Annotated in this window: 59 protein-coding genes and 1 pseudogene (2 of these 60 only partly in view); 9 read left to right on the top strand and 51 right to left on the bottom strand. The window is 74.9% G+C overall.

Annotated elements, in window-relative coordinates; all coding sequences use genetic code 11:
- The 6 genes from G1H19_RS17820 to G1H19_RS17795 all read right to left on the bottom strand — a co-directional run.
- A protein-coding gene (locus tag G1H19_RS17820; RefSeq protein ID WP_162393543.1) for a M16 family metallopeptidase crosses the window boundary here: on the bottom strand, positions 1–461 show its start. The gene continues 967 nt to the left of window position 1, outside the view; the window shows 461 of its 1,428 coding nt (coding positions 1–461); it begins with the start codon at positions 459–461; its stop codon lies beyond the left edge, outside the window.
- The gene (locus G1H19_RS17815) at positions 458–2,740 is read right to left on the bottom strand and encodes a polyribonucleotide nucleotidyltransferase (RefSeq protein ID WP_174278111.1); all 2,283 of its coding nucleotides are present in this window, start codon (positions 2,738–2,740) and stop codon (positions 458–460) included. The genes G1H19_RS17820 and G1H19_RS17815 overlap by 4 nt, the downstream gene beginning before the upstream one ends.
- Positions 2,741–2,994: 254 nt before the next feature.
- Positions 2,995–3,264, bottom strand: coding sequence for a 30S ribosomal protein S15 (gene rpsO, locus G1H19_RS17810; RefSeq protein ID WP_152728153.1), 270 nt, complete (start codon positions 3,262–3,264; stop codon positions 2,995–2,997).
- 214 nt (positions 3,265–3,478) lie between these two features.
- On the bottom strand, positions 3,479–4,435 hold the full coding sequence (locus G1H19_RS17805; RefSeq protein ID WP_162393542.1) for a bifunctional riboflavin kinase/FAD synthetase: 957 nt from the start codon (positions 4,433–4,435) through the stop codon (positions 3,479–3,481).
- 58 nt (positions 4,436–4,493) lie between these two features.
- Entirely contained in the window at positions 4,494–5,633 is a 1,140-nt protein-coding gene (locus G1H19_RS17800) for a branched-chain amino acid aminotransferase (protein ID WP_152728155.1), read from the bottom strand.
- Between the two features lie 166 nt (positions 5,634–5,799).
- Complete coding sequence (locus G1H19_RS17795) at positions 5,800–6,147, bottom strand: antibiotic biosynthesis monooxygenase family protein (RefSeq protein WP_152728158.1); 348 nt, start codon at positions 6,145–6,147, stop codon at positions 5,800–5,802.
- 55 nt (positions 6,148–6,202) lie between these two features.
- On the opposite strand from G1H19_RS17795, the gene larB reads away from it, so the two are divergent.
- Positions 6,203–6,946: a nickel pincer cofactor biosynthesis protein LarB gene (gene larB, locus G1H19_RS17790; RefSeq protein ID WP_235928377.1), complete on the top strand. Its 744-nt coding sequence runs from the start codon at positions 6,203–6,205 to the stop codon at positions 6,944–6,946.
- On the opposite strand, the gene larE is transcribed toward larB, so the two are convergent.
- The 12 genes and pseudogenes from larE to rimP all read right to left on the bottom strand — a co-directional run bounded on the left by larE (position 6,937) and on the right by rimP (position 18,102).
- Complete coding sequence (larE, locus tag G1H19_RS17785; protein ID WP_152728162.1) at positions 6,937–7,803, bottom strand: ATP-dependent sacrificial sulfur transferase LarE; 867 nt, start codon at positions 7,801–7,803, stop codon at positions 6,937–6,939. The genes larB and larE overlap by 10 nt on opposite strands.
- Positions 7,804–7,836: 33 nt before the next feature.
- Entirely contained in the window at positions 7,837–8,829 is a 993-nt protein-coding gene (gene truB, locus G1H19_RS17780; protein WP_152728164.1) for a tRNA pseudouridine(55) synthase TruB, read from the bottom strand.
- Entirely contained in the window at positions 8,826–10,166 is a 1,341-nt protein-coding gene (locus G1H19_RS17775; RefSeq protein ID WP_152728166.1) for an MATE family efflux transporter, read from the bottom strand. The genes truB and G1H19_RS17775 overlap by 4 nt, the downstream gene beginning before the upstream one ends.
- On the bottom strand, positions 10,163–11,239 hold the full coding sequence (locus tag G1H19_RS17770; protein ID WP_235928371.1) for a DHH family phosphoesterase: 1,077 nt from the start codon (positions 11,237–11,239) through the stop codon (positions 10,163–10,165). The genes G1H19_RS17775 and G1H19_RS17770 overlap by 4 nt, the downstream gene beginning before the upstream one ends.
- A gap of 4 nt (positions 11,240–11,243) precedes the next feature.
- On the bottom strand, positions 11,244–11,480 hold the full coding sequence (locus G1H19_RS17765; protein WP_152728168.1) for a hypothetical protein: 237 nt from the start codon (positions 11,478–11,480) through the stop codon (positions 11,244–11,246).
- Positions 11,477–12,034, bottom strand: coding sequence for a 30S ribosome-binding factor RbfA (gene rbfA / locus G1H19_RS17760; RefSeq protein ID WP_152728170.1), 558 nt, complete (start codon positions 12,032–12,034; stop codon positions 11,477–11,479). The genes G1H19_RS17765 and rbfA overlap by 4 nt, the downstream gene beginning before the upstream one ends.
- Before the next feature lie 84 nt (positions 12,035–12,118).
- The gene (locus G1H19_RS17755; protein WP_162393541.1) at positions 12,119–12,418 is read right to left on the bottom strand and encodes a DUF503 domain-containing protein; all 300 of its coding nucleotides are present in this window, start codon (positions 12,416–12,418) and stop codon (positions 12,119–12,121) included.
- Positions 12,419–12,569: 151 nt separating this feature from the next.
- The gene (gene infB, locus G1H19_RS23500; protein ID WP_235909441.1) at positions 12,570–14,405 is read right to left on the bottom strand and encodes a translation initiation factor IF-2; all 1,836 of its coding nucleotides are present in this window, start codon (positions 14,403–14,405) and stop codon (positions 12,570–12,572) included.
- Positions 14,406–15,530: 1,125 nt separating this feature from the next.
- Positions 15,531–15,671, bottom strand: a pseudogene (locus G1H19_RS24155) (translation initiation factor IF-2 N-terminal domain-containing protein); the annotation flags it as partial.
- Between the two features lie 60 nt (positions 15,672–15,731).
- A complete protein-coding gene (locus tag G1H19_RS17745; RefSeq protein ID WP_268896005.1) occupies positions 15,732–16,106 on the bottom strand; it encodes a YlxR family protein in 375 nt (124 codons plus the stop codon).
- Between the two features lie 41 nt (positions 16,107–16,147).
- Positions 16,148–17,257, bottom strand: coding sequence for a transcription termination factor NusA (gene nusA / locus G1H19_RS17740; RefSeq protein WP_162393538.1), 1,110 nt, complete (start codon positions 17,255–17,257; stop codon positions 16,148–16,150).
- Entirely contained in the window at positions 17,254–18,102 is an 849-nt protein-coding gene (gene rimP, locus G1H19_RS17735) for a ribosome maturation factor RimP (RefSeq protein WP_162393537.1), read from the bottom strand. Before rimP ends, nusA begins: the two co-directional genes overlap by 4 nt.
- A gap of 273 nt (positions 18,103–18,375) precedes the next feature.
- On the opposite strand from rimP, the gene G1H19_RS17730 reads away from it, so the two are divergent.
- Both G1H19_RS17730 and G1H19_RS17725 read left to right on the top strand, forming a co-directional pair.
- The gene (locus G1H19_RS17730) at positions 18,376–18,846 is read left to right on the top strand and encodes a hypothetical protein (RefSeq protein WP_174278112.1); all 471 of its coding nucleotides are present in this window, start codon (positions 18,376–18,378) and stop codon (positions 18,844–18,846) included.
- Positions 18,843–19,322, top strand: coding sequence for a ferritin-like domain-containing protein (locus G1H19_RS17725; RefSeq protein ID WP_152728172.1), 480 nt, complete (start codon positions 18,843–18,845; stop codon positions 19,320–19,322). Before G1H19_RS17730 ends, G1H19_RS17725 begins: the two co-directional genes overlap by 4 nt.
- 15 nt (positions 19,323–19,337) lie before the next feature.
- On the opposite strand, the gene G1H19_RS17720 is transcribed toward G1H19_RS17725, so the two are convergent.
- From G1H19_RS17720 to dxr, 5 genes are all read right to left on the bottom strand, one after another.
- Positions 19,338–21,233, bottom strand: coding sequence for a penicillin-binding transpeptidase domain-containing protein (locus G1H19_RS17720; protein ID WP_152728174.1), 1,896 nt, complete (start codon positions 21,231–21,233; stop codon positions 19,338–19,340).
- A 77-nt stretch (positions 21,234–21,310) separates the two neighbouring features.
- Positions 21,311–22,162, bottom strand: a complete 852-nt coding sequence (locus G1H19_RS17715) for a GNAT family N-acetyltransferase (protein ID WP_235928367.1) — start codon at positions 22,160–22,162, stop codon at positions 21,311–21,313.
- 28 nt (positions 22,163–22,190) lie between these two features.
- Positions 22,191–23,351, bottom strand: coding sequence for a flavodoxin-dependent (E)-4-hydroxy-3-methylbut-2-enyl-diphosphate synthase (ispG, locus tag G1H19_RS17710; protein WP_152728176.1), 1,161 nt, complete (start codon positions 23,349–23,351; stop codon positions 22,191–22,193).
- A 55-nt stretch (positions 23,352–23,406) separates the two neighbouring features.
- Positions 23,407–24,780 carry a M50 family metallopeptidase gene (locus tag G1H19_RS17705; RefSeq protein ID WP_235909430.1) on the bottom strand — a complete coding sequence of 458 codons (1,374 nt, stop codon included), beginning with the start codon at positions 24,778–24,780 and terminating at the stop codon, positions 23,407–23,409.
- A gap of 11 nt (positions 24,781–24,791) precedes the next feature.
- Entirely contained in the window at positions 24,792–25,994 is a 1,203-nt protein-coding gene (gene dxr / locus G1H19_RS17700; RefSeq protein ID WP_193616487.1) for a 1-deoxy-D-xylulose-5-phosphate reductoisomerase, read from the bottom strand.
- Positions 25,995–26,081: 87 nt separating this feature from the next.
- On the opposite strand from dxr, the gene G1H19_RS24150 reads away from it, so the two are divergent.
- Positions 26,082–26,405 carry a DUF2631 domain-containing protein gene (locus G1H19_RS24150; RefSeq protein WP_174278113.1) on the top strand — a complete coding sequence of 108 codons (324 nt, stop codon included), beginning with the start codon at positions 26,082–26,084 and terminating at the stop codon, positions 26,403–26,405.
- A gap of 33 nt (positions 26,406–26,438) precedes the next feature.
- On the opposite strand, the gene G1H19_RS17690 is transcribed toward G1H19_RS24150, so the two are convergent.
- On the bottom strand, positions 26,439–27,158 hold the full coding sequence (locus G1H19_RS17690; RefSeq protein ID WP_162393535.1) for a VIT1/CCC1 transporter family protein: 720 nt from the start codon (positions 27,156–27,158) through the stop codon (positions 26,439–26,441).
- Positions 27,155–28,342: a dual-specificity RNA methyltransferase RlmN gene (gene rlmN / locus G1H19_RS17685; protein ID WP_152728180.1), complete on the bottom strand. Its 1,188-nt coding sequence runs from the start codon at positions 28,340–28,342 to the stop codon at positions 27,155–27,157. The genes G1H19_RS17690 and rlmN overlap by 4 nt, the downstream gene beginning before the upstream one ends.
- A gap of 34 nt (positions 28,343–28,376) precedes the next feature.
- Here rlmN and G1H19_RS17680 point away from each other — a divergent pair, with 34 nt between their 5' ends.
- Together G1H19_RS17680 and G1H19_RS17675 are read left to right on the top strand one after the other, a co-directional pair.
- Positions 28,377–29,027, top strand: a complete 651-nt coding sequence (locus G1H19_RS17680; protein ID WP_235928365.1) for a TrmH family RNA methyltransferase — start codon at positions 28,377–28,379, stop codon at positions 29,025–29,027.
- The gene (locus tag G1H19_RS17675; protein WP_162393534.1) at positions 29,024–30,211 is read left to right on the top strand and encodes a GNAT family N-acetyltransferase; all 1,188 of its coding nucleotides are present in this window, start codon (positions 29,024–29,026) and stop codon (positions 30,209–30,211) included. Before G1H19_RS17680 ends, G1H19_RS17675 begins: the two co-directional genes overlap by 4 nt.
- Here G1H19_RS17675 and G1H19_RS17670 read toward each other — a convergent pair.
- The 5 genes from G1H19_RS17670 to rpsB form a co-directional block, all read right to left on the bottom strand.
- Positions 30,178–31,476 carry a phosphatidate cytidylyltransferase gene (locus G1H19_RS17670; protein WP_235909431.1) on the bottom strand — a complete coding sequence of 433 codons (1,299 nt, stop codon included), beginning with the start codon at positions 31,474–31,476 and terminating at the stop codon, positions 30,178–30,180. The two genes, G1H19_RS17675 and G1H19_RS17670, sit on opposite strands and share 34 nt — an antisense overlap.
- Before the next feature lie 16 nt (positions 31,477–31,492).
- Positions 31,493–32,050 carry a ribosome recycling factor gene (gene frr, locus G1H19_RS17665; protein ID WP_162393533.1) on the bottom strand — a complete coding sequence of 186 codons (558 nt, stop codon included), beginning with the start codon at positions 32,048–32,050 and terminating at the stop codon, positions 31,493–31,495.
- 146 nt (positions 32,051–32,196) lie between these two features.
- Positions 32,197–32,970 (bottom strand): UMP kinase, encoded by a 774-nt coding sequence (gene pyrH, locus G1H19_RS17660; protein ID WP_268895409.1) that lies wholly within the window; start codon positions 32,968–32,970, stop codon positions 32,197–32,199.
- Positions 32,971–33,145: 175 nt separating this feature from the next.
- On the bottom strand, positions 33,146–33,961 hold the full coding sequence (gene tsf / locus G1H19_RS17655) for a translation elongation factor Ts (RefSeq protein WP_152728183.1): 816 nt from the start codon (positions 33,959–33,961) through the stop codon (positions 33,146–33,148).
- Positions 33,962–34,139: 178 nt separating this feature from the next.
- Positions 34,140–35,087, bottom strand: a complete 948-nt coding sequence (rpsB, locus tag G1H19_RS17650; protein ID WP_152728185.1) for a 30S ribosomal protein S2 — start codon at positions 35,085–35,087, stop codon at positions 34,140–34,142.
- A 328-nt stretch (positions 35,088–35,415) separates the two neighbouring features.
- Here rpsB and G1H19_RS23485 point away from each other — a divergent pair, with 328 nt between their 5' ends.
- Both G1H19_RS23485 and G1H19_RS17640 read left to right on the top strand, forming a co-directional pair.
- On the top strand, positions 35,416–35,955 hold the full coding sequence (locus G1H19_RS23485) for a murein hydrolase activator EnvC family protein (protein WP_235928363.1): 540 nt from the start codon (positions 35,416–35,418) through the stop codon (positions 35,953–35,955).
- A complete protein-coding gene (locus tag G1H19_RS17640) occupies positions 35,946–36,302 on the top strand; it encodes a hypothetical protein (RefSeq protein ID WP_162393532.1) in 357 nt (118 codons plus the stop codon). The genes G1H19_RS23485 and G1H19_RS17640 overlap by 10 nt, the downstream gene beginning before the upstream one ends.
- A 103-nt stretch (positions 36,303–36,405) precedes the next feature.
- Here G1H19_RS17640 and G1H19_RS17635 read toward each other — a convergent pair whose 3' ends face one another.
- From G1H19_RS17635 to rpsP, 16 genes are all read right to left on the bottom strand, one after another.
- A complete protein-coding gene (locus tag G1H19_RS17635; protein ID WP_152728189.1) occupies positions 36,406–36,846 on the bottom strand; it encodes a hypothetical protein in 441 nt (146 codons plus the stop codon).
- 2 nt (positions 36,847–36,848) lie between these two features.
- Positions 36,849–37,646, bottom strand: coding sequence for an RNA polymerase sigma factor WhiG (whiG, locus tag G1H19_RS17630; RefSeq protein ID WP_162393531.1), 798 nt, complete (start codon positions 37,644–37,646; stop codon positions 36,849–36,851).
- 64 nt (positions 37,647–37,710) lie between these two features.
- Positions 37,711–38,685 (bottom strand): tyrosine recombinase XerC, encoded by a 975-nt coding sequence (locus G1H19_RS17625; protein ID WP_152728191.1) that lies wholly within the window; start codon positions 38,683–38,685, stop codon positions 37,711–37,713.
- A 33-nt stretch (positions 38,686–38,718) separates the two neighbouring features.
- Complete coding sequence (dprA, locus tag G1H19_RS17620) at positions 38,719–39,987, bottom strand: DNA-processing protein DprA (RefSeq protein ID WP_235928361.1); 1,269 nt, start codon at positions 39,985–39,987, stop codon at positions 38,719–38,721.
- A complete protein-coding gene (locus tag G1H19_RS17615; protein ID WP_152728193.1) occupies positions 39,984–41,507 on the bottom strand; it encodes a YifB family Mg chelatase-like AAA ATPase in 1,524 nt (507 codons plus the stop codon). The genes dprA and G1H19_RS17615 overlap by 4 nt, the downstream gene beginning before the upstream one ends.
- Positions 41,507–41,890 (bottom strand): YraN family protein, encoded by a 384-nt coding sequence (locus G1H19_RS17610; protein WP_235928350.1) that lies wholly within the window; start codon positions 41,888–41,890, stop codon positions 41,507–41,509. Before G1H19_RS17610 ends, G1H19_RS17615 begins: the two co-directional genes overlap by 1 nt.
- Before the next feature lie 134 nt (positions 41,891–42,024).
- Positions 42,025–42,345, bottom strand: coding sequence for a DUF2469 domain-containing protein (locus tag G1H19_RS17605; RefSeq protein WP_152728195.1), 321 nt, complete (start codon positions 42,343–42,345; stop codon positions 42,025–42,027).
- Positions 42,342–43,178: a ribonuclease HII gene (locus tag G1H19_RS17600; RefSeq protein ID WP_152728197.1), complete on the bottom strand. Its 837-nt coding sequence runs from the start codon at positions 43,176–43,178 to the stop codon at positions 42,342–42,344. The genes G1H19_RS17605 and G1H19_RS17600 overlap by 4 nt, the downstream gene beginning before the upstream one ends.
- 298 nt (positions 43,179–43,476) lie before the next feature.
- Positions 43,477–44,139: a response regulator transcription factor gene (locus G1H19_RS17595; protein ID WP_235928347.1), complete on the bottom strand. Its 663-nt coding sequence runs from the start codon at positions 44,137–44,139 to the stop codon at positions 43,477–43,479.
- A 210-nt stretch (positions 44,140–44,349) separates the two neighbouring features.
- On the bottom strand, positions 44,350–45,444 hold the full coding sequence (gene lepB / locus G1H19_RS17590; protein WP_152728201.1) for a signal peptidase I: 1,095 nt from the start codon (positions 45,442–45,444) through the stop codon (positions 44,350–44,352).
- 90 nt (positions 45,445–45,534) lie between these two features.
- The gene (rplS, locus tag G1H19_RS17585) at positions 45,535–45,891 is read right to left on the bottom strand and encodes a 50S ribosomal protein L19 (RefSeq protein ID WP_152728203.1); all 357 of its coding nucleotides are present in this window, start codon (positions 45,889–45,891) and stop codon (positions 45,535–45,537) included.
- Positions 45,892–46,078: 187 nt separating this feature from the next.
- The gene (locus tag G1H19_RS17580; RefSeq protein ID WP_162393530.1) at positions 46,079–46,576 is read right to left on the bottom strand and encodes an NUDIX hydrolase; all 498 of its coding nucleotides are present in this window, start codon (positions 46,574–46,576) and stop codon (positions 46,079–46,081) included.
- Positions 46,573–47,376, bottom strand: a complete 804-nt coding sequence (gene trmD / locus G1H19_RS17575) for a tRNA (guanosine(37)-N1)-methyltransferase TrmD (RefSeq protein WP_162393529.1) — start codon at positions 47,374–47,376, stop codon at positions 46,573–46,575. Before trmD ends, G1H19_RS17580 begins: the two co-directional genes overlap by 4 nt.
- 4 nt (positions 47,377–47,380) lie before the next feature.
- Positions 47,381–47,878: a ribosome maturation factor RimM gene (rimM, locus tag G1H19_RS17570; RefSeq protein WP_268896004.1), complete on the bottom strand. Its 498-nt coding sequence runs from the start codon at positions 47,876–47,878 to the stop codon at positions 47,381–47,383.
- A 38-nt stretch (positions 47,879–47,916) separates the two neighbouring features.
- Entirely contained in the window at positions 47,917–48,153 is a 237-nt protein-coding gene (locus G1H19_RS17565; RefSeq protein ID WP_162393528.1) for an RNA-binding protein, read from the bottom strand.
- Between the two features lie 3 nt (positions 48,154–48,156).
- On the bottom strand, positions 48,157–48,627 hold the full coding sequence (gene rpsP, locus G1H19_RS17560; RefSeq protein ID WP_162393527.1) for a 30S ribosomal protein S16: 471 nt from the start codon (positions 48,625–48,627) through the stop codon (positions 48,157–48,159).
- A gap of 133 nt (positions 48,628–48,760) precedes the next feature.
- Between rpsP and G1H19_RS17555 the strand changes: the two genes are divergently transcribed.
- Positions 48,761–49,177, top strand: a complete 417-nt coding sequence (locus G1H19_RS17555; RefSeq protein ID WP_174278114.1) for a VOC family protein — start codon at positions 48,761–48,763, stop codon at positions 49,175–49,177.
- A gap of 11 nt (positions 49,178–49,188) precedes the next feature.
- Here G1H19_RS17555 and G1H19_RS17550 read toward each other — a convergent pair whose 3' ends face one another.
- The 5 genes from G1H19_RS17550 to G1H19_RS17530 form a co-directional block, all read right to left on the bottom strand.
- On the bottom strand, positions 49,189–50,937 hold the full coding sequence (locus G1H19_RS17550) for a proline--tRNA ligase (RefSeq protein WP_162393526.1): 1,749 nt from the start codon (positions 50,935–50,937) through the stop codon (positions 49,189–49,191).
- Between the two features lie 158 nt (positions 50,938–51,095).
- Complete coding sequence (locus G1H19_RS17545; RefSeq protein WP_202926015.1) at positions 51,096–51,842, bottom strand: AIM24 family protein; 747 nt, start codon at positions 51,840–51,842, stop codon at positions 51,096–51,098.
- 93 nt (positions 51,843–51,935) lie between these two features.
- Entirely contained in the window at positions 51,936–53,048 is a 1,113-nt protein-coding gene (locus G1H19_RS17540) for an amidohydrolase family protein (protein ID WP_235928343.1), read from the bottom strand.
- Positions 53,045–54,643, bottom strand: a complete 1,599-nt coding sequence (gene ffh, locus G1H19_RS17535; protein ID WP_162393525.1) for a signal recognition particle protein — start codon at positions 54,641–54,643, stop codon at positions 53,045–53,047. The genes G1H19_RS17540 and ffh overlap by 4 nt, the downstream gene beginning before the upstream one ends.
- A 177-nt stretch (positions 54,644–54,820) precedes the next feature.
- On the bottom strand, positions 54,821–56,204 hold the 3' portion of the coding sequence (locus G1H19_RS17530; protein WP_162393524.1) for a [protein-PII] uridylyltransferase. The gene runs 992 nt beyond the window's last position; only the last 1,384 of its 2,376 coding nucleotides appear in the window; its start codon lies beyond the right edge, outside the window — the gene reads right to left on this strand; its stop codon occupies positions 54,821–54,823.

Below are 56,204 nucleotides of genomic sequence, written 5' to 3'. Positions count from 1 at the left end.
ACCGCCAGCGGGAGGTCGCTGGCGAGCACGTTGGCGTAGTAGCAGGTGTGCTCCTTGGCGGTGAAGGCGTTCATCTCACCGCCCACGGCGTCCATGGCCGTGGCGATCTCCAGCGCGGTGCGGCTGCCGGTGCCCTTGAAGAGCAGGTGCTCCAGGAAGTGCGAGGAGCCACCCACCCCCGGTGTCTCGTCCCGGGAGCCGACGCCCACCCAGATGCCCAGCGTGGCCGAGAGCACCCCGGGCATCGTCTCGGTGATGACCCGCAGGCCACCGGGCAGCTCGGTGCGCTCCACCCGGCCGCCGAACTCGTCGACGTCGAGCACCTGGGTGAGGCCGACGGCGCCGCCACCGAGGGGGACGGCACCGTCGGCGTCGCCACCGCGGAGCGGGGCCGGGGCGGGCGCCTGCGCGCCCGCCCCGGTCCGCGGCCCGCTCGGGGAGCGGTTCTCAGCCGTGGTCACTCACCTGCAGCGGCTGCGGCGGGCTCGGCCGACTCGACCGGGGCCGAGTCGTCGGACACAGGCGCGACGGTGTTCTCCGCGCCGGCCTCGACCGGGACGAGGCTGATCTTGCCGCGGGCGTCGATGTCGGTGATCTCGACCTGCAGCTTGTCACCGACGTTGGCGACGTCCTCGACCTTGGCGATCCGCTTGCCGCCACCCAGCTTGCTGATGTGCACCAGGCCGTCACGACCGGGCAGCAGCGAGACGAACGCACCGAAGGCCGTGGTCTTGACGACCGTGCCCAGGAACCGCTCGCCCACCTTGGGCAGCTGCGGGTTGGCGATGGCGTTGATCCGGTCCACCGCTGCCTGGGCCGAGGGGCCGTCGGAGGCGCCGACGTAGATCGTGCCGTCGTCCTCGATGGTGATGTCGGCGCCGGTCTCGTCCTGGATCGCGTTGATCATCTGGCCCTTGGGCCCGATCACCGCGCCGATCTTGTCGACCGGGATGCGCACCGTGGTCACCCGGGGGGCGAACGGGCTCATCTCGTCGGGGCCGTCGATGGCCTCGAGCATGACGTCGAGGATGTGCAGCCGGGCCGCGCGGGCCTGGGTGAGCGCACTGGCCAGGACGTCGGAGGGGATGCCGTCGAGCTTGGTGTCCAGCTGGAGGGCCGTCACGAAGTCCTTGGTGCCGGCGACCTTGAAGTCCATGTCACCGAAGGCGTCCTCGGCGCCGAGGATGTCGGTCAGGGCGACGTACTCGGTCTTCCCGTCGACCTCGTCGGAGACCAGGCCCATGGCGATGCCGGCGACCGGGGCCTTGAGGGGCACACCGGCGTTGAGCAGCGACAGGGTCGAGGCGCAGACCGAGCCCATCGACGTCGAGCCGTTGGAGCCCAGCGCCTCGGACACCTGGCGGATCGCGTAGGGGAACTCCTCGCGGTCCGGCAGCACCGGCAGCAGCGCACGCTCGGCGAGCGCGCCGTGGCCGATCTCGCGGCGCTTGGGCGAGCCCACCCGGCCGGTCTCGCCGGTGGAGTACGGCGGGAAGTTGTAGTTGTGCATGTAGCGCTTGCGGGTGACCGGGTTCAGCGTGTCCAGCTGCTGCTCCATGCGGAGCATGTTGAGCGTGGTGACGCCCATGATCTGGGTCTCACCGCGCTCGAACAGTGCCGAGCCGTGCACCCGGGGCAGCACCTCGACCTCGGCCGACAGCGGCCGGATGTCGGTGACGCCACGGCCGTCGATGCGCACCTTGTCGCGCAGGATGCGCTGGCGGACGACCTTCTTGGTCACCGCGCGGAAGGCACCGGAGACCTCCTTCTCGCGGCCGGGGAACTGCTCGGCGAGCGCGGCCTTGACCTCGTCCTTGAGGGCGTCGGTGGCGTCCTCGCGCTCGGCCTTGCCGGCGATCGCCTGGGTCACGGCGAGCTTCTCGGCGGCGTGCGCCTCGACGATCGCGTAGACGTCGTCCTGGTAGTCCAGGAAGCGCGGGAAGTCGGCGACCGGCTTGGCGGCCTTGGCGGCGAGCTGGCTCTGCGCGTCGCACAGCGCCTTGATGAACGGCTTGGCGGCCTCGAGACCCTGCGACACGACCTCCTCGGTCGGCGCGGTGGCACCGCCGGCGACCAGGGCGACGGTCTTCTCGGTGGCCTCGGCCTCGACCATCATGATCGCGACGTCGCCGTCGGGCAGCACCCGGCCGGCCACGACCATGTCGAAGACGGCGTCCTCGAGCTCCGTGTGGGTCGGGAAGCCGACCCACTGGCCGTTGACCAGCGCGACGCGGGTGGCGCCGACGGGGCCGGAGAACGGCAGGCCGGAGAGCTGGGTCGAGGCGGAGGCGCCGTTGATCGCCAGCACGTCGTAGAGGTGGTCGGGGTCCAGGCTCAGCACGCTGATGACGACCTGCACCTCGTTGCGCAGGCCCTTGGCGAAGGTCGGGCGCAGCGGGCGGTCGATCAGGCGGCAGGTCAGGATGGCGTCCTCCGACGGCCGCCCCTCGCGGCGGAAGAACGAGCCGGGGATCTTCCCGATCGCGTACATCCGCTCCTCGACGTCGACCGTCAGCGGGAAGAAGTCGAACTGCTCCTTGGGCTGGCGGCCGGCCGTGGTGGCCGACAGCAGCGTGGTGTCGCCCATGGTGGCGACGACGGAACCGGCGGCCTGTCGGGCGAGCCGGCCGGTCTCGAAGGTGATGCTGCGGCTGCCGTAGCTGCCGTTGTCGATGACCGCGGTGGCGGTGAAGACGCCGTCCTCGGCGTCGATGTCGTGCTCGGTGGTGGGTGCGGACACGTCGTCCTCTTCCTGCGTCGCATGCGGCGACGCCCTCTTCGCGGCGGGTGCTGCGGCTGGCGCGGTGTGGCCGGCCTTCGATCGAAGCCCTCGGGTCGCCGGCCCCGCGGGGGGGGCCGGGCTCGTCCCGGGGGCCACCACCGAGGACCGACCCGGATGGGCCAGCCGGGTGTCCCGCCGGTTGCTCGTGCGACGGGTGCCGCACGAGAGAGGGGACCGTCCCGGTCAGTCCGGGTACGGCCCCCTCGGGTGGATCAGCGGCGCAGGCCGAGCCGCTCGATGAGCGACCGGTACCGGTTGATGTCGGTCTTCGCCAGGTAGTTCAGCAGCCGACGACGGCGGCCGACCAGCAGGAGCAGGCCCCGCCGGCTGTGGTGGTCGTGCTTGTGCATCTTGAGGTGCTCGGTCAGGTCACTGATCCGTCGGGTCAGCATCGCGACCTGCACCTCGGGGGAACCGGTGTCACCTTCGACCGTGGCGTACTCGGTCATGATCTGCTGCTTCGTCGCGCTCTCGAGCGCCATGCGTTGCCTCCAGGGCAGGTCACGTGTGGCCCCCGGTCTGTTCCACGGGGGCAGGGTGCACACACGTCGGGTGTGCCGACGGGGTCCCACGGTACCAGCGGGGGCGGCGCGACCGTCCGCTCGCGCCGGGAGGGACCCGTGCAGGCGCGACGCGGCGGCCCGGCTCAGGTCGGGGACTGCTCCTGGCGCCGGCGGCGTCCGGAGGACGGACGTGTCAGAGCCCGAGGACGGCGCGGGTGTCGGCGACGTCCTGTGCCATGGCGACGAGCAGCTCGTCGATGCCGGCGAAGGCGGTCATCGGGCGCAGCCGCTCGACGAACTCCACGCCCACGTGCTCGCCGTAGAGGTCGCCGCTCCAGTCGAGCAGGAAGGCCTCGACGGTGCGCCGGGTGCCGCTGAAGGTGGGGTTGGTGCCCACCGAGACGGCCGCCGGGTGGGACTGCAGGCTCTCCCCGGACCGGCCGCGCAGCACCAGGGTGCCGGCGTACACGCCGTCGGCGGGGATCGCGGTGTTCCTGGCGCTCTCCACGTTGGCGGTCGGGTAGCCCAGCTCGCGGCCGCGCTGCTCGCCCCGGACGACGACACCGTCGACGCGGTGCGGGCGGCCCAGCGCCCGGGACGCCGGGACCATGTCCCCCGCGGCCACGCACGCCCGGATGTAGGTCGAGGAGATGGTCACCTCGCCGTCGGTGGAGGAGTCGGTGGACAGGCCGACGCCCTCCACCGAGAAGCCGAACCGCCGACCCTCGGCGGTGAGGGTGGTGACATTGCCGGCGGCCCCGTGGCCGTAGCTGAAGTTCGCCCCGACGACGACGCCGGCCGCGTGCAGGTGCTCCACCAGCACGGTGTGCGCGAAGGTCTCCGGGCTGAGCCGGCTGAACTCGGGGGTGAACGGTACCACGCACATCGCGTCGACGCCCAGGTCGGCGATCAGCTCGGCCTTGCGGTCGGCCGACGTCAGGATCGCCGGGTGCGACCCGGGCCGGACGACCTCCGAGGGGTGCGGGTCGAAGGTGACCAGCAGGCAGGGCCGGCGCATGGCCCGGGCCCGCGCCACGGCGGTGCTGATCAGCTGCTGGTGCCCGCGGTGCACGCCGTCGTACATGCCGACGGTGACCACCGTGCGACCGAGGTCGGCGGGGGTGGCCTCCAGGCCGCGCCATCGCTGCACGGGGCCGCCTCTCTGCTCGGGGGTCGGTGGGGACGGGTGGTGCCGGGAGCCGGGGGGCTCAGCGGACCTGGTGCAGCCAGCCGTGCGCGTCGGCCGTGCGACCGTGCTGGATGTCCAGCAGGTGGCTGCGCAGCGCCATGGTGAGCGGGCCGGGGGTGCCGTCGCCGACGGTGAAGTCGCCGGTGCGGGCGCGCACCTGGCCGACCGGCGTGATGACCGCGGCCGTGCCGCAGGCGAACGTCTCGGTGATCGAGCCGTCCTCGACACCGCTGCGCCACTCCTCGACGTCGAACCGGCGCTCGGTGACCGTGTGGCCCAGCTCCCGGGCCAGGGTGATCAGCGACTCGCGCGTGATGCCGGGCAGCAGGGTGCCGGTCAGCTCCGGGGTGATCAGCTCGGCGTCGGCCCCGCTGCCTCGGACGAAGAAGAGGTTCATGCCGCCCATCTCCTCGACGTACCGCTTCTCGGTGGCGTCGAGCCACACCACCTGGTCGCAGCCGGCGGCGAGGGCCTGCTCCTGGGCCAGCAGGCTGGCCGCGTAGTTGCCGGCGCACTTCACGTCGCCGGTGCCGCCGGGCGCTGCCCGGATGTAGTCCTCGGAGAGGTAGACCGACACCGGCTGCACGCCGCGCGGGAAGTAGGCCCCGGCGGGGCTGGCGATGACGATGAACAGGTACTCGTGCGCGGGCCGGACCCCGAGGAACGGCTCGACGGCGAGCATGTAGGGCCGGATGTACAGCGTCTGGTCCGGGCCGGTGGGCACCCAGTCGCGGTCGGCGTCGACGAGTGCGTCCACGGCGGCGAGGAAGGACTCGGCCGGCACCGGGGGCATCGCCAGCCGGGTGGCCGAGCGGGCGAAGCGGGCGGCGTTCGCCTCGGGGCGGAAGGTGGCCACGGTGCCGTCGGGCTGGGCGTAGGCCTTGAGCCCCTCGAAGATCGACTGCGCGTAGTGCAGCGCGGCCGCGCTCGGGTCCAGCTGCAGGGGCGCGTAGCGGGTCAGCCGGGCGTCGTGCCAGCCCTCGCCCGCGCGGTACCGGGCGACCACCATCGAGTCGGTGAAGTACCGGCCGAAGCCGGGGTCGGCGAGCTGCTCGGCCCGCTCGGCGGCAGGACGCCGGGGCACGTCCTCGAGGACCAGCGGCACGCCCGCGGCGAAGGCCCGGGGCGAGGTACGACTGTCGGCGAGCGTGTCGGTCATGGCTCCCACTGGCAGGTGTCGGTGGGCACCGGGTCGACCCGGCGCCGCGGCCGGGGCGCCGGCGGTGCGGCGCCCCGTGCGGCCACCCTAGCTCGGTCGCGCGGGCACGGGCTCGCCGTCCGCGGCGTGGAGGGCGACGCGGTGCGGGCCGGGCCCGGGCGACGGCTCAGATGCCGCCGCCCACCCCGCCGCCCTGCTTCTCCGCCGCCGCGGCCTGCTCGATGACCTCGAAGTGCCAGACGTGCGACCCGCTCGCGGCCGGGGCGAGGGTGTCCCCACCGCCGGAGTGCGTGCGGTCGAAGTCCTGGCCGGACTGCCACGCCTGGTAGGCCTCCTCGCTGGCCCACCGGGTGTAGACGAGGTACTGGTCGGTGCCCGTGACCGGGCGCAGCAGCTCGAACCACTCGAAGCCGTCGGTGGTCTCCACGGCGCCGGCCCGGCCGCGGAACCGGCTCTCGAAGAGCTCGCGCTTGTCCTCGGGCATGCTCACCAGGTTGATCTTGACGACGCTCATGCCGGTCCCCTTCCCCGGCCGCGCACCGCTTAACCGGAGCGGGCAGGCTGGGGCCGTGGAGGAGCAGCGCACGCAGGACCTGGGCTTCGCCCGGCTGGACGTGGACCGGGAGGCCCGCACCGGGACCCCGGAGGTGGTCTACGCCGCCGGCAAGACCCCGGCGGAGACGGTCGCCTGCCTGGCCGGCCTGCTGGACGCCGGGCTGCCGCTGGCCTGGGCGACCCGGGTGGACGCCGCCACGGCGGCCGCGGTGCGCGAGCGCTGGCCCGACGCCCTGCTCGACGACGACGCCCGCTGCGCCTTCGTCGGCTCGCTGCCCGAGCCACGCGGCCGGGTGCTGGTGCTCACCGCCGGGACGTCGGACGGTCCGGTGGCCGCTGAGGTCGCCGCCACGCTGGCCGCCTGCGGGGTGGGCTGCCGGCGGGTCGACGACGTCGGCGTCGCCGGGCTGCACCGGGTGCTGGCGGTCGCTCCGGAGCTGGGGACCGCCGACGCCGTCGTGGTGGTGGCCGGGATGGACGGCGCGCTGCCCAGCGTGGTCGCCGGGCTGACCGACCGGCTGGTGGTCGCGGTGCCCACGTCGGTCGGCTACGGCGCCGCGTTCGACGGGCTGGCACCGCTGCTGACCATGCTCACCGCCTGCGCCCCCGGGGTGCTGGTGGTCAACATCGACAACGGCTTCGGCGCCGGGGTGGCCGCCGCGCGCATCGCCCGGTCGGCGCACGCGGGCCGGCACGCGGCCCGGGGCCTGGACGGCCTGGACGGCCCGGACGGCCCGGACGGCCCGGCTCAGCGGTAGCGGACCGGGTCGGGCAGCAACTCGTTCATCGACCCGGAGCGGAAGCCGCGCGGGTCCAGCTCCACCCGGTCGAAACCGGTCACCACCGCCAGCAGCTCCGGGCGGCCGGCCAGGGCGCCGAGCAGCTCCCGGTCGACCTCCACCCGGGCGGTGTCCCCTCCGTCGGGGGCGCCCAGGTCACGGACCCGGAGGTCCCGCACCGGCAGCCCGGCGTCGGCCAGCGCGGCGCGCAGGGCGACCTCGGCGGCCTCCACCCGGGCCAGCCGCTCCGCCGACACCGGGACGCCGTAGGCGATCCGGCTCGCCAGGCAGGCGGCAGCGGGCTTGTCCGCCAGCGGCAGGGCCCACCGGCGGGCGGCGGCCCGGACGTCGTCCTTGGTGAGGCCGGCGCCGGCCAGCGGTGCCCAGGCCCCGCGCTCGGTGGCGGCGCGGATGCCGGGGCGGAAGCCGGCGCGCACGTCGTCGGCGTTGGTGCCGGTGACCACGTCGGTGATGCCCAGCCGGCCGGCGACCGGCCCGAGGACGTCGATCAGCTCGGCCTTGCAGAAGAAGCACCGGTCCCCCGCGTTGGCCCGGTACCCCTCCCGGGCCAGCTCGTCGGTGCGCGGCTGCTCGTGCCGCACGCCGAGGCCGGCGGCGAAGGCGGCGGCGGCCTCCCGCTCGGCCAGGGGCAGGCTCGGGGACACCGCCGTGGCCGCCACCACGCGGTCCGCACCGAGCGCCCGGACGGCGGCGGCGAGCACCACACCGGAGTCCACGCCGCCGGAGAACGCGACCAGCACACCGGGCAGGGGTGCCAGCCGGTCGTGCAGGGCGGCCAGCTTCCCGTCCAGGCCGGGGTCGGGCAGCACGCTCATGCCCCCGAGGCTGTCACAGCCGGCGGGCCGGGGTCAGCCGGCGGGGAACCCGACGGTGACCTTGGCCCGCGGGCCGGCGTCCTCGACGAGGGCGACCAGCCGGCCGTCGGGGCCGACGGCGGCGTGCAGGCCCGGTGCGCCGGTGGCGGGGACCCGCTGGCCGTGCACGAGGGCCTGTGCCTGCTCGGCGGTCACCATCCGGGCGGGGAACACACTGGTGGCCGCCTCGGTCAGCCCGAGCACGCCGTGCCCGCCACCGGCGGCGAGGGCGGCACCGGCCACCTCCACCTCGGCGGCCTGGTCGGTGCTGAACGGTCCGGACCGGGTGCGGCGCAGCGCGGTCAGGTGGCCGCCGACGCCGAGCGCGGCGCCGACGTCCCGTGCGATCGCCCGGATGTAGGTGCCGGTGCTGCAGCGCACGGTGACGTCGACGTCGAGCAGCGCGGGGGTGGGCCGGCCGAGGCGGTGCACGTCGATGCCGTGCACGGTGACCGAGCGCGGCGCGAGCTCGAACTCCTCCCCCGCCCGCACCCGGTCGTAGGACCGCCGGCCGTCCACCTTGACGGCGCTGACCGAGGACGGCACCTGCTGCAGCGCACCGACCTGCCCGGCCAGCGCGGCCCGGACGGCGTCCTCGGTCACCTCGGCGGTGGACGCCTCGGCGAGCACGTCGCCCTCGCGGTCGTCGGTGACCGTGGACCGGCCGAGCCGGATCGTGGCCTCGTAGGTCTTGTCGTGGCCGGACAGGTGACCGAGCAGCCGGGTCGCGGCGCCGACGCCGAGCACCAGCAGCCCGGTGGCCATCGGGTCCAGCGTCCCGGCGTGGCCGACCTTGCGCACCGAGAGCACCCGGCGGGCGCGGGCGACGACGTCGTGCGAGGTCATCCCGGGGGCCTTGTCCACCAGCAGCAGGGCGGGCGGGACGTCGGCGTCGGGGGTGCGGCGGCGCTGCGGCGGGCGCGGCCGGCGGGGCGGGCGGCCGGTCGGGGCCCCGTCGTCCGGGGGCTGGTGGTCGGGGGTGCTCATGCGCTCACGGTCGCAGGTGCGCCGGTCCAGCGGTCACCGGCCACCCGCAGCAGCACCCCGACCAGCCGCAGCACCACGAAGAGGGTGAGACCGGTCCACACCCCCGCCAGACCCCAGTCGAGCGGGCCGGACAGCAGGGACAGCGGCAGGAAGCCGACGAGCGCCGAGCCGATGGTCAGGGTGCGCAACCAGCGCACGTCACCGGCGCCCATCAGCACGCCGTCCAGGGCGAACACCACGCCGGCCAGCGGCTGCATCAGCGCCAGGAACCACCAGACCACGCCGGCCTGCGCGAGCACCGCGGGGTCGTCGGTGAACAGCCCGGGCAGCACCGGACGCAGCAGGAGCAGCAGCCCGCCGACGAGCACCCCGGTGCCGAGGCCCCACAGGGCGACCGCACGGGCGGTCTGCCGGGCCCGGTCCGGGCGGCCGGCGCCCAGCGCGTGCCCCACCAGCGTCTGGGCGGCGACGGCGTACGCGTCGAGCACCAGGGCCAGGAACAGCCACAGCTGCAGGGCGATCTGGTGCGCACCGAGCTCGGCCGCCCCGGTGCGTGCGACCACCCCGGCGGCGACGAGGAACGCCAGCTGCAGCACCGCGGCCCGCAGCAGCAGGTCGCGGCCGAGCACCAGCTGCGCCCGCACCGCGCGGGGCTGCGGGCGCAGCGGCACCCGCTCGGCGAGCAGGGCGCGCAGGAACAGCGCGGCGCTGACCGCCTGCCCGGCCACGTTCGCCACCGCGGAGCCGACGAGCCCCAGGCCGACGACGTGCACCAGCAGCGGGCACAGCACCAGGCTGACCAGGCTGCCGGCGACGACGAACACCACCGGGCGGCGCAGCTGCTGCACCCCGCGCAGCCAACCGTTGCCGGCCAGCGCGACCAGCAGCAACGGCATGCCGAGGCAGGCGACACGCAGCCACTGCTCCCCCGCCGCGGCGACCGGGCCCGCGCCACCGGCCAGCGCCCGGGTCAGCGGGCCGGCGAGCAGCTGGAAGAGCACGACCACCACCACGCCGAGACCCAGCGCCAGCCAGGTCGCCTGGACGCCCTCGGCGACCGCCCCGGCCCGGTCACCGGCGCCGGCGCGGCGGGCGGCGCGGGCGGTGGTGCCGTAGGCCAGGAAGTTGAGCAGCGCCGCGGCCCAGCCGAGCAGGCCGCCACCGACGGCCAGCCCGCCCAGGGCGAGCGTGCCGAGGTTGCCGACGACGGCGGTGTCGACGAGCAGGTACAGCGGTTCCGCGGCGAGCACGGCCAGCGCCGGTGCCGCCAGCGCGGGGACCGAGCGGGCCACCGACCCGGCGTCGTCGCGGGGCCGGCCACCCGCGGCGGGGCTCAACGCAGGTCGGGGACGGCACCCGGACGCGGCGCGGTGCCGGCGGCCGGCAGGGCACCGAGCTCCGCGCGGACGGCGGCGATGGTGCCCTCACGGTCCCGGTGGCTGGTCAGCCCGGCGGCGAGCCGGTGACCGCCGCCGCCCAGGGCACCGGCGACCCGGGACACGTCGGTGCCGCCGCGAGAGCGCAGCGAGACCGACCAGCTGCCGTCGTCCTGGCCCTTCAGCACGCAGGCGACGTCGGCCTCGGCGGTCGACCGGACGATGTCGACGAGCGCCTCCAGCTGGTCGGCGGCGACCCCGTGCTCCGCGGCCTCCGTGGTGCTGGACCAGGTCCAGACCAGGCCGTGGCCCACGTCGGGTTCCAGCCGGGCACGGCCCGCGGCGGCGGCCACCAGCCCCAGCCAGCCGAACGGCGCCGTGTCGAACAGCCGCCGGCTGATCGCGGCGTGGTCGATGCCGGTGTCCAGCAGGCGGGCGGCCAGCTCGTGGGTCGCCGGGGAGGTGTTGCCGAACCGGAAGGACCCGGTGTCGGCGGTGAGCCCGGCGTACAGGCAGGTGGCGATCTCCGCGTCCACGGTGACGCCGAGCCCGTCCAGCAGGCCGGCGACGAGCACCACCGTGCCGGCGGCGCCCGGGTCGACCAGGCGCACCTCACCGAAGCCGGGGTTGCTGGCGTGGTGGTCGACGACCAGGGAGGACCTGGCGCTGTCGAGCAGGCCGGCGAGACCACCCAGCCGGCCGGGGGACGCGGCGTCCAGGCTGACGAACAGGTCGGGCGCGGGCGGCACCCGGTCCGGTGGGGTGAGGTCGGCGGCACCGGGCAGCCACGCCAGGGAGTCGGGCAGCACGAAGGGCGCCGGGAAGGTCGTCACCACGGTGGCACCGCAGCGGCGCAGCCCGGTGGCGAGGGCGAGCACGCTGCCGAGCGCGTCCGCGTCGGGCTGGACGTGCCCGGAGAGCACCACGGTCGCCCCGTCGGCGGCTGCCGCGCGCAGCAACTGCACGGCAGGCGACCCGGGGCCGGTGTCCACCGGCGGCCAGGTGCCGGTGGCCGGGCCGGCGGCAGCGCTCACCGGGTCAGGCCCCGGCGCCCGGGGTCTGGTCGGTCTCCTCGCGGACCCGCCCACCGCCCACCGGGTAGCTGCTGCCGTCGGCCGGCTCGTCGGCGGCGATCGAGGCGGTCTCGCCGATCTGGCCGTCCTTGCCGCCCCGGGTGGGGTCGGCGCCGGGCGCCGGCGTGGACCGCCCGCCCAGGGTGCTGCGGTCGCCGTCGTCGGCGGGGCGCTGCGGGTCGGGGTCGACGGCCTCGGTCACGGGACGCTCCTGGGCTCGAGTGCGGCGGTGTCGGGGGTGGTCCGACCCGCGACGTGGTTGTGCTGGTGGTCGCCGAGCACGTGCTCGGGGTCCCGGTCGGCGGCGTCGTCGAGGTCGTCGTCGTCCTCGGTGTCGACCGCGGGCTTGCGGTAGGGGTCGGCCTCACCGGCGTACTGCGCGCCCTCACGGGCGCGGGCCAGCTCGGCGTCGGCGTGCCGGGCCCGTTCCAGGGCCTCCTCCAGCTCGCGCGCGGTGTCCGGGACGATGTCGGCGACGAAGGTCAGCGTCGGGACGAACTTGATCCCGGTCTGCTTGCCGACGGTGGAGCGCAGGACGCCGGTGGCACTGGCCAGCGCGGCGGCGGAGTCGGCGATCTCCTCGGTGCTGCCGTAGACGGTGTAGAACACCGTGGCCTCGCGGAGGTCGCTGGTCACCCGCGCGTCGGTGATGGTGACCATCCCCAGTCGGGGGTCCTTGATCTGCATCTCGAGCGTGCTGGACACGATCTGGCGGATGCGCACCGCCAGCCGACGAGCCCGAGCCGGATCAGCCATCGGATCGGTCCTCTTCTCTCAGGACACCCCGGGGGGGGCGTCGGACGGACGACGACGCCGGGTGGGTGCCGGCGTCGTCGTGGATCAGTCGCTGTCGCTGTCGCTGAAGAGCTGCCGGTGCACGGAGAGGAGGGTGATCTCCGGCCGGCCGGCGATGAGCCGCTCGCAGGCGTCCAGGACGTCGGTCACCTGGGCGGCCTCGCCGGCGACGGTGGCGACCCCGACCTGCACACGGCGGTGCAGGTCCTGGTCGCCCACCTCGGCCGCCGCGACGGCGTACTTCTTCTGCAGCTCCGCCACGATCGGCCGGACGACCGACCGCTTCTCCTTCAGCGAGTGCACGTCCCCCAGCAGCAGGTCAGCGGTCAGTGAACCGGTGAACACCGATGTGACCTCCTCGACGTGAGCCCGGAAGGGCCGGCTGGACGGGACGGGTGCCCGGAGGTCGCCCCCCACCACCCGCCCGCCCGCGGCCGGCCCCGTCGTAGGGGCCCGCCGCGAGCTCGCGCGCGGTGGGGGGAGACGCGGTCCTCCGTCAGTCGCGCGGCTTCTCGCGCAGCTCGAAGGTCTGGATGACGTCGTCGACCTTGATGTCGTTGTACGACCCCAGGCCGATGCCGCACTCGTAACCCTCGCGGACCTCGGTCGCGTCGTCCTTGAAGCGGCGCAGCGACTCGACGGTGAGGTTGTCGGCCACCACCGCGCCGTCGCGGACCAGCCGCGCCTTGGAGTTGCGCACGATCGTGCCCGAGCGGACCAGCGAGCCGGCGACGTTGCCGATCTTGGGGACTCGGAAGACCTCGCGGACCTCCGCGGTGCCCAGCTGGACCTCCTCGTAGACCGGCTTGAGCATCCCCTTCAGCGCGGCCTCGATCTCCTCGATCGCCTGGTAGATGACCGAGTAGTACCGGACGTCCACCCCCTCGCGGGCGGCGAGCTCGGTGGCCTGGCCCTCGGCCCGGACGTTGAAGCCCAGGACGATGATGTCGTCGGCCAGCGCGAGGTCGATGTCGCTCTTGGTGATGCCGCCGACGCCGCGGTGGATGACGCGCAGCGAGATGTCGTCGTCCACCTCGATCTTCATCAGGGCCTCCTCCAGCGCCTCGACGGTGCCGGAGTTGTCCCCCTTGATGATCAGGTTCAGCTCGCGGGTCTCGCGCAGGGCCGCGTCGAGGTCCTCCAGGCTGACCCGCTTGCGCATGGAGGCGTTCTGCGCGTTGCGGATGCGGGCCTGGCGACGGTCGGCGATCTGCCGGGCGACGCGGTCCTCGTCGACGACGAGGAACGTGTCACCGGCCCGGGGCACCGACGTCAGGCCGACGACCTGGACCGGCCGCGAGGGCAGGGCCTCCTTGAGCTTGTTGCCGTGCTCGTCGAGCAGCGACCGGACGCGGCCGTAGGCGTCACCGGCGACCAGCGAGTCGCCCTGGCGCAGCGTGCCGCGCTGGACCAGCACCGTGGCGACGGGGCCCCGGCCCTTGTCCAGCTTGGCCTCGATGACGACGCCCTGCGGGTCCTGCTCGGTGTTCGCGCGCAGGTCCAGGGAGGCGTCGGCGGTCAGCAGGATCGCGGCGAGCAGGTCGTCGAGACCGGTCCGGGCGGTCGCGGAGACGTCGACGAACATCGTGTCGCCGCCGTACTCCTCGGCCACCAGGCCGTACTCGGTGAGCTGCTGGCGGATCTTGGCGGGGTTGGCCCCCTCCTTGTCCACCTTGTTGACCGCGACCACGATCGGCACCGAGGCGGCCTGGGCGTGGTTGAGCGCCTCGACCGTCTGCGGCATGACGCCGTCGTCGGCCGCCACGACCAGGACGACGATGTCGGTCACCTTCGCGCCACGGGCACGCATCGCGGTGAACGACTCGTGGCCCGGGGTGTCGATGAAGGTGATCGGCCGCTCGTTGTGCTCCAGCTCGGTGACGATCTGGTAGGCGCCGATGTGCTGGGTGATCCCACCGGCCTCCTTGCCGGCCACGTTGGCGTGCCGGAGCGCGTCCAGCAGCTTGGTCTTGCCGTGGTCGACGTGGCCCATGACGGTGACGACCGGGGGCCGGGACTCCCAGTCCTCCTCGTCACCCTCCTCGTCGCCGAAGGTGAGGTCGAAGTCCTCGAGCAGCTCGCGGTCCTCGTCCTCGGGGCTGACGACCTGGATGACCCAACCGATCTCCGCACCGAGCAGCTGGAGCGTCTCGTCGCTCACCGACTGCGTGGCGGTGACCATCTCACCCAGGTGGAACAGGGCGGTCACCAGCGCGGCCGGCTGAGCGTTGATCTTCTCGGCGAGGTCGGTCAGCGAGGCGCCGCGGGGCAGCCGGACGCTCTGCCCGTTGCCACGGGGCAGCGAGACGCCGCCCATGCTCGGCGCCGCCATGGAGTCGAACTCCTGACGCCGCTGCTTCTTGCTCTTGCGCCCACGGACCGGGCCGCGACCGCCGGGACGGCCGAAGGCACCGGCGGTACCGGCACCGGAGCCACCGCGACCGCGCCCACGGGCACCGCCGCCACCACGGAAACCACCCGCGGGAGCGCCGCCACCGGGGGCACCGCCACCGCCACCGGGACGGAAGCCACCGCCACCGCCGCCGGGGGCACCGCCACCGGGACGGCCACGGCCGGCCGGGGCGCCGCCGGGGCGACCGCCGCCGGCGGGCCGGCCGGGCATCATGCCGGGCGAGGGCCGCTGCGGCATCATGCCGGGGTTGGGACGGGGGCCGCCGGAACCGGGAGCCGGACGGGGACCGCCCTGACCCGGGCCGGGGCGCGGGCCGCCGGCACCGGGTGCGGGACGGGGACCGCCCTGCGCCGCGGCCGGACGGGGACCTGCCTGGCCGGGGCCGGACTGGCCCGGCCCGAACTGCCCCGGACCCTGCTGGCCGGGAGCGCCCTGGCCGGGACCGGCCTGACCCGGCGCACCGGGACGTGCCGGCGCCGGGCGGGGCGCACTGGAGAACGGGTTGTTGCCCGGACGCGGCGCCGGCCGGGGGCCGGGGCGCGGTCCGGCAGCCGCCGGGCGCGGGGCGCCGGGGGCCTGGCCACCGGCCGGACGCGGAGCGCCGGGAGCCTGGCCACCGGCCGGACGCGGAGCGCCGGGAGCCTGGCCACCTGCCGGACGCGGGGCGCCCGGACGCGGGGCGCCGGACTGCGGAGCCGGGGCACCGCCCGAGGGCGCGGCGGCCGGACGCGGTGCCGGACGCGGACCCGGGGTGGGCGCACCGGGCCGCGGGCCGGACGGCGCGGACGCCGGGGCGGTGGGCGCCGATGCGGCCGGGGCCTGGGGTGCCTGCTGCGGAGCCGGTGCGGGGGCAGCCGGGGCCGGGGCAGCCGGTCGCGGGGCGACGGGTGCCTGAGGGGCCGCGGCGACGGGCGCCGCGGGAGCCGGGGTGGCCTGCGGAGCCGGGGCGGGCGGGCGGGGTCCGGGCCGAGGGCCGGGACCGGGCACGCCGGCCGGACGGCCGGAGCCCTGACCACCGGTGGAGCCACCGGGGTACGCCTCACGGAGCCGGCGGGCCACGGGGGCCTCGACGGTGGAGGACGCGGACTTCACGAACTCGCCCTGCTCCTTGAGCTTGGCGAGCACTGTCTTGCTGTCGATACCGAGCTCTTTCGCGAGCTCGTGTACGCGGGCTTTGCCTGGCACGGGTCTCCTCTGGTGAGGCCGGCGGCTTGCCCGCTCGACCTCTGCGTCAGTGGTACACGGTCATCGTTGCGACTTCACAGGTGGCTCATCCGACGACGTCCTGCTCTCGACGCGCGGACCGGCCGGGTGCCGGTCCGACTGTGGTGGTGCGCTCCGTCGTTGCTGGTGTTCATCTCGCCCTCCGGGCACGGACGGGAGCGGGTCTGTCGACTCGCCCCCGAGATGGGCCCGGAGCAGGCCGGTCTCCAGTGGAGCGCTGCTGCGCAGTGCTCGGACGAAGGCCCGGCGACGCTCGGCTGCGTGCAGGCACTCGAGCGAGGGGTGCAGTGACGCACCCCGCCCGGGCATCCGGCGCCGGGGGTCAGGGGTGAGCTGACCGCCCCGCGCGACGACACGCACCAGATCGGTGACCGGGGCACGGCTCCGGCACCCCACGCAGGTGCGGACCGGTGTCCGTGATCCAGCCACCGGTCAGTCTAGCGCGCCGACGGGCCGCGGTGTTCCGCCCGTCGGGGAGCCGGGCGCCGGCCCCCTGCGGGGGCCTGCTCGCGGGGGGTGGAGCGCAGCGGGGCCCGGCCCACGCCCGGGGAGACCGGTGCGTCGGCACCGTCCGGCGCGGCGTCGCTGCGGATGTCGATCCGGCACCCGGTGAGGCGCGCGGCGAGGCGGGCGTTCTGCCCCTCCTTGCCGATCGCCAGCGACAGCTGGTAGTCCGGCACCACCACCCGGACGGCGCGGGCCGCCGCGTCGACGACGGTCGCGCTGGTCACCCGAGCCGGGGACAGCGCGGAGGCCACGAACGTCGCGTCGTCGTCGGAGTGGTCGACGATGTCGATCTTCTCCCCGTGCAGCTCGCTCATGACGTTGCGCACCCGCTGCCCCATCGGGCCGATGCAGGCGCCCTTGGCGTTGAGCCCCGGCACGGACGTGCGGACGGCGATCTTCGAGCGGTGCCCGGCCTCCCGCGCGACGGCGACGATCTCCACGCTGCCGTCGGCGATCTCCGGCACCTCCAAGGCGAACACCTTGCGCACCAGGTTCGGGTGGGTGCGCGAGACGGTCACCTGCGGGCCGCGGAACGTGCGGGCGACCGAGACGACGTAGGCCTTGATCCGGGTGCCGTGCGAGTAGTCCTCGCCGGGCACCTGCTCGGCCGGGGGCAGGACGGCCTCCACCTTGCCGATGTCCACCAGCACCGTGCCCTCGGTGTTGCGCCGGTTGTGCGCCTGGACGACGCCGCCGACGATGTCGCCCTCCTTGCCGGCGTACTCCCCGAAGGTCCTCTCGTTCTCCGCGTCCCGCAGCCGCTGGACGATCACCTGCTTGGCGGTGCTGGCCGCGATCCGGCCGAAGTCCGACGGGGTGTCGTCCCACTCGTCGACGACCTCGCCGTCCGGGCCCTTCTCCTGGGCCAGGACGGCGACCTCGCCGCTCTTGCGGTCCACGGAGACGCGCACGTGCTGCGCGGCCCCGTCGGCGTGCCGGTACGCGGTCAGCAGGGCGCTCTCGATCGCCTGGATGACCGTGTCGACGGGGATGCCCTTCTCCCGCTCGACCGCCTTCAGTGCGGTCACGTCGATGTTCACTGTCGTCCTCCTCGTGGTGGCCGGCCGGCCCGCGGCGCGCGTCGGCGGTCCGGCCCCGGTCGCCCGGCGCCCCCGCTCGCGTCGTCCCGCTGGCCGGTCGGCCGGTGGTCCTCGTGTGTCGTGTCGTGCGCGGGCACGGTCTCGTCGCCGGTGTCCGCGGGGTCGTGCCCGTCCCGCTCGTCGTCGAGCAGGTCGGGGTCGAGCAGGTCGTCGTCCAGGTCGTCGAGGTCGTCGAGGTCGTCGTCGTCCTCGTCGTCCGCTGCGTCCTCGGTGCCGTCGGGGGAGGCCTCGACCACCAGACCGGCGTCGCGGTGACCGGCGGGGCGGCTGAACTCGACCTGCACCTGGCCGGCGCCCAGCTCGGCCCAGCGCACCGTCCGGTTCCCCGCGGCCTTGGCCACCCGGCCCTTGCCGCCGGGGCGCTGCACGGCCAGGGTCACCCCGTCGTCGTCCACGGAGACGACCCGGCCGGTCAGCGGGTCGCCCGCTCCCCCGGGCCCGGTGGCGACCACGACCAGCCGGCCCACGTTGCGCCGCCAGTGCCGGGGCAGGGTGAGCGGCCGGTCGACCCCGCGGCTGGTGACCTCCAGCACGTAGGGCGAGCGGCCCATGTCGCCCTCGGCGGCGTCCAGGACGTCGGACAGCGCCCGGCTGACGTCGGCGATCGAGTCCAGCGGGACGCCGTCGTCACTGTCGATCGCGACCCGGACGACGCTGCGCTGGCCGGCCTGGCGGACCACCAGCTCCTCCAGGTCGAACCCGGCCGCAGCGACGATCGGCTCGATCCAGCCGGTCAGCGCCGCGACGGTGGCATCGGGGGTCTTCCCGGCCCGGGATGCGGACACCGGCAGCTCCTCCGTGGTCGTGGTGACTGGTGGTCGTGAGGTCGGCGCCCGGCGGGCGCCGGGTCCGCTCCCGGTGTCATGGTGCCGCGCCCGCCGGTGGATCGGCAGGTCGGGCGTGCGGCGGAGGGAGGGGCGCGCGTCGCGTCGGACCGGCGCGCCGCGCCGGTCCGGGCGGTGGTCGTGCGGCCCGGAAGGGGCCAGGTTACCGCCCTGGCGGGCGGACACCCCCGCGGTGCGTCACGGGCAGCGGTGCACCGGTGCCAGGATGGGGTGGTGACCGGCGCCCCTGAGTTCTCCCGGCGCACGCTGCTGGTGGCCGCGTCCGCCGGCACCCTCGCCCTCACCGGCTGCACCTCCTTCAGCGACAGCGACCCGGCCGACGAGGTGACCGCCGCGCAGGTCGACCAGCTGGCCGGCCAGGTCACCGCGCAGGAGGCGCTGGTGGCCGCCTACACCGCGGCCTTCGCCGCCTCCCCCGAGCTGGCCGCCCAGGCCGCCGGGCTGGCCGAGCAGTGCAGCGACCAGCTCGCCCGGCTGCGCGCCGCGGCACCCGGTGCACCCGGCCCGGCGACGGGCACGCCCCCCGCTGCACCACCCGGGGACCCCCGCGCGACGCTGCGCGCCGCGGTGGCCGCCACCGCGGCGTCGCACGCCGCCGCCTGCCCGGACTTCAGCGGCGCCCGCGCCGCCCTGCTGGGCAGCCTCGCCGCGGGGCTGCGCGGCCAGGAACGGCTGCTGGCATGAGCGCCGACGTGCTGGCCGCCGACGACGGCCCCGACCCGGACGCCGCCCGCGCCGAGGAGGACGCCGCCCTGCAGGATGCGCTGGCCGCCGCGCACGCCGCGATCTGGGGTCACGGCGTGCTCGGCGGCGCCCTGCCGGAGGCCGACCGCCCCGTGGTCGTGGCCGGCGAGGAGGCCCACCGGGACGTGCGCGACCGGGTGGCCGGCCTGCTCCGGTCCCGTGGCCTGCAGCCCGCAGCGCCCCGGGCCGGCTACCGGCTGCCGTTCCCGGTGCTCTCCCCGGTCGACGCCGCGGCCCTCGGCGTCGTGCTCGAGGACGGCGTGGCCGCCGCGTGGGTCACCGTGCTCGGCCGGGCCGTGGAGCGCGCCACCCGCGAGCTCGCCGTCACGGTGCTCGGTGCCACGGAGCTGCGCGCCGTCGACTGGCGCACCCGGGCCGGGCGCAGCCCGGTGACCGAGGCCTTCCCCGGGTTGTGACCGGCCGGTGCTGTCCTACAGGGCGCCGAGGAAGGCGTCGGTGACGGCGACGGCCGCGCTGCTGGACTGGCCGGCCTCCACGAGCACCGCGAACGCGATGTCGCCCTGCGGGCCGCCGAGCTGGTAGCCGACGAACCAGCCGTGCGAGTCCGGTGGGGTGTTGGTGCCGAACTCGGCGGTGCCGGTCTTGCCGAACACCTGGCCGCGGTCGGTGAGCGCGGTGGCGGTGCCGCTGAGCACCACCTCGCGCATCATCGGGCGCAGCGCGTCCAGCACCGCGGCGGGCGGGCCTGCCGGGGCAGCGCCCGCCGGCGTGCCGCCGACGACCTCGACCGGGGCGGCCGGCGTGCCGCTGGCGATGCCGGCGGCGACCAGGGCCATCTGTGCGGGGCTCATCAGCACCTGGCCCTGACCGATCGCGTCGGCGGCCTTGGTGGTCTGGCTGCCGGGCGGCTGCACGCTGCCGCTGAACAGGTCGACCGGCAACTGCCAGTCCGAGCCCACGCCGTAGGACGCCGCCGCCGCCCCGAGGGCGTCGTCCGGGAGGGCCAGTGCCTGCTGGATGAAGGTCGTGTTGCAGGACTGCGCGAAGGCCTCGGTGAACGGCACGGTGCCCAGGTCGAACTGGTCCTGGTTCTCGAACTCCCGCCCGTCGACCACGGTGGTGCCGGGGCACGGCACCGCCGTCGCCGGGGTGAGGGCGCCCGCCCCGAGCAGCGCGGTGGCGGTGATCGCCTTCATGCTCGACCCGGGCGGGAACTGCCCGGCCAACGCGTTCGTGGCGTTGGCGGCCTCGTTGGAGGAGACGGCCAGCAGCTCACCGGTGCCCGGCCGCACCACGACGACGTGGGTGGCCAGCGGCTGGGTGGCCGCCGCCGCGTCGGCGGCGTTCTGCAGCGCCGGCACCAGCGGGGTCTGCACCGAGGTGCCGGGCACCGGGTCGACGGTCGCGACCACCCGGCCCGGGTCGTCCAGCGCCTCGTCGGTGGCAGCGACCGCCACGGTGAACCCGGCCGTACCGGTCAGCTGGTCCTGGTAGGCCCGCTGCAGCCCGGACAGGCCGAGCACGTCGCCCTCGGCATAGCGCCGCTGCCCGTCGTCGTCGACGGCGGCGTCCAGCACCTCGGCGGTGGCGCCGCCCACCCGGCCGAGCAGCGCGGCCGCGAAGCGGGCGGTGGGGGCGAGCAGGCGGGTCTCGGTCGGGAAGACCGCGCCGGGCAGGTCGAAGACCTGGGCCCGGATGCGCTCGAAGTCCGGCCGGCGCAGCGTGATCACCGGCACGAACTGCCCGGCCGGGGCGGCCTGCACGTCGGCGGTGATCTCCTCGGCCGACACCCCGGTCGCCGCGGCGAGCGCGCCGGCCAGCGCGGGCAGGTCGGTGACCTGCGCGGTGTCGACGCCGACGTTGACCACCTCGGTGGGGGCGAACAGCGGGGCGCCGGTGGCGTCGGTGAGCGGGGCGCGCGGCGGCAGGCTCCGGGTGAGCACCAGGCGCTGGCCCTCGGCGAGCTCCGGGTTGACCACGGTCGGGTCGGACACGACCTGCCAGGTGTCCTCCACCTGCCGCAGCTGCAGCGTGGCGTCGTAGGTCCAGTCCGGGGCCGCGGCCAGGTCCCAGGTCGCGGTCCACGCGACGGTCGCGGTGTCGTCCTCGACGGTCACCGCACCGAGGTCGGCAGCGAGGGTGGCCGAGGCCAGGTCGCTGGCGGTCTGGTCCAGCAGCGCCTTGGTGGCGACAGCGTCGGTGGTGTCGTCGGCGGCGGCCTGCAGGTCGCCTGCGGTCCAGTCGTCCAGGAATGCCTGCGCGGCGCTGCGGACCTCCTCGCTGCCGTCGCCGGAGCACGCGACCAGGGTGGGGCCGGCCAGCAGCAGCACCATCGTCGCCAGGACCGGCGCCCGTCTCCCCCGCATGCCGACACCCTCTCAGACGGCGGCACCGCTCCCGGTGAGGTCGCCCGGTCGCGTCGGGAGGGCACCGGGGTGTGCCCTCAGAACAGGACCGAGGAGTAGGTGCCGACGTGCCGGAACCCGACCCGGGCGTAGGCGGCCCGCGCGGCGGCGTTGAAGTCGTTGACGTAGAGGCTGACCACCGGGGCGATGCACTGGCGGGCGTACTCGACCACCGCGGCCGTGCCGGACTGTCCGATGCCCCGCCCACGGTGCCGGGGCGCGACCCACACGCCCTGCACCTGGCAGGCGGCCCGGGAGACGGCACCGATCTCGGCCTTGAACACCACCTCGCCGTCCTCGATCCAGGCCAGCGACTGCCCGGCCCGCACCAGCTCGGCGACCCGGGCGCGGTAGCCGGCGCCGCCGTCCACCCGCAGCGGGCTGACGCCGACCTCCTCGGTGAACATGGCGATCGCGGCCGGCATGAGCACCTCGATCTCCGACGGGTGCACCGGTCGGACCCGCGGCTCGGCCGTCACCGCGGGTGGGCCGTCGATGGCCAGCAGGGGCTGGCGGGCGCGCAGGTCCCGCGGCGGGCCCCAGTGCGGTGCCAGCAGCTGCCACAGCGGCGCCACCGACGGCGCCGGACCGACGATCGTCGAGCAGCGGCGGCCGCTGCGGCGCGCCCGGTCGGCGAAGGCCGCCGCGGCAGCCGCCTCGTGGCCGCGGCGCGCGAACGGGATCAGGTTGGCGCCGGCCAGGCAGATCGCGTCCAGCCGGTCCCGGGGGCCGAAGCCCCACAGCGGTGCGCCGAGCGAGCCCGCCGCGACACCGTGGGTCTCGATCCGGCCGGCGAGCATGCACGCGGCGACCGGGTCGGTGTCCAGCAGTGTCCGCACGTCGCCGTCGTCGACGTCGCCCAGGACCCGGGCCGGGAGCGCACGCAGCACGGGGTCGCCCGTCGTCAGGCCGGGCGGGTCAGCTGACGGCCACGACCGGCGGCCCGGACGGCGTCCCGGCGTCGGTCATGGCCTCGGCGATCTTCATCGCCTCCTCGATCAGGGTCTCGACGATCATCGACTCGGGCACCGTCTTGACCACCTCGCCCTTCACGAAGATCTGGCCCTTGCCGTTGCCCGACGCCACCCCGAGGTCGGCCTCCCGGGCCTCACCGGGGCCGTTGACGACGCAGCCCATGACGGCCACGCGCAGCGGCACCTCCATGCCCTCGAGCCCGGCGGTGACCTCGTCGGCCAGCTTGTAGACGTCGACCTGGGCCCGCCCGCAGGAGGGGCAGGACACGATCTCCAGACCGCGCTGGCGCAGGTTGAGCGACTCCAGGATCTGGTTGCCGACCTTCACCTCCTCGACCGGGGGCGCGGACAGCGAGACGCGGATGGTGTCGCCGATGCCCTGGCTGAGCAGTGCACCGAAGGCCACGGCCGACTTGATCGTGCCCTGGAAGGCGGGGCCGGCCTCGGTGACGCCGAGGTGCAGCGGGTAGTCGCACTGGGCGGCCAGCAACTCGTAGGCGCGCACCATGACCACCGGGTCGTTGTGCTTGACCGAGATCTTGATGTCGCGGAAGTCGTGCTCCTCGAACAGCGCGCACTCCATGAGCGCGGACTCCACGAGGGCCTCCGGCGTCGCCTTGCCGTACTTGGCCAGCAGCCGCTTGTCCAGGCTGCCGGCGTTGACGCCGATCCGGATCGGGGTGCCGCGGTCCTTGGCGGCCCTCGCGATCTCGCCGACCTTGTCGTCGAACTTCTTGATGTTGCCCGGGTTGACCCGCACCGCGGCGCAGCCGGCGTCGATCGCGGCGAAGACGTAGCGCGGCTGGAAGTGGATGTCGGCGATGACCGGGATCTGCGACTTGCGCGCGATCTCGGCGAGCGCCTCCGCGTCGTCGGTGTCGGGCACCGCGACGCGCACGATCTGGCAGCCGGAGGCGGTGAGCTCGGCGATCTGCTGGAGGGTGGCGTTCACGTCCGCGGTCTTGGTGGTGCACATCGACTGGACGCTGACCGGGGAGTCGCTGCCGACGGAGACCGAGCCGACCTGGAGCTGCCGGGTCTTGCGCCGGGGAGCCAGGACGGGCGGGGGGGCGGCGGGCATGCCGAGACTGACAGGGATCGCCATGGCCCCAGTATCCCCCTCCCCGCCGCACGCGCTGGTGACCTGCGCGACGGCGGCGCTACTGCAGCGTGATCGGGTTGACGATGTCGGCGATCACGAGCAGCCCGGACAGCAGGACGAACACCCCGGCCACCGCGTACGCGGCCGGCATCAACCGGGCGATGTCGAACGGACCGGGATCGGGCCGGCCCCGCAGCCGGGCCACCACCGAGCGGGCCTTCTCGTACAGCGCACCGGCCACGTGCCCGCCGTCCAGCGGGTACAGCGGGACCAGGTTGAACAGGAACAGCACCATGTTCACGCTGGCCAGCAGGCTGAGGAAGAAGCTGAGCTTCTCCAGGGCGCTGAACTGGGTGAGCGCGAAGTACTCCCCGGACAGCCGGCCCACCCCGACCACGCCGATCGGGCCCTGCGGGTCCCGCTCGTCGCCCAGGAACGCCGCGCCGAAGAGGGCCGGCACCCGCTGCGGCAGCTCGACGAGCTTGTCCACCGACTGGGACACGACCATGCCGAAGTACCGGGGCACCACGCTGAACGGCTGGCGGTCGAACCCCGGCGAGGGCGCGACGCCCAGGTAGCCGGCGGTCACGGTGCCGGTGCCGTCGGTGTCGACGACGGTGTTCTCGATCGGGGTGACGGTGAGCTCGCGGCGCTGCCCGTCGCGCTCGACGGTCAGCGGCACGGCCTGACCGGGGTTGCTGCGGATGGCGTCCTGCACCGTCGTCCAGCTGTCGAAGACGGTGGGGTCGACGGTCTTCCCGTCGATGGCCACGATCGTGTCGCCGGGGCGCAGCCCGGCCTCGGCAGCGGGGCTGGGCACCGGCAGCGCACAGTTCGCCGTCCCCTGGGTGCAGGTCTGGCCCGCGTCGGCACCGGAGGTCACCAGCGGCACCGTGCAGGGGTCCGGAGCGTCCGGGTCGCTGCTGATGCTCGCCGCGTTGGCCGGGACGACGCAGGCCGGGACCTCGTCGATCTGCGTGGTGAGGACGGACGTGCCCAGGGCGGTGAGCGTCAGGGTGAAGAAGACGACGGCCAGGACCAGGTTGTTGAACGGCCCGGCGAACATGACGATGACCCGCTGCCACCACGGCTTGGCGTAGAACACCCGCCCGGTGTCGCTGGGCCGCACGTCGTCGAGCGCGGCGCCGCGGACCTCGGCGATGAAGCTGCGCATGCGGGTGGCCCGCTTGCTCTCGCCCTGCTCGGCCGGCGGGATCATCCCGACGATGCGGATGTAGCCGCCGAGCGGGATGGCCTTGATGCCGTACTCGGTCTCGCCCCGGGTGCGGGAGAACAGCGTCGGGCCGAAGCCGACCATGAACTGCGGCACCCGCATGCCGAACTTCCGGGCCCAGAAGAAGTGGCCGGCCTCGTGGAAACCGATCGAGAACAGCATGCCCACGACGAAGGCGACGATCCCGAGGACCGTCAACAGGAAGCCGCTCAGTCCGAACCTCCGGCGATCGCTGCGCGGGCGTGGTCCCGGGCCCACCTCTCGGCGGCCAGGACGTCATCGACGCAGGTGGGGACGCCGAGGTCCGGCGCCGCGCCGAGAGTACGCGCGATGACCGTGACGATGCCGGGGAACGACAGGCGACCCCCCAGGAAGGACGACACGGCCTCCTCGTTGGCCGCGTTGAAGATGGCGGGCACCACCCCGCCGGCCTCCCCGGCCTCCCGGGCGAGCCGCAGGGCACCGAACGCCTCGTGGTCGACCGGGGCGAAGTCCCAGCTGCTGGCCGTCGACCAGTCCAGCGCCGGCTGCACCTCCGGCAGCCGGTCCGGCCAGCCCAGCGCCAGCGCGATGGGCAGCCGCATGTCCGGCGGGCTGGCCTGCGCGATGGTGGCGCCGTCGGAGAAGGTGACCATGGAGTGCACGATCGACTGCGGGTGCACCACCACGTCGATGTCGGCGTACGGCACCCCGAAGAGCAGGTGCGCCTCGATCAGCTCCAGGCCCTTGTTCACCAGCGTGGCCGAGTTGATGGTGACGACCGGGCCCATCGCCCAGGTCGGGTGGGCCAGGGCCTGCTCGCGGGTGACCCCGGCCAGCTCGGCGCGGCTGCGGCCGCGGAACGGGCCGCCGCTGGCGGTCAGCACCAGCCGGGCCACCTCCGCGCGCCGTCCGCTGCGCAGGCACTGCGCCATCGCCGAGTGCTCGGAGTCCACCGGCACCAGCTGCCCCGGTGCCGCCGCCGCGGTGACCAGGTCCCCGCCGGCGACCAGGGACTCCTTGTTCGCCAGGGCCACGGTGCGGCCGGCGGCCAGGGCGGACAGCGTGGGGCGCAGCCCGATCGAGCCGGAGATGCCGTTGAGCACCACGTCGGCGGGGCGGGCGGCGAGCTCCTCGGCGGCCCGCGGGCCGGCCAGGATCTCCGGCAGCCGGTACTGCCCCGTGGCCCAGCCCCGCTGCTGGGCCGCCGCGTAGAAGGCCAGCTGCAGGTCCTGGGCGGCGGTGGCCCGGGCCACCGCCACCGTGCGCACGCCCAGGGAGAGCGCCTGCTCGGCCAGCAGGGCGACGTCACCGCCACCGGCGGCCAGGCCCGTGATGGTCAGCCGGTCCGGGTTCTGGGCGACCACCTGCACCGCCTGGCGCCCCACGGACCCGGTGGACCCCAGCACGGTGACCTCTCGCAGCTCGCTCACGGCGGCATCCTCCCAGCCGTGCGCGGCACGCACCGACCCGAGCCGGTGCGCCGGGTGGCGCGGGGCACCGCCTGTCATGATGGAGGGGTGAGCGAGCAGAGCAACCGGGGCGCACGTGGGGCCCGCGGCACACGGGTCATCGGCAACGAGCAGTCCCGGGACGAGGTGGCGATCGTCCGCCCCGGTTCCGAGCCCGTCACGCACGAACGGCCGGAGGAGTGGGGGTGGCACGGCGAGACCGGGCGGAAGGGCCGCATCGGCGGCTGGATCATGGTCTCGGTGATCCTGTCCTACTTCGTCGGCAACCACGAGGGTCGTGTCGAGGACCTCTGGCTGGGCGGCATCGCCCTCGTGCTCGTCGTCATCCTGGTGTGGGACATCGTCCGACGCCGCAACGCCTGGCGCGGCTGACGGGCGCCCCGCCGGGGACGGCGGGGGCCCGGGTCAGACGCTGACGCCGATGAGCGAGCCGATGCCGTAGGTGGCGGCCGCCGCCACGGCGCCGAACAGCAACTGCCTGGCCCCGGCGTACCACCAGGCTCGCGGGGTGAAGCGGCTGGACAGCGCGCCCGCCGCCACCAGGCCGAGCCCGCCGCAGACCAGTGCGGGCCACAGCAGCTCACCGCCCAGCAGGTAGGGCAGCAGCGGCAGCAGCGCCCCCACGGCGAAGCACAGGAACGAGGACACCGCCGCCGTCACCGGCGAGGGCTTGTCGTCCGGGTCCAGCCCCAGCTCGGCCAGCGCGTGCACCCGCAGCGCCTTCTCCGGGTCGCGGGACAGCGCCTCGGCGACCTGCTCGGCCAGGCTCCGGTCCAGGCCGCGGGCCACCCACAGGTCGGTCAGCTCGGCCAGCTCGCCCGCCGGGTCGGCCTGCAGCTCGCGCCGCTCCTTGGCCACCTCCAGGTCCAGCTGCTCGTTCTGGGTGCGCACCGAGGTGTACTCCCCCAACGCCATCGAGATCGCCCCGGCGACCAGCCCGGCCACCCCGGCCAGGACGACGGCCCGGGCGCTGCCGCCCCCGCCGCCGACGCCGGCCACCAGTGCGGTGTTGGTGACCAACCCGTCCATCGCGCCGAAGGTGGCCGCCCGCAGCCAGCCACCGGAGACGTCGGCGTGGCTGTGGTCGTGCGCCTCCGGACGCTCCTCGGTCAGCGGGGCGCTCACGCGTCGTCCTGCGAGCCCAGCCCGACCGTCTCCTCGGACTGCTCCGGCATCGGCAGCGCGATGCTGGGCAACCCGTCGGCGGCCTCGGCCAGGTCGGCCGCGGCCAGCTGGCCGCAGGCGCCGTCGATGTCCTGGCCGCGGGTGTCGCGCACCGTGGTGGCCACCCCGGCGGCCCGCAGCCGGGCCACGAACTCCCGCTGCGCCGGCAGGGGGCTGGCGTCCCAGCGGCTGCCCGGGGTCGGGTTCAGCGGGATGAGGTTGACGTGGGCCAGCCGGCGCGCGAGCAGCCGGCCGAGCAGGTCGGCCCGGAACGGCTGGTCGTTGACGTCCCGGATGAGCGCGTACTCGATCGAGTACCGGCGCCCGGTGCGCTGCGCGTAGCCGTCGGCGGCCTCCAGCACCTCGGTCACGTTCCACCGGGTGTTCACCGGCACGAGGGTGTCGCGCAGCTCGTCGTCCGGTGCGTGCAGGCTGACCGCGAGGGTGACGGCGAGCCCCTCCTCGGTGAGCTTGCGGATGGCCGGCACCAGCCCGACGGTCGAGACGGTGACCGACCGCTGGGCCAGGCCCAGGCCGTACGGGGCCGGGGCGAGCAGCGCGTCGAGGGTCGTGCGCACCCGCGCGTAGTTGGCCAGCGGCTCGCCCATGCCCATGAAGACCACGTTGGACAGCCGGCCCGGGCCGCCCGGGATCTCGCCGGCCGCCATCGCCGCTGCGGCGGCCACCGCCTGGCCGATGATCTCGGCCGCGGACAGGTTGCGGGTCAGCCCACCCTGCCCGGTCGCGCAGAACGGGCAGGCCATGCCGCAGCCGGCCTGGCTGGAGATGCAGACCGTGGCCCGGTCCGGGTAGCGCATCAGCACGCTCTCCACCAGTGCGCCGTCGTGCAGCCGCCACAGCGTCTTGCGGGTGCGGCCGCCGTCGGCGCTCTGGTGGCGGACCACGGTCAGCAGGCCGGGCAGCAGCGCCCCGGCGAGCTCGGCGCGCACCGCCGCGGGCAGGTCGGTCATGGCCGCGGGGTCGGTGGTGCCGGCGTAGAAGTGACGCGCGAGCTGGTCGGCGCGGAAGGCCGGCTGACCCAGCTCGGTGACCGCCGCGCGGGCCTCCGCACGGGTGAGGTCGGCGAGGTGGCGCGGCGGCTTGCCGCGCTTGGGTGGGTCGAAGACGAGAGGCAGGGCAGTCATGGCGCCCTCCATGGTCCCACTACCGTGGGCCCGCGTGGCCGGGTCCAGCAGTGAGCTCCCTCCTCCCCAGCCGGTGCTCGACTCCGTCGGGGTGGGCCCCTGGCCGGGTCCGTGGCCCGACGACCCGCGCTACGACCCCGAGCTGCTGGCCCACGGTGACCGGCGCAACGTGGTCGACCGCTACCGCTACTGGTCGGTGTCGGCGATCGTGGCCGACCTGGACACCCGCCGGCACCCCTTCCACGTGGCCATCGAGAACTGGCGGCACGACCTGAACATCGGCACCGTGGTGCGCACCGCCAACGCCTTCCTCGCCGCCGAGGTGCACGTGGTGGGCAACCGCCGCTGGAACCGCCGCGGCGCGATGGTCACCGACCGCTACCAGCACGTGCGCCACCACCCGGACGTCGCCGCGCTGCACGCGTGGGCGCGCGCGGGCGGGCTGCCGGTGCTGGCCGTGGACAACCTGCCCGGCGCGACGCCGCTGGAGACCGCGGTCCTGCCCCGCGCCTGCGTGCTGCTGTTCGGCCAGGAGGGCAGCGGGCTCAGCGAACGGGCCACGGCGGCCGCGGACGAGGTGCTGTCCATCGCCCAGTTCGGCTCCACCCGGTCGGTCAACGCCGGTGTCGCCGCCGGCATCGCCATGCACGCCTGGGTGCGCCAGCACGCCGGGGAGCCGTCGTGAGCGTGCTGCTGCACCTGGTCGAGCCCGCGGCCTGGCGGGCCGCGCTGGACGCCGGCGCCGTGCGCCCGCCGTCGCTGGCCGAGGTGGGCTTCGTGCACCTGTCCCGGCCCGACCAGGTGCACCTGCCGGCGGCCCGGCTGTACCCGGGACGCCGTGACCTGGTGCTGCTCGTCGTGGACCCGGCCCGGCTGACCGACCCGGTGCGGGACGAGCCGGGGGTGCCCGGCGACCCGGCGAGCATGCGCTTCCCGCACCTGTACGGCCCGCTGCCGGTGACCGCGGTGGTGGCCGTGGTGCCGTGGCTGCCGCCCCGGACTCCGGCGTTACCGCGACCGGACGACGCCCTGGGCCGGGCGCTGGCCCTGCAGCTGTCCCTGCCGGTGCGCCGGTCCCCCCGGGTGGACGACGTCCCGGGCGGGGTCGCGGTCAGCGACCCGCGGTACGCGCACTCGCACGAGGACAACCGGGTGCTGCTGATCGACCCCGTCGACGCCGACACGGTCGAGGCGGTGGTGACCCAGGTCGCCACCGAGCGGGCCTGGCCGGCGGCCGTGGCGACGCTGCGATGGCCGGGGGCCGGGCCGGTCGCGGCCGCGCTGGGTCGGCGGGGCTGGGCGGTCGACGAGACGCTGGTGATGGCGCGGACCGGGCCGGTGCCGGTCACCGACGACCACCGCACCGAGGTGGTGCCCCAGCACGCGGTGCACGACTTGTGGCGCGCGTCCTGGCGCCACGAGCTCGCCGGTCGGGCCGACCTGGACGACGTGGTGGCCGACCTGGTGGGGCGGGAGCAGGGCAACGACCGGGTGGTCGCGGTGCACGACGTGGTGGTGCGCGAGGCCGGCCGCGTGGTCGCCTCCGGCCAGCTCCGGGTGGACGGTGCGACCGCCTCGGTGGAGGCGGTGCTCACCGACCCCGGGTACCGGGGCCGCGGGCACGCCGGGGCCGTGCTGGACCGGCTGCTGGCGCTCGCCGAGGGGGCCGGGTGCGACCTGGTGGTGCTGGAGGCCACGGCCGACGACTGGCCCCGGCACTGGTACGCCCGCCGCGGCTTCACCGAGGTGGGCCGGTCCTGGACCGTGGTGCGCCCTGCTGATCCCGCGCGTCCCGCACCCCGGACCTCCGCGAGCCCGTACGTGGGACGCCCTCCTCAGGTCGGGGCGACCACCGAGAGGATCAGGTAGGCGACGGCCGCGGAGGGCAGCAGCGAGTCCATCCGGTCCATCAGGCCGCCGTGGCCGGGCAGCAGGTGCCCCATGTCCTTGATCGCCAGGTCCCGCTTGAGCAGGGACTCCCCCAGGTCCCCGAGGGTGGCCGTGACGGCGATGGCCACCCCGTAGAGCACGCCACCCCACCAGGTGCCGTCGAGCATGAGCGTGACGAACAGGGCGCCGGCGATCGAGCAGGCGACGACGGAGCCGGCCATGCCCTCCCAGGTCTTCTTCGGGCTGACCGACTCCGCCATCGGGTGCTTGCCGAACAGCACGCCGGCCTGGAACCCGCCGACGTCGCTGGCCACCACGGTGGCGATGAACGCGATCACCCGGGCCACCCCGTCGTCCGGGAGGGTCAGCAGCACGGCAAAGCCGGCGAGCAGCGGCACGTAGAGCGCCACGAACACGCCGGTGGAGGCGTCCCGCAGGTAGCCGACCGGCCCGTCGCCGAGCCGCCACAGCAGCACCGCGAACACGGTGAGGAAGAAGCCGACCGCCAGCCCGGTGGGTCCGCGTTCCCACGCCAGCGCGAGCATCGCCAGCGACCCGACGAGCAGCGGGGTCAGCGGCGGGTCGTACTGGCCCTTGCGCAGCGCGCGGGTCAGCTCCACCACGCTGACCACCACCGCGACCAGCACGACGAGCAGGAACGCCGGCTTGTGCAGGAACAGGCTGGCCAGGATGACCGCCCCGAGCGACAGCCCGACACCGATCGCCGCGACCATGTCCCGGCCGGCCCTGCCCGTGCGGGCCGGTGGCGCGCCGGTGGGGTTCGGCTCCAGCGTGGCGCCGCTGACAGCCGCACCGGGGGCGTCCGGGAGGGCGGTCAGCGGGACGTCGTCCGCCGCGTCGTCGCGCTCGTCGTCGGCGTCGTACCGGTCGTCGGCGTCGTACCGGTCGTCGTCCGGGTCGTCCCAGTCGTGCGTCTCCACGGCCTCGGAGCGGACCGTGCGGTCGAGCTCGACCCGCTCCGGGTCGGATGCGGGCGCGCGGCCGGCGTCCAGCAGGTCCGGCAGCGCCAGCCGAGCGGTGCCCTCGGGTGCCTCGGGCTCGACCCTGCGCATCCGGGCCGTGCCGTCCGGGGTCGCGCCGGGGTGGGCGTCCGGTGCCCGCGCCGCGCGGGGCAGCGGCGGGTGGGTCAGTCCGGCCAGCCGGCCCCGCCCAGCACCGGTACCCGGTCCGCCGGGACCGGGTACCTCGTCGTCGGGCTCGTGGCCGCGGGGGTGGGATGCCATGGCGTGGTCGCGGAGGTCAGACCTCGAGCAGCTCGGCTTCCTTGTTCTTGACGGCTTCGTCGATGGCGGCGGTGTGCGTGGCGGTCAGGTCGTCGAGGTCCTTCTCCGCGCGGCGGACCTCGTCCTCACCGGCCTCGCCCTCCTTGTTGATGCGGTCGAGTTCCTCCTTGGCTCGCCGGCGCACGTTGCGGATCGCGACCTTGGCGTCCTCGCCCTTGCCGCGGGCGACCTTGGCCAGGTCACGCCGGCGGTCCTGGGTCAGCTGGGGGAACGTGACCCGGATGATCTGGCCGTCGTTGCCGGGGTTGACGCCGAGGTCGCTGTCCCGGATGGCGCGCTCGATGGCCTGCAGCTGCGTCATGTCGTAGGGCTTGATGACGGCCATGCGGGCCTCGGGGATGCTGATCGAGGCCATCTGCGGCACCGGGGTGAGCGCGCCGTAGTAGTCGACGAGGATCTTGTTGAACATCGACGGCGCCGCGCGGCCGGTGCGGACCGAGCCGAGGTCCTCGCGGGCGACGGACAGTGCCTTGTCCATCCGCTCCTCGGCGTCGAGCAGGGTGTCGTCGATCACGTGTGTCTCTCCTCCTGCGGCGCGGGTGGCCGGGGCCTGCCCGCTGCCGTCGATGCGGGCCGTGGTCTCGTGTTGCGATCGTGCGGTACTCCGGCGGACCGCGCCCGGCGAGCGACGGTCCTCGGTGCCGACCTCCGGCGGAGGGGTCAGGCCTGCGGGCTGATCAGGGTGCCGATCCTCTCACCTGCGACCGCCCGGGCGATGTTGCCGTCGCTGAGCAGGTCGAAGACGACGATGGGCATCTCGTTGTCCATGCACAGGCTGATCGCCGTCGCGTCGGCGACCTTCAGCTGCTTGGCGAGCACCGTGGCGTAGTCCAGGTCGCGGTACATGGTCGCGGTGGGGGTGGTGCGCGGGTCGGCGTCGTACACGCCGTCCACGCCGTTCTTGCCCATCAGCAGCACCTGGCACTCGATCTCCAGGGCGCGCTGGGCGGCGACGGTGTCGGTGGAGAAGTACGGCATCCCGGCGCCGGCGCCGAAGATGACCAGCCGGCCCTTCTCCAGGTGCCGCATGGCCTTGCGCGGGATGTAGGGCTCGGCGACCTGGCCCATCGTGATGGCGGTCTGCACGCGGGTCTGCAGCCCGGCCTTCTCGCAGAAGTCCTGCAGGGCCAGGCAGTTCATCACCGTGCCGAGCATGCCCATGTAGTCGGCGTGGCCGCGGTCCATGCCGGCCTGGGAGAGCTCGGCCCCGCGGAAGAAGTTGCCACCACCGACGACGACGGCGACCTGGGTGCCGTTGGCCACGACCTCGGCGAGCTGCTCGGCCAGGTTGCGGATGACCAGCGGGTCGACGCCGACCTTGCCGCCGCCGAAGGCCTCCCCGGAGAGCTTCAGCAGCACCCGGTGGTAGCCGTCGCTGTCCGCGGGGCGGAACGCGGTCGGCGCCGACAGCGGGGGCTTCTCGGTCATCGTCATCTGGTCATCCTGTCCTCGGTGGCGTTCGCTCGATCCTGCCGCATGGTCCCCGGACCTCGGCCGGCCGCGGACAGACGACCGGCTCCGCCCCCCTCATCGGGGTGCGGAGCCGGTACTGCCCCGCTGCCAGGGTCCCGACGCATGCGGAGCACGTGACGAGGGCAGCGGGGTCCTCTCAGAGCTGGCCGACCTCGAAGCGCACGAAGCGGTCGACGGTCAGGCCGGCGTCGGCGATGACCTGCTTCACCGTGCGCTTGGGCTCGACGATCGAGGGCTGCTCGAGCAGGACGAAGTCCTTGTAGTAGGCGTTGACCCGACCTTCGACGATCTTGGTGATCGCCTGCTCGGGCTTGCCCTCCTCCTTGGCGGTCTGCTCGGCGACCCGGCGCTCGGTCTCGACCGTCTCGGCCGGGACCTCCTCGCGGGTCAGGTAGCGCGGGCGGGCGGCGGCGATGTGCATCGCCAGCGAGCGCGCGGCGTCGGCAGTGCCGGCCGAGTACTGCACCGCGACACCGATGGCCGGGGGCAGGTCGGTGGCCCGCTTGTGCAGGTACGTGGCCGTCTGGCCCTCGAAGACCGCGAAGCGGCTCAGCACGAGCTTCTCGCCGATCCGGGCGGACTCGCTCTCCATCAGCTCGGCGACGGTCTGGCCGTCGACGTCGGTGGCCAGCAGCGCCGGCACGTCCGCGGGCTTCGCGGTCAGCACCACGTCGAGCAGTCGCTCGGCGAGGGCGGAGAAGTCCTTGTTCTTGGCGACGAAGTCGGTCTCGCAGTCGAGCTCGAGCAGCACGTTCTCCCGGCTGACCACGAGGCCGTTGGTCGTCGAGCGCTCCAGGCGCTTGCCGACGTCCTTGGCGCCCTTGATCCGCAGGAACTCGATGGCCTTGTCGTAGTCGCCGTCGGCCTCGGTGAGGGCCTTCTTGCAGTCCATCATGCCGGCGCCGGTGGCGTCGCGCAGACGCTTGACGTCCGCAGCGGTGAAGTCGGGCATGTCGTCCTCTCATCTACTGGGCAGCGCCCCGGAGGAGAGCCGGAGCGGCGTGGTACTGGGCGGGCGCGGGGCCCGTGCGTCGTGGACGCGCAGTGCGCCGCCCCTCGTCGTGAGGGGCGGCGCCCGCGTCATTCCCCGCCACCGCCCGGGCGTGCACGAGCGGCAGCAGGGGGTGCTGCTACTGGGCGGTGCCGCCCGCGGCCGGGGTCGCCTCGCCGGCGGGGGCCAGCACCTCGGTCGCCGCGGGGGCGGCCGGGGTGTCGATGGCCGGGGCCGGCGCCGGGGTGGCGGTGTCGGCCGGCACGGAGCTGTCGGCGGCGGCAGCGGCGTCGCCACCCTGCTGGCCGGTGAGCAGCTCGCGCTCCCAGTCGGCCAGCGGCTCGGCGTCGGCGACCGGGGCCGCGCTGTCCTCGCCGCGACCGGCGTTGGCCTGCGCCGCGGCGCGGGCCATGAGGCCCTCGGCGACGGCGTCGGCGATCACGCGGGTGAGCAGGGCGGCGCTGCGGATGGCGTCGTCGTTGCCCGGGATCTTGTAGTCGACCTCGTCGGGGTCGCAGTTGGTGTCGAGGATCGCGACGACGGGGATGCCCAGCTTCCGGGCCTCACCGACGGCGATGTGCTCCTTCTTGGTGTCCACGATCCAGACGGCGCTGGGCACCTTCTGCATGTCGCGGATGCCGCCGAGGGAGCGCTCGAGCTTGGCCTTCTCGCGGGAGAGGACCAGCTGCTCCTTCTTGGAGAGGCTGACGAGCGCGCCCGTCTGCTCCAGGTCCTCGAGCTCCTTGAGGCGCATCAGGCGCTTGTGCACGGTCTGGAAGTTGGTGAGCATCCCACCGAGCCAGCGCTGGTTCACGTAGGGCATGCCGACGCGGGTGGCCTGCTCGGCGATGACCTCCTGCGCCTGGCGCTTGGTCCCGATGAACATGATCGAACCGCCGTGGGCCACGGTCTGCTTGACGAACTCGTAGGCCTGGTCGATGTACCCCAGCGTCTGCTGGATGTCGATGATGTAGATGCCGTTGCGCTCGGTGAAGATGAAGCGCTTCATCTTCGGGTTCCACCGACGCGTCTGGTGCCCGAAGTGCACCCCGCTGTCGAGCAGGTTCTTCATGCTGACGACTGCCATGTGCAGCCTCTCTGTCCACGCGCAGCACCGACCGGGGCCGGGCCGTGCTGTTCTCGGTTCACGCGGGCACCGGGTGGTGCTCCGCCCTGGCGTCCCGTGCGGGCCACACCCCCGGCGGTGGAGCTGCCGGGACCGAGGTGGCGACCGCCCCACCGGTGGACGGCGGGGTTGGGGGACGCGCGAAGTCGGGCCGTCGCGAGACGGACCGCGTCCAGCAGCATACCCCGGCCGCGACACCGGCCCGACCGCGCTCGTCCACAGGGGCCCGGCTGTCCACAGCCGGCTGCGGACGCCGCCACGCGGGCGGCCGGCGCCGCAGGCTGACCCGGTGCCCAGACCTGCCCACCGACGACGATCGGTCACCGCCCTCACCCTGCTGGCGTTCGCGCTGCCCCTGCCGGCCGCGGTCGCCGCACCGGCGCCCGAGGCGTCGGCGGCCGCTGCCCCCGCCCCGACCCCGGGCTGGGCCTGGCCGCTGCCCGGACCAGCGGCCGTCAGCCGGCCGTTCGGCCTGCCGGACGGCCCCTATGCGGCCGGCCACCGCGGGGTGGACCTGGTCGGCGAGCCGGGCACGGTGGTCACCGCGGCCGGTGCGGGCGTGGTGGTCTTCGCCGGCACCATCGCCGGGCGCCCGCTGCTGAGCATCGACCACCCCGGCGGGCTGCGGACCACCTACGAGCCGGTGCAGCCGTCCGTCGGCGCCGGGACGGCGGTGGACGCCGGCACGCCGGTCGGGGTGCTGCTCGCCGGCCACGCCGGCTGCCCGGCGGCGGCCTGCCTGCACTGGGGCCTGCGCCGCGGGGAGACCTACCTCGACCCGCTCACCCTGCTCGCCCCGACGCAGGTGCGGTTGCTGCCGTGGACCTGACCTCCGCGCCGGACCGCTCGCGCACCGACACCCGCATCCGACTGCTCGGCGCGGTCCAGGCGTTCGTCCTCGCCTGGCTGGCGCTGTTCCTCACGACTCTGGCCGTCAGCTACCGGGAGGGCACGCTGGCCGCGATCACCGCCTGGGCCGTCCTGGCGGGCCTCCTGGTCCTCGTCCGGCAGGCCGCCCGGAACCGGCGGGGCGCCCGGATGGGGCTCGCCGCCATCACCCTGCTCCTGCTGGCGGGGAACGTGTGGGTGCTCACCCAGGGGTTCGTCCCCCCGCTGGTGCTGCTGCTGGCCGCGCAGGCGGCGTTGCTGGTGGTCCTGCTGCTGGACCGGGACTGACCGCGTGCGCCGTTCGTGCTCGTCGGCACCTGAGCACCCGGACCGCCCGCGATCCGGACGCCGCCTGATCGTCCGCCGTGGCTCGAGCGGATCGGGGACCGGCTCAGACGAGGCGCTCCCACAGACCGTGGTCGAGGAGGAAGCGCCGAACGACGTCGAGCTCGACGACGGCCTGCTCCGCGCGGTCGACTGCGGGGCCGGCAGCCCACCACTCGGCACCGGGCAGGCCCGCCGAGAGGTAGACGCGGCTGCCGGGCCGGGGTGCCTGCCGTGGATCACGGAGCCGGGCGACGACGACCCCGTGTGCTGGCTCCCAGAGCCGGACCACCCCCTCGCCCTCCCCCAGCACGACGGCGTCGTACCAGCGCCAGACGACGACCTCGGCGCCATCGGGTGCCACGGCCAGGGCCACGAGATGCCCCGGGGACACCCGCTCGACCCGGGGCGACGGGAAGGGCAGCGAGTAGCGGACCTCGACCTGCTGCCCGTCGACGACGACCGTGCAGCACTCCTCGGTGGTGCCGAGGACGATGGCCGGGCGCACGCTCAGGCGATGTCGGCGAGCTTGGTGCGCAGGTGCAGCACGGCCTTGGTGTGCAGCTGGCAGATGCGGCTCTCGGTCACGCCGAGGACGCGGCCGATCTCGGCCAGGGTCAGGCCCTCGAAGTAGTAGAGGCTGACGACGACCTTCTCCCGCTCGGGCAGCTGCTCGACGGCCCGGGCCAGCAGCTGGCGGGCCTCGCCGTGCTCCACCATGGCCTGCGGGTCGAGGGCTGCGGAGTCCTTGAGCGTGTCGACCAGCCGGGGTGCCGAGCCGTCCTCGTCGTTGAGCAGCTCGTCGAGGGCGACCACGTTGACCAGGGAGAGCTGGCCGAGGAACTTGCGGATCTCCTCGACCTCCATGCCCATCTCCGCGGCGACCTCGGAATCGGTGGGGCTGCGCTGCAGCTTGGCCTCCAGCGAGGCGACCGTGCGCTCGAACTCACGGGCCCGCACCCGCACCGAGCGCGGGATCCAGTCGGTGGAGCGCAGCTCGTCGATGATCGCGCCGCGGATGCGGGTCATCGCGTAGCTCTCGAACTTCACCTCGCGCGAGGGCTCGTACCGGGTGATCGCGTCGATCAGCCCGAAGGTGCCGTAGGAGATGAGGTCGGCCTGCTCGACGTGGGCCGGAAGACCGCTGCCCACGCGGCCGGCGACGTACTTGACCAGCGGTGCGTAGTGCAGGATCAGCCGGTCGCGCAGGGCGGTGCCCCGGTCGGCCACGTAGCGGGCCCAGAGGTCGGCGATCGCGGCGTCCGCGTCCCCCGCCGCACCGATCCGGGTGACCGTCGCGTCAGCCACGGTTGCCCTCCGACACGACTCGCATGGTGCTGGCCACGATGTCCCCCGTCATCTCGCACTCGTCTCAGGCACGGGGGTGGGCGCGGGCGTGCTCCGCGCGCAGCCGCTCGACCGTGACGTGCGTGTAGATCTGCGTGGTGGCGAGGCTAGCGTGACCCAGCAGCTCCTGGACCGACCGGAGGTCGGCGCCGCCCTCCAGCACGTGCGTGGCGGCGCTGTGCCGCAGCCCGTGCGGGCCGATGTCCGGGGCACCGGGCGTCGCGCCGAGCGCGGCGTGCACGACGCGCCGCGCCTCGCGCGGGTCCAGCCGGCCGCCGCGCCGGCCCAGCAGCAGCGCCGGGCCGCTGTCCGGGTGCGCCAGCCGGGGTCGCCCGGTGCCCAGCCAGGCGTCGAGCGCGGTCTGCGCCGGGCGGCCGTAGGGCACGCTGCGTTCCTTGCGGCCCTTGCCGAGCACACGGACCAGCCGCCGGGCGGGGTCGACGTCGTCGACGTCCAGCCCGACCAGCTCACCCACCCGGATCCCGGTGGCGTACAGCAGCTCGAGCACGAGTGCGTCGCGCAGCGCGACAGCGGCGGTCAGCGGGTCGCCGTCCGGGTCGCCGGTGGACTCCGCGGCCCGGGCCACGGCCGACTCGACCACCGTGCGCGCCTGGTCGGCGCCCAGCACGTCGGGCAGCGGGCGGTGCGCCTTGGGGCTGACCAGCCGCTGGCCGACGTCGTGCGGCAGGTGACCGGCCCGGTGCAGGTGGGCGGTGAACGACCGGGCCGATGCGGCCCGGCGCGCGGTGGTGGAGCGGCTGCCCCCGCGGGTGCGGCCCTGGGCCAGCCAGCTGCGCAGCACGGACAGGTCGAGGTCGGCCGGAACCGAGCCGGAGCGCCGGACGAGGTGGTCCAGCAGCGAGACCACGTCGCCCACGTAGGCCCGGACGGTGTGCGCGGAGAGGTTGCGCTGCAGCCGCAGGTGCTCCTCGTAGCCGTCGAGCACCTCGGTCAGCGCCGGGGGCAGCGCCGCACGCTGGTCTGCCGTGGACGGGCCCATGCCGGCCAGCCTGCGTCGCCGACCCGAGGACGGTCAACGCGCCGCGCCGCCGGTGGCCGCGTGCGTCACCCGCCAGCCCGAGCCGGTCCACTCAACCAGCTCGGCGAGCTCCAGGGCCGGCAGCACCCGCAGCACGTCGAGCACGTCGCAGCCGGCGACGGCGGCCAGCCGCTCGGGCGGTACCCCGGTGCGGACCGGGCAGGCGTCCAGCACGCGGCGGGCGATGTCGGACAGGTCGTCACGCGGGGTCTGCGGACGTTCCGGCGGGGCCGCGAGGTCCGAGCCGATCGCACCGACCGTCTCGACCACCTGCGCTGCGGTGGCGACCAGGGCGACCCGCTTGGTGGCGTCCCGGAGCAGCTCGTGGCACCCCACCGACATGGCCGAGGTGACCGGGCCCGGCACGGCCATCACCTGCCGGCCCAGGTCCGCGGCGCGGTTGGCGGTGGCCTGCGCCCCGGACCGGGCCGCCGCCTCGATCACCACGGTGCCCTGGGTGAGCCCGGCGATCAGCCGGTTGCGCACCAGGAATCGGTGCCGCAGCGGCGCGCAGCCCGGCGGCCACTCGCTGACCAGCAGCCCGTCCTGCAGCACGCGGGCGAACAGCGCGGAGTGTGCGACCGGGTAGACGCGGTCCACCCCGCAGGCGAGCACGACGACAGTGGGCACGCCGGCGGCCAGGGCACCCCGGTGCGACGCCGCGTCGATGCCGAAGGCGCCCCCGGACACCGTGGTCCAGCCCCGCTCCCCCAGCCCGTACCCCAGGTCGGTGGCGACGTGCTCGCCGTAGCCGGTGGAGGCGCGCGACCCGACCAGGGCCACCGAGCGCTGCACGAGGTGGTCCAGCCGGGGCCTGCCGCGCACCCAGAGCGCCAGGGGCGGGACGAGCTGGAGCGTGCGGTCCCGCTGCGGCAGCGGGGCGACCGGCTCGCGCAGCACGGCCAGCTCGAGGCAGTGCAGGGACAGCGCCGGCCACTCGTCGTCCTCCGGGACGACCAGCCGGGCCCCGCACCGCTCGGCCCGCCGCAGGTCGGCCAGGCTCTGGTCGTCCGCGACGCGGGCCCCGGCCAGCGCCGTGACCCGGGTGGGCGCCCGGCCCTCCCGCAGCGCGCACACGGCGTCCACCGGCCCGACGTCGGCCACGTAGCGCCACACGTCCAGCGTGCAGGGCTCCACCAGCCGGGACAGCCACGCCCGGGCACGCCGGACCGCTGCACCGGCCCGCACCTCCCCCGACGGTCCCGGCTCGGTCGGCGCGTCGCCGGCGTGCCGCCGCAGGTCCTCGACCAGCTCGTCGCTCACGCCGCCACCCGCTGCAGCCGCATGCCCAGCGCCTCGGCCACGTGGTCCGCATCGGGCACCGTGGCACCGTGCAGGTCGGCGACCGTCCAGGCCACCCGCAGCACCCGGTCGAAGCCGCGTACCGACAGCGCCCCCCGTTCCAGCGCCCGCTCGGCCAGCGCGAGCGCGCGGCGCGGCACCGGCCAGCGCTCCCGGAGCAGCTGGCCGGGCACGTGGCCGTTCAGCGTCACCCCGGAGCCGTGCAGCCTCACCGCCGCGGCGGCACGGGCGGCCCGCACCCGCCGTGCCACGACCGCGGTGGACTCCTGGGGCGGCCGGTCCACCTCCAGCCAGGCCGCCCGCGTGACGGCCGGCAGGTCGACCCGCAGGTCGATCCGGTCCAGCAGCGGCCCGGAGACCCGCGACTGGTAGCGCCGGCGCTCCAGCGGGCTGCAGGTGCAGGCGGTGTCCCCGGCCGCAGTGGCGCACGGGCACGGGTTCGCCGCCAGCACCAGCTGGGACCGGCACGGGAACGTGGCCTGGCCGTTGGCCCGGTGGATGGTGACCTCCCCGCGCTCCAGCGGCTGGCGGAGCGTGTCGAGCACCGACCGGGGGAACTCCGGCGCCTCGTCCAGGAAGAGGACGCCGCGGTGGGCGCGGCTGAGGGCACCCGGGCGGATCTGCCCGGAGCCGCCGCCGACGAGGGCGGTCATGGTGGCCGAGTGGTGCGGCGCCTCGAACGGCGGCCGGGTGACCAGCGGCGCCCCCGGCGGCAGCGTGCCGGCGATCGAGGCGACCGCGGTGACCTCCAGGGCCTCGACCTCGTCCAGCGCCGGCAGCAGGCCCGGCAGCCGCTCGGCGAGCATGGTCTTGCCGGCACCCGGTGGCCCGGTGAAGAACACGTGGTGCCCCCCGGCGGCGGCGATCTCGACCGCCCGGCGGCCGGTGGCCTGGCCCAGCACGTCGGCCAGGTCGGGCCCGGGCTCGGCGGCGGCGTCGGGGCTGCGCACGTGCGCCGGCAGTGGTGCCCGGCCCCGCAGGTGCGCGACCACGTCGGCCAGCGAGGTGGCGGCCAGCACCGCCACGCCCGCGACCAGCGCGGCCTCGTCGGCGTTGCCCGCCGGGACGACGACCTGCCGGTGGCCGGCGGCCGACGCGGCGACGACCGCGGGCAGTACGCCACGCACGGTGCGCAGCGACCCGTCCAGGCCCACCTCGCCGAGCAGCACCAGGTCGCGCACCACCGGCGCCGGGACGACGCCGGCGGCGGCGAGCACCGCCACCGCGAGGGCCAGGTCGAAGCCGCTGCCCTGCTTGGGCATCGACGCCGGGGACAGGCCGATCGTGACCCGCCGGTTGGGGAACTCGTAGCCGGTGTTCACGACCGCGGCCTTCACCCGGTCGACAGACTGGCGCACCACCGCGTCGGGCAGCCCGACCAGCACGACGCCGGGCAGGCCACTGGCCAGGTCGACCTCCACCTCGACCATCGCGCCGCGGACCCCGACGATGCCGACCGACCAGGTGCGGGCCAGCGTCATCAGAAGGCCCCGCGCAGGTGGCGCACCCGGGGCAGCCCGGACGGCGGCACCAGCACCCCGACGACGTCGAAGCGCAGGTCGGGCGCGTGCTCGTCGTGCGCAGCGAGCCAGGCCGCGGCCAACCCGCGGAGCCGGCGCCGCTTGAGTGCGGTGACCGCCTCGACCGGGTGGCCGTAGCCGGTGGCCGTGCGGGTCTTCACCTCGCAGAACACCAGGGCCGAACCGTCCCGGGCGACCAGGTCGAGCTCACCGGCCCGGCAGCGCCAGTTGCGGTCGACCACGTGCATGCCGGCGTCGGTGAGCACGCGCACCGCGACGCGCTCGCCGAAGGCGCCGAGCTGGGAGCGGGCCGGGGGCACGCCGGGAGGGCGGGATGTCGTCACCGCACGACCGTGCCGGGGCCGGCCGGCGCTCGGCCAGGGGTCCGGGGCACCTGTGGACGAGCAGTCTGCCTGTGGACGGCCGCCGACGGGTCAGGCACCGATGGGTGCAGCCTCCCGGGATGGGACGCGCCCGGTCACGGCAGCCGTGGACTCTCCGGCAGCTCGAGGTCGGGCTTGTCCAGCTCCTCCACGTTGACGTCCTTGAACGTCACCACGCGCACGTTCTTCACGAACCGGGCGGGGCGGTACATGTCCCACACCCACGCGTCGGAGAGCTTGAGCTCGAAGTACACCTCTCCCCCGGCGTCCCGGACCTGCAGGTCGACGGAGTTGGCGAGGTAGAAGCGCCGCTCGGTCTCCACGACGTAGGAGAACTGGCGGACGATGTCCTTGTACTCGCGATAGAGCTGCAGCTCCATCTCGGTCTCGTACTTCTCGAGGTCCTCGGTGCTCATCGCAGGTGCTCCACGGGCGTCGGGGACTCCGTCATCAGGTGCGGCACGTGATGGCCGGCCGTTCGGTGGCCGGCAGACGCGGGGCCGGGTGCCGGCAGGCGCGCCTGCGCCCCGGATGCGTCCACCGGCCCATCATCGTGCATCGCGCTCGCCGCCGACAGGCGGCGCTCCCGTGCGGCGTGCACCGCCTGGGCGCGCGCCACGTTGACGTAGCGCCGGCGGTGCTCCGGGCAGGGTCCGTACCGCTCCAGGGCCGTGCGGTGCAGCTCGGTCACGTACCCCTTGTGCACGTCGAAGTCGTAGCCGGGGTGCCGCTCGTGCAGGTCCAGCATCATCCGGTCCCGGGTCACCTTCGCCAGCACCGACGCCGCGGCGACGCAGGCCGCCACCCGGTCGCCCTTCCAGACGGCCAGCGCCGGCTGCACCAGGCCGTCGACCGGGAAGCCGTCGCTGAGCACGTAGTCCACCGAGGTGGGCAGGGTGTGCACCGCCCGGCGCAGTGCCTCGATGTTGGTGACGTGCATGCCCCGCGCGTCGAGGTCGGGCACCGGCATGACCACCACCGACCAGGCCACGGCGCGGTCGACCACCTCGGTGTAGACCCGCTCCCGGGCGGCAGCGGTGAGCAGCTTGGAGTCCGCGAGCCCCGGCACGCGGCCCCGCCGCCCGGCCGGCAGCACGCAGGCAGCGGCCACGAGGGGCCCGGCGCAGGCACCGCGGCCGGCCTCGTCGACCCCGGCGACGGCGCGGAAGCCGCGACGGCGCAGCGCGGACTCCATCGTCCAGAGCCGGTCGGCATCAGGAGCGGAGGCGGTTCGGGGTGGAGCGGCCATCGCCGTCCGAGACTACGACGCACCGGCGGCCGTCGTCCGGGCGGTGCCGGTCGGCGGCACGGCCACCACGGGGTGCGAGCCGGCCGCCGCGGGTGCGGCGACCGGCTCGCGGTCCGCCCCTCTCCGCGACGTCGGGATCGACACCGGCGCCGCAGGTGGACGGGAGTGTGGTGGCCCGGCACGGAGCCGGGCTCACCTGCCCCGGGGGCGGGACGGGCTGCTGAGGAGGAGACAGCCCGTCCCCCGCGCGAGAGCGGGAGGAGGGTCCAGGTGCCGCCGCGTCAGCGAGCGGCGGGGGTCAGAGGGCGGCGGGGGTCAGGCTCTGCCGACCGCAGGTGCAGACCGGGTTGCGGGCCGAGAGCACCAGCGAGACGGCGTGCGCCCGGTCGCGGGCACCCAGCTTGCGCAGGATGGCCTTGACGTGGGACTTGACGGTGTCCTCGCTGATGAACAGGTTGGTGCCGATCTGCCGGTTCGACTGGCCCTGCAGCAGCTCGTCCAGGACGTCGGACTCGCGGCGGGTCAGCGGGATCTCCGGGGTGAGCTCCTTGACCGCCGGAGCGGCGGAGGGCTCCACGCGGCGGATCTGCGGGTCGACGACGGTGCGGCCGGCGCGGGCGGCCAGCACGGCCCAGCCCAGCAGGGTGGCGGAGGCGTTGATCATCAGGTAGCTCTTCACACCGGCGGCGAGCGCCTCGTTGACCACGGCCGGGTCCTCGGAGGTGGCCAGGGCGATGATGGCCACGCGGGGGAAGCGGCGGCGGATGTCGCGGCAGGCGTTCAGCGTCGCGGGGCGGCCGGAGCCGAGCTCGACGACGACGGCGTCGGGGCGGGCCGACTCGACCAGAGTCAGCGCCCGGCGCAGCTCGCCGGGGGTGCCGACCGACTGCATGCCCGCGGTCTCGTTGATCATGCTGATCAAGCCACGACGAAGGACCGGGGCGTCAGCGAGCAGGAGCACGCGGGTGACCCCGCGGGGTGCACTCGCCATTGTTTCGGACACAGTTCGTTTCTCCGTTCGCGGCCTTGTTGACTCTCAACAACTCCATCGACCGGGTGAACAGAGTACTTGAACGAATGAACGCGAATACTTTTCCGCGACCATTCCGTCAATGGCTCTCGCGGGTGTCACCGTTCCCGGCGCACCCCGACGAGGGGGGGCGGTGGGCGGTCAGCCGGGCGTCTCGCGGCCCGGTCGCGTGCGCGGCGCCGGGCGGCTGCGCCGCCACCCGGTGCCCGGCGGCCGCCGGGACGGCCCGCTCAGCCGCAGCCCCCGGCCGGTCCTGGCACGCCGACCACCAGCCCGGCGCCGCCACCGGGTCACCGGCACGGCCACCGCCAGCCCCAGCGCGTGGGGCGCCACCGTGGCCATCCCGGCCCCGGCGGCGGCCGCCTGTTCCACGCCCTGGATGTCCGGGGAGTCCAGGACGCCGAAACGGTCGAGCGGCCAGACGATGAGCGCCGCCTTGCCGATCACGTCGTCCACCGCGATCGTGCCCGCGTAGCGGTCGGTGACGTGTGCGGTGGAGTCCGCGGACGCCGACCGGTGGTCACCCATCACCCACAGCCGCCCCTCGGGCACGGTGACCGGGCCGAACGAGCGGCTCGCCAGCGGCTTGGGCTCGAAGATGTACGGCTCGTCGAGCGGCTCCCCGTCGACGGTCACCCGGCCCTCGCTGTTGCAGCACTGGACGGTCTGACCGCCGGTGGCGATGACGCGCTTCACGTAGTCGTCCTCGCTCGGCGGGGCCACCCCGATCGTGCGGCCGACGGTGAGCAGGGCGGAGGACAGCCAGTTGTCCGGGGCGGCCACGGAGATCTCCGGGCTCCAGGTGTCCGGGCCGCGGAACACGACGATGTCGCCGGGCTGCGGCTCGCCGAACCAGTACGGCACCTTGTTCACCAGCACGCGGTCACCGGTGCAGCCCGGGCAGCCGTGCAGCGTGCGCTCCATCGAGCCGGACGGGATGAAGAACGCCTGCACCAGGAAGGTCTTCACCAGCAGCGCCAGGACGAAGGCGACCACCAGCAGCACGGGCAGCTCGCGGAGCAGGGACCTGTTCCCCGCCGCGGCGCGCCGGCGGCGGCGGGAGCGGGCGGACGCCTGCGGCTCGTCCACCGCCCGGTCCGGCTCGCCGGCCACGTCGCCCGCGGCGTCGGCCGGGGACTGCGCCTCGGGCTCGGGCCCGCCGCCGGAGGCGTCGGGTGTGCGGTCGTCGGCAGCCGGGGTCGGGTCGCCGGGGCGGGCAGACCGGTCAGAGCTCATCGGCGCCCAGCGTACGGCCCGGCCGGGTCAGGACCCGGAGACGCGGACGGGCCGGCTGCGCGTCGCAGCCGGCCCGTCCGATCCGTCGTGTCAGCGCGAGACGGGCTCGCGCTTCTCCTTGATCTTGGCGGCCTTGCCGCGCAGGTCGCGGAGGTAGTACAGCTTCGCCCGGCGGACGTCACCGCGGGTCACGATCTCGATCTTCTCCACGACCGGGGTGTGCACCGGGAAGGTGCGCTCCACACCGACGCCGAAGCTGACCTTGCGGACGGTGAACGTCTCGCGGATCCCGCCGCCCTGACGCCGGATGACGGCACCCTGGAAGACCTGGATGCGGGAGCGGTTGCCCTCGATCACGCGCACGTGCACCTTGACGGTGTCACCGGGGCGGAAGTCGGGGATGTCGTCGCGCAGCGACTCGGCGTCGAGGGCGTCCAGGGTGTTCATCGCAGCAGTCCTCAGTCCTAGCAGTGGCTCGTGGGCGGTACGGGCAGGCGGTGGCCGGGTGGATCCGTACCGGGGGCTGCGCTCCGGGTGGGGAGCCACCGTCGACGTGCGCCGACGGCCTGCAGCAGCTCTCTACTGTGCCACACCACCGTCGTCCTGCCGAATGCGGGACCCACCACACCGGCTCTCAGCAGTCGACGACCTGCGGCGGCCCGGCCCACGGCCCGGCGATCACCCGGGGCAGCAGCTCGGCCAGCCCGGCGGGCACGAACCGGGCGTCGTCCCGGGCGATCTCGGCCGGCGTCCACCACCGGTGCGGCTCGTCGGCCGCCGCCTCGTCGGCGGTGCGGCCGGCGACGTCCACCTCGTGCACGACGTCCCGGGCGACGAAGTAGGTCTCCCGGGAGTCGATCGTCACGCCGAGGAGCTCACCGACGTGCCGGCGCAGCCAGACCGGCCCCTCCAGCGCAGCGGGGTCCACGGCCAGCCCCACCTCCTCGGCGAGCTCGCGGGCGGCGGCGGCACGCAGGGTCTCACCGTCCTCGACGCCCCCGCCCGGGGTGTACCAGCGCTGCACCTCGGCGTCGAGGTGACCGGCGTCGTCGTAGCGGGAGCCGAGCAGCAGCACCCGGCCGTCCGGGTCGAGCACCACCACCCGGCTGGTCGGGCGGACCCAGCTGCTCACCGGGAGCCGCCCGGCTCCCGACCGGCAGGCGACCCGGGCGACCCTGCGTCGGCGGCGTCGTCGTCGGCGAGGAACCGGTCGAGCACCAGCTGCTCGGCCGCGGTCAGGCTCGCGGAGTCCAGCTGCGCCACCAGGTCCGGACGCCGCTGCGCCGTCCGGCGCAGCGACTGCTCACGCCGCCACCGGGCGATGCCGGCGTGGTCCCCGGAGAGGAGGACCGGGGGGACGTCGTGCCCGCGCCAGGAAGCCGGACGGGTGTAGGACGGCCCCTCCAGCAGGCCGTCGGCGTGCGAGTCGAACTCGACCGACTCGGCGTTGCCCACCACCCCGGGCAGCAGCCGGGTCACCGCCTCCACCATGACCAGGACGGCGGACTCGCCACCGGCGAGCACGTAGTCACCGATGGACACCTCCTCGACCGGTCCGGCTTCGGCGGCCCAGTCGGCGACCCGCTGGTCGATGCCCTCGTAGCGGCCGCACGCGAACACCAGGGCGGGCTCGGTGGCCCAGCGGGCCGCGACCTGCTGGGTGAACGGCCGCCCAGCCGGCGTGGGGACGACGAGCCGGGCGCCGGGCAGGCGGACCGACTCCAGCGCACGCCCCCACGGCTCGGCCCGCATGACCATGCCCGGGCCACCGCCGTACGGGGAGTCGTCGACGGTGCGGTGCACGTCGTCGGTCCACTGCCGCAGGTCGTGCACCCCGATGCTGACCAGCCCCCGGGCGGTCGCCTTGCCGAGCAGCGACTGGGACAGCGGGGCCAGGTACTCGGGGAAGATCGTCAGGACGTCGATGCGCACGAGCTCACAGCTCCAGCAGGCCCTCGGGCGGGTCGAGGACCACGAACCCGCCGGCCAGGTCGACCGTGGGCACGATCGCAGACACGAAGGGCACCAGCAGCTCGCCGCCCTCCTCGCGGGCGACCACGAGCAGCTCGTTGGCGTCGTGCCGGACGGCGGTGACCACCCCGACCGGTGTCCCGTCGGTGAGCCGGGCGGACAGGCCGACCAGCTGGTGGTCGTAGAAGACGTCGGGGTCCTCCAGCGGCGGGAGGTCGGCGACCTCGACCAGCAGCTGGGTGTTGCGCACGGCCTCGGCGGTCTCCCGGTCGTGCACGCCCTCGATGCCCAGCAGCAGCGTGCCGCTGTGCCAGCGCTTGTCGGTGACGGTCAGCGGCCCGCGCTGCGGCGGGTCGGTGAGCAGGACCGAGCCCGGGGCGAACCGGAGGTCGGGGTCGTCGGTGCGGACGTCGACGGTCACCAGACCGCGGACCCCGTGGGGTCGGCCGATACGGCCGACCACCACGGTGTCCGGGGGAGCGGTGCCGGACGGGCCGGTGCTCAGCGCCCGTCGGTGTCGACGACGTCGACCCGCAGGCCGCGTCCACCGACACCGGTCATGACCTGGCGCAGCGCCTTGGCGGTGCGGCCGCTGCGGCCGATCACCTTGCCGAGGTCGTCGGGGTGGACCCGGACCTCGAGCGTCTTGCCGCGGCGACCGGTGACCAGGTCCACGGTCACGTCGTCGGGGTTGTCGACGATGCCCTTGACCAGGTGCTCGAGCGCTTCTTCGAGCACGTCTTACTCGGCGGGCGTCGCGGCGGCGGGCGCCTCGGCAGCCGGTGCCTCGGCGGCGGCGGGCGCCTCGGCCGGCGCATCGGCCTTGGGGGCCGCCTTCTTCTTCGGGGTGGTCGCGTCGGCGGCCGGCTCGCCCATGGCGGCGCGGGCGGCCTCCTCGTAGATGGCCTTCTTGTCGGCCTTGGGCGCGGCGACCCGCATGGGCGGCGGCGCGGCCTCGCCCTTGAACTTCTGCCAGTCACCGGTCACCCGGAAGATGGCGGCGACTGCCTCGGTGGGCTGGGCGCCGACGCCGAGCCAGTACTGGGCGCGCTCGGTGTCGACCTCGATGAAGGAGGGGTCCTCCTTGGGGTGGTACTTGCCGATGGTCTCGATCGACCGGCCGTCGCGCTTGGTGCGCGCGTCGGCGACGACGATGCGGTAGTACGGCGCGCGCATCTTGCCCAGGCGCATGAGCTTGATCTTGGTGGCCACGGTGTGTGGTGTGCCTTTCGAGATACGTGTGGGTGCCCGCCGGACGGACGCGTGGGGGTACGCCGGGGCGGTGCGATGGACACGAGCCGGGGGTGGTGAGAGGGCCGCCCGCGGACGTGTTCGACTGACCATCATGCCAGACGACGACGGACCGCTCACCGCCAGCGCGGGACTGCTGCACCATCTGGAGCTGTGGGTGCCGGACCTCGGCCGAGCGACCCGGTCCTGGGGCTGGCTGCTGACGGCGCTGGGCTGCAGCCTCCACCAGTCATGGGAGCACGGGCGTTCGTGGCGGCTGGGCGGGGTGTACGTGGTGGTGGAGCAGTCCCCCGCCCTGGCCGGCGACCGGCACGAGCGGCGGACGCCCGGACTGAACCACGTGGCCTTCCACGTGCCGGCCGGCCGGCTCGACGGCCTGGTGGCCGAGGCGCCGTCCCACGGATGGCGACTGCTGTACCCCGACCAGCACCCCTGGGCCGGCGGACCCGGGCACCGGGCCGCCTACCTGGAGGACGCCGACGGCTTCGAGGTCGAGCTCGTCGCCGGCTGACCGGCGACGGGTCAGCCGCGGACGGCGGCCAGCACGCGGGCGGCACCGTCGGCGACCGGGACCTCCTCGCGCTCGCCGGTCGCCCGGTCGCGCAGCTCGATGGTGCCCTCGGCCAGCCCGCGGCCGACCGTCACGATCGTCGGCATGCCGAGCAGTTCGGCGTCCTTGAACTTCACGCCCGGGGACACCTTCGGCCGGTCGTCGTAGAGCACCGTGAGCCCGGCCGCGACCAGCTCGTCGGCCAGTGACCGTGCCGCCTCGAACACCGCGGCGTCCTTGCCGGTGGCCACGACGTGCACGTCGGCGGGCGCGATCTCCCGCGGCCAGACCAGGCCCAGCTCGTCGTGGTGGGACTCGGCGATCGCGGCGACCGCCCGGGAGACGCCGACACCGTAGGAGCCCATGGTGACGGTGACGAGCTTGCCGTTCTCGTCGAGCACCTTGAGGTCCAGTGCCTCGGCGTACTTCCGCCCCAGGGCGAACACGTGCGCCATCTCGACGCCGCGGGCGAGCTCCAGCGGGCCGGAGCCGTCGGGCGCGGGGTCACCGGCGCGCACCTCGGCGGCCTCGACGACGCCGTCCCAGGTGAAGTCACGGCCGGCGACGAGGTCGAAGACGTGCCGGCCGGGCTCGTTCGCGCCGGTGATCCACCGCGAGCCGGGCACGACGCGGGGGTCGACCAGGTAGCGGATGCCTGCCTTGCCCTGGGTGCCGAGCACCTGCGGGCCGATGTAGCCCTTGACCAGGTCGGGGTGGGCGGCGAAGTCGGTGAAGGGCTCGATCTCGGCCGGGGACACCTGCGCCTCCAGCCGCTTGGCGTCCACCTCGCGGTCGCCGGGCAGCCCGATCACCAGGGGCTCGCGCCGTCCGTCGGGGTGGACCAAGGTGACCACGACGTTCTTCAGGGTCGAGGCGGCGGTGTACCCGGCGTCCGGGAAGCGCTCGTTCGCCACGGTGACCAGGGTGTCGATGGTCGGGGTGTCGGGGGTGTCCTCGACGTGTGCCTCGGCCAGCCCCTCGAACGGGATCGACTCGGGCACGACGGTGGTCACGGCCTCCACGTTGGCGGCGTACCCGCCGGGTGAGCGGACGAAGGTGTCCTCCCCGATCGCCAGCGGGGTGAGGAACTCCTCGCTGCGCGACCCGCCCATCGCCCCGGACGTGGCCGCCACGATCACGTACTCCAGCCCGAGGCGGGCGAAGATCCGCTCGTAGGCGTCCCGGTGCGCCTGGTAGGAGCGCTCCTGCCCGGCGTCGTCGACGTCGAAGGAGTAGCTGTCCTTCATGGTGAACTCACGGCCGCGGAACAGCCCCGCCCGGGGCCGTGCCTCGTCCCGGTACTTGGTCTGGATCTGGTAGATCGACAGCGGCAGGTCCTTGTAGGAGCCGTACAGGTCCTTGACCAGCAGGGTGAACATCTCCTCGTGCGTGGGCGCGAGGAGGAAGTCGTTGCCGCGCCTGTCCTGCAGCCGGAAGATGTTCGGCCCGTACTCGGTCCAGCGGCCGGTCGCCTCGTAGGGCTCCCGCGGCAGCAGCGCCGGGAAGTGCACCTCCTGCGCGCCCATCGCGTCCATCTCCTCGCGGACGACGCGCTCCACGTTTCGGAACACCCGCCAGCCCAGCGGCAGCCAGGTGAACCCGCCGGGGGCGGCGCGGCGGATGTAGCCACCGCGGGCGAGCAGGCGGTGGCTCGGGACCTCGGCGTCGGCCGGGTCGTCGCGCAGGGTCCGCAGGAACAGGGTCGACATCCGCAACAGCACGGGGTCATTGTCGACCCACCGGTGCGCGTGCGGGCCAGCGGGTTTCCCGGCCGACGTCGACGGACGTCCGAGCTCAGCACCGTCCGGCCGGGCTCGTCAACGCTGGTGAGCCCGGCGGGACGGTGATCAGCTGAGCTGATCACCGCTGGCCGCGCGGGTCAGCGGCCGCCGAGGAGGTTGCCCAGGGCCCCGCCGAGGCCGCTCTGACCCGACTGCTCACCGGACCCGCTGCCGCCCACGGCACTGACCGGCGGCTCCTCCGACGCCTGGACGACGACGAAGCCCCGGCCGTGGAAGGAGAGCGTGAACCGCTCGCCGGTGCTGCGGCCGAGCAGCGTGCCCAGGCCGAAGGAGTCGTTGGACTGCAGGCCGGTCTGCAGGCTGCTGGACCAGGCGACGGCGGCCTGCGGGTCGGCGTAGGTGGGCTGGTCGACGTTCAGCACCACCGGCTGGCCCTTGGTGGTGATCGCGATCCGGCCCCGGCCGGTGAAGACGCAGTTGAACAGCCCGGCGTTCCCGGCCCCACCGGCGCCCTGCACGCGGCGGATGTCGTAGGACAGGGTGGGCTCGAAGGCGAGCACGTTGGCGCCGTTGATGGTCAGGCCGTCGCTGCCGTCGAGGTCGACCAGGTGCACGTCCTGGGCGGCGTCGGCCAGGAACAGGTCGCCGTGGCCGCGGACCTTCATCAGCGGCACGCCCTCCCCGGTCAGCGCCTGCTTGAGGAAGCGGCCGATCCCGCCGGAGCCGAGCGCCTCGAACTCGAGCTGCCCCTGGTAGGCGACCATGGAGCCCGCCCGCGCCATGACCTCGCCGGCCAGGCCGACCCGGACCATCTTCCCGCCCTGCTTCTGGATGCCGGGCTGCGGGTTCTCGGCGAACGCGGGGGCGAAGAGCTCGCTGTGCACGTCGGTGTCTCCTGTCGTCAGGGGTGGGGCCGGTGGCGACGGTCATCCTGCCGGGTCCGGGCCGCCGCGTCACCGGTCCGCGGCACGCACCGCTCAGCCGACGACGGCGCCGCGGAGCACGGTGCGCTGCGGGCGCCGCAGGGTGTCCAGGTCGGCGCGCGGGTCGGCGGCGTAGACGACCAGGTCGGCCGGTGCGCCCTCCTCGATCACCGACAGCCCCAGCCAGGTGCGCGCCGCCCAGGACGCCGCCGCGACGGCGGCCTCCGCCGGCAGGCCGGCCGCGTGCAGCGCCCGGACCTCGTCGGCCACGACCCCGTGGTCGATGCCGCCGCCGGCGTCGGTGCCGGCGAACACCGGGACCCCGGCCTCGAAGGCCGCCCGCACCACCGCCCCGGAGCCGGCGTACAGCCGCCGCATCGTGGAGGCGTACGCCGGGAACCTCTTCTCCCCGGCGGAGGCGAAGCCGGGGAAGTTCTCCACGTTGACCAGCGTCGGCACGACGGCGGTGCCCCGGGCCGCCATCCGGGCCACCAGGTCCTCGGTCAGGCCGGTGCCGTGCTCGATGCAGTCGATGCCGGCGTCGATGAGATCGGGCAGCGCGTCGGTGCCGAAGGTGTGCGCGGTGACCCGGGCACCCTCGGCGTGGGCCGCGGCGACGGCGTCGGTGAGCACCTCGCGGGTCCAGAGCGGCCCCAGGTCACCGGCCTCCCGGTCGATCCAGTCCCCCACCAGCTTCACCCAGCCGTCACCGGCGCGGGCCTGGGCGCGCACCCCGGCGACCAGCTCGTCCGGCTCGACCTCCACGGCCAGGCCGGGCAGGTAGCGGCGGTGCCGGGCGATGTGCCGGCCGGCCCGGACGATGCGGGGCAGGTCGGGGTGCTCGTCGAGCTCGCGGGTGTCCACCGGGGACCCGCAGTCGCGCAGGGCCAGCACGCCGGCGGCCCGCTCGGCCAGTGCCTGCTCGCGCAGCTGCGCCAGCCCCTCGGCCGGGCCGCCGCCCCGGGCGATGCCCACGTGGCAGTGCGCGTCGACCAGCCCGGGCAGCAGCCAGCCGCCGCGGCTCACCGTCTCGGCGCCGGGCACCGGCTCGAAGGTGATCCGCCCGTGCCGCACCCAGACGTCCCGGTGCTCACCGGCGGGCAGCAGCACCCCGCTCAGGTGCAGGTCGGGCAGCTGCCGGCCGGCCCGCGCCGGGGAGGTGGTCACCGGCCGCGACGCTCGGGCCCGCTGTCGGGTGCGTCGAAGCGCAGCTTGGTCAGGTCGGGCAGCTGCTGCCCCGGCGGCAGGCTGGGCATGGCACCCGGCGGCAGGGCACCCGGCGGCAGCGACGGCATGCCACCGGGACGGCCGGCGGGCAGCGCCCCGGCGGCACCCGGGCCGCCCCCGGCGCCGATGGTGCGGCGCACCGGCTTGCCCTTCTTGCCCTTCTTGCGCGCCGGCACCTGGTTCTGCCGGCCACGCTGCTTCTTCGACATCGGCCCCATGCCGGGCATGCCCATGCTGCCGGCCATCTGGCCCATCATCTTCTGGGCCTGGGCGAAGCGCTCCAGCAGCTGGTTGACGTCGGTGACGCTCATGCCGCAGCCGTTGGCGATGCGGACCTTGCGCGAGGCGTTGATGATCTTCGGCGTGATCCGCTCGGCCGGCGTCATCGACCGGATGATGGCCGCGGTGCGGTCCAGGTCGCGCTCGTCGACCTGCTTGAGCTGCTCCTTCATCTGCCCGGCGCCGGGCAGCATGCCGAGCAGGTTGGCCAGCGGGCCCATCTTGCGGATCGCCATCATCTGCTCGAGGAAGTCCTCGAGCGTGAAGCCCTCCCGGGAGGCGAGCTTGCCGGCCATCGCCTCGGCCTGGTCGGCGTCGAACGCCTGCTCGGCCTGCTCGATGAGCGTGAGGACGTCGCCCATGCCGAGGATGCGCGAGGCCATCCGCTCGGGGTGGAAGACGTCGAAGTCGACGAGCTTCTCACCGGTCGAGGCGAACATGATCGGCTGGCCGGTCACGTAGCGCACCGACAGCGCGGCGCCACCGCGGGCGTCGCCGTCCAGCTTGGTCAGCACGACGCCGGTGAAGCCGACGCCCTCGGCGAAGGCGTTGGCCGTGGTGACGGCGTCCTGGCCGATCATCGCGTCGACCACGAACAGCGTCTCGTCGGGCCGGACGGCGTCCCGGATGCCGGCGGCCTGGGCCATCAGCTCGGCGTCGATGCCCAGCCGGCCGGCGGTGTCGACGACCACGACGTCGTGCATGGTGCGGCGGGCGTGCTCGATCGAGTCGGCGGCCACCTGGATCGGGTCGCCGACGCCGTTGCCGGGCTGGGGCGCGTAGACGTCGACGCCGGCCTGGCCGGCCACGATCGCCAGCTGGTTGACGGCGTTCGGCCGCTGGAGGTCACATGCGACCAGCAGCGGCGTGTGCCCCTGGGCCTTGAGCCAGCGGCCCAGCTTGCCGGCCAGCGTCGTCTTCCCGGCGCCCTGCAGACCGGCGAGCATGATCACCGTCGGCGACTGCTTGGCGAAGCGGATGCGCCGGGTCTCCCCGCCCAGGATGTCGACCAGCTCGTCGTTGACGATCTTGATCATCTGCTGCGCGGGGTTCAGCGCCTGCGAGACCTCGGCGCCCTGCGCGCGCTCCTTGACCGAGGCGATGAACGAGCGGACCACGGGCAGGGCCACGTCCGCCTCGAGCAGGGCGATCCGGATCTCGCGTGCGGTCGCGTCGACGTCGGCCGCCGACAGCCGGCCCTTGCCGCGCAGGCCGGTGAAGACCTTGTCCAACCGGTCGGAGAGGGTCTCGAACACAACACGTCCTCTGGGCTGTCGGGCGCTCGCCCGCTGGTCGTCGGGACCAGCTGCTCGGCTCAGGCGGCCCCGGCGCACCAGGGCTCTCGCGCCACCTCGCCCCAGGGTAACGAGGACGACCGCTCGGCTCCCAGTGGCGCGGGGCCGCGCGGGCTCCCACCGGCGGAGCGCGGGTGGTCAGCGCCGGGCGTGCGCCGCGCCGAGGTCGGTGGGGTCGGGTGCCTCGCCCCGGGCGGCGGCCACCAGCACGGCCTCGGCCCGGGCGCGCTGCCCGGCGTCGATCGGCGTGCCGGTGGGGTCGGCGACGTAGAAGGAGTCGACCGCGTCGGCACCCAGGGTCTCCACGTGCGCCGAGACGACGTCCAGCCCGGTGTCGGCCAGGGCGGCGGTGAGCCGGTACAGCAGCCCCGCCCGGTCCCCGGCGCGCAGTTCCACCCGGCTGGCGGCCACGCCGGTGGCCTCGGTGTCGTGCCAGGAGATCCGGGGCGGCGCGGACCGGACAGCGTCCTGCCGGTAGTCGGCCTCGCGCTGGCGCAGCCGCTCGGCCAGCGGCAGCGTGCCCTCCAGCGCGGCCCGCAGGCCGTCGGCCAGGATCTCCGGCACCGGCGCCCGGCCGAACCGTGGCCGGACGGCGAAGACCAGCACCGCGCCGCCGCCGTCCACGGTGACCTTGGCCGCGCGCACGTCCAGCTGGTTGAGCGCCAGGACCCCGGCGCAGATGCTGAGCAGCCCGGGCCGGTCCGGTGCGCCGATGCTGACCTGCTGGCCGTCGGCGACGTCCTCGACACCGACGGTCAGCTGGACCGCGGTGCCGTCGGAGCCCGGGGCGCGGGCGGTGACCTGGGGCGTGGTCGGCTCCAGCACGGGGTCCGGTGCCGCGGCGGCACCCAGGCGGGCCTGCACCCGGCCGACCAGCGCGGCGACCAGGTGCGCCTTCCACGGCGACCAGGCCGAGGAGCTGGTGGCGGCGCCGTCGGCCTGGGCCAGGGCGTGCAGCAGCTGCAGCAGGGCGGGGTCGGCCCCGATCGCCGAGACCACGCCCTCGATCGTCGCCGGGTCGTCCAGGTCCCGGTGGGTGGCGATGTCGGGCAGCAGCAGGTGGTGCCGCACCATCGCCACCAGCGTGGCGACGTCCGGTGGCGCGAAGCCCATCCGGACGGCCATCTCCTCGATCACCACCACACCGACGTCGGTGTGGTCGCCCGGCCAGCCCTTGCCGATGTCGTGCAGCAGCGCGCCGACCAGCAGCAGGTCGGGCCGGTCGACGTCCCGGGTGAGCTCGGCCGCGGCGGCCGCGGCCTCCACCAGGTGCCGGTCGACGGTGAACCGGTGCCACGGGTGCCGCTGCGGCAGCGACCGCACCCGGTCCCACTCCGGGAGCATGCGGGACAGCAGCCCCTCCTGGTCCAGCTGCTCGATCACCGCGACCGCGGACCGGCCGCTGGCCAGCAGCCGCAGCAGCGACCAGCGCACCTCCGGCGGCCACGGCTCGGGCAGCTGCGGGGCGTGCGCGGCGAGCACCTTGAGCGTGTAGGGCGACAGCAGCAGGTCCGCCCGGGCG

The organism is Goekera deserti, assembly GCF_010685995.1.
Classification (GTDB): Bacteria; Actinomycetota; Actinomycetes; order Mycobacteriales; family Geodermatophilaceae; genus Goekera; species Goekera deserti.
Note: the sequence above shows the minus strand (reverse complement) of the source record. Positions and strands in the feature narration are given on the sequence as shown.

Bases quoted from the DNA above. Each gene is read 5' to 3' on its own strand.
- rpsB (WP_152728185.1), bottom strand. From the start codon at position 35,087: ATGGCAGTCGTCAGCATGAAGAACCTGCTCGACAGCGGGGTGCACTTC.
- G1H19_RS17725 (WP_152728172.1), top strand. From the start codon at position 18,843: ATGAGCGCCGACGTGCTGGCCGCCGACGACGGCCCCGACCCGGACGCC.
- G1H19_RS17670 (WP_235909431.1), bottom strand. From the start codon at position 31,476: ATGGCATCCCACCCCCGCGGCCACGAGCCCGACGACGAGGTACCCGGT.
- pyrH (WP_268895409.1), bottom strand. From the start codon at position 32,970: ATGACGATGACCGAGAAGCCCCCGCTGTCGGCGCCGACCGCGTTCCGC.
- G1H19_RS17795 (WP_152728158.1), bottom strand. From the start codon at position 6,147: ATGAGCGTCGTCAAGATCAACCTGGTGAGCATGCCCGAGGACAAGCGC.
- G1H19_RS17800 (WP_152728155.1), bottom strand. From the start codon at position 5,633: ATGACCGACACGCTCGCCGACAGTCGTACCTCGCCCCGGGCCTTCGCC.
- lepB (WP_152728201.1), bottom strand. From the start codon at position 45,444: ATGAGCTCTGACCGGTCTGCCCGCCCCGGCGACCCGACCCCGGCTGCC.
- rplS (WP_152728203.1), bottom strand. From the start codon at position 45,891: ATGAACACCCTGGACGCCCTCGACGCCGAGTCGCTGCGCGACGACATC.
- G1H19_RS17605 (WP_152728195.1), bottom strand. From the start codon at position 42,345: ATGAGCACCGAGGACCTCGAGAAGTACGAGACCGAGATGGAGCTGCAG.
- G1H19_RS17600 (WP_152728197.1), bottom strand. From the start codon at position 43,178: ATGGCCGCTCCACCCCGAACCGCCTCCGCTCCTGATGCCGACCGGCTC.
- truB (WP_152728164.1), bottom strand. From the start codon at position 8,829: ATGAGCACCCCCGACCACCAGCCCCCGGACGACGGGGCCCCGACCGGC.
- infB (WP_235909441.1), bottom strand. From the start codon at position 14,405: ATGGCGGCGCCGAGCATGGGCGGCGTCTCGCTGCCCCGTGGCAACGGG.
- G1H19_RS17615 (WP_152728193.1), bottom strand. From the start codon at position 41,507: ATGACGCTGGCCCGCACCTGGTCGGTCGGCATCGTCGGGGTCCGCGGC.
- larE (WP_152728162.1), bottom strand. From the start codon at position 7,803: ATGAGCGTGCTGCCCGACCCCGGCCTGGACGGGAAGCTGGCCGCCCTG.
- G1H19_RS17555 (WP_174278114.1), top strand. From the start codon at position 48,761: ATGCCAGACGACGACGGACCGCTCACCGCCAGCGCGGGACTGCTGCAC.
- rlmN (WP_152728180.1), bottom strand. From the start codon at position 28,342: ATGACTGCCCTGCCTCTCGTCTTCGACCCACCCAAGCGCGGCAAGCCG.
- ispG (WP_152728176.1), bottom strand. From the start codon at position 23,351: ATGGCGATCCCTGTCAGTCTCGGCATGCCCGCCGCCCCCCCGCCCGTC.
- rpsO (WP_152728153.1), bottom strand. From the start codon at position 3,264: ATGGCGCTCGAGAGCGCGACGAAGCAGCAGATCATGACCGAGTACGCC.
- tsf (WP_152728183.1), bottom strand. From the start codon at position 33,961: ATGCCCGACTTCACCGCTGCGGACGTCAAGCGTCTGCGCGACGCCACC.
- G1H19_RS17625 (WP_152728191.1), bottom strand. From the start codon at position 38,685: ATGGGCCCGTCCACGGCAGACCAGCGTGCGGCGCTGCCCCCGGCGCTG.
- G1H19_RS17720 (WP_152728174.1), bottom strand. From the start codon at position 21,233: ATGCGGGGGAGACGGGCGCCGGTCCTGGCGACGATGGTGCTGCTGCTG.
- rbfA (WP_152728170.1), bottom strand. From the start codon at position 12,034: ATGGCTGATCCGGCTCGGGCTCGTCGGCTGGCGGTGCGCATCCGCCAG.